The sequence below is a fragment of the Primorskyibacter aestuariivivens genome, assembly GCF_028023675.1.
In the GTDB taxonomy this organism is placed as follows: Bacteria; Pseudomonadota; Alphaproteobacteria; order Rhodobacterales; family Rhodobacteraceae; genus Marinovum; species Marinovum aestuariivivens.
The window spans coordinates 1-48268 of sequence record NZ_JAQIOZ010000028.1 but is presented as its reverse complement, the minus strand read 5'-3'; the positions used below and the strand labels follow the sequence as shown (position 1 = coordinate 48268).

At 59.0% G+C, this 48268-nt stretch carries 49 protein-coding genes and 3 pseudogenes; 24 read left to right on the top strand and 28 right to left on the bottom strand.

Going from position 1 to position 48268, the window contains the following annotated elements; translation table 11 throughout:
* The first annotated feature begins 31 nt into the window (after positions 1-31).
* The gene (locus PGB28_RS20705; protein ID WP_243614108.1) at positions 32-925 is read left to right on the top strand and encodes a recombinase family protein; all 894 of its coding nucleotides are present in this window, start codon (positions 32-34) and stop codon (positions 923-925) included.
* Positions 926-986: 61 nt separating this feature from the next.
* On the opposite strand, the gene PGB28_RS20700 is transcribed toward PGB28_RS20705, so the two are convergent.
* Entirely contained in the window at positions 987-1382 is a 396-nt protein-coding gene (locus tag PGB28_RS20700) for a PIN domain-containing protein (protein ID WP_110281057.1), read from the bottom strand.
* On the bottom strand, positions 1372-1599 hold the full coding sequence (locus PGB28_RS20695; RefSeq protein WP_055296342.1) for an AbrB/MazE/SpoVT family DNA-binding domain-containing protein: 228 nt from the start codon (positions 1597-1599) through the stop codon (positions 1372-1374). Before PGB28_RS20695 ends, PGB28_RS20700 begins: the two co-directional genes overlap by 11 nt.
* Before the next feature lie 236 nt (positions 1600-1835).
* Here PGB28_RS20695 and repA point away from each other — a divergent pair, with 236 nt between their 5' ends.
* From repA to repC, 3 genes are all read left to right on the top strand, one after another.
* Entirely contained in the window at positions 1836-3023 is a 1188-nt protein-coding gene (repA, locus tag PGB28_RS20690) for a plasmid partitioning protein RepA (RefSeq protein ID WP_055296343.1), read from the top strand.
* A complete protein-coding gene (gene repB, locus PGB28_RS20685) occupies positions 3020-4036 on the top strand; it encodes a plasmid partitioning protein RepB (RefSeq protein ID WP_271423411.1) in 1017 nt (338 codons plus the stop codon). Before repA ends, repB begins: the two co-directional genes overlap by 4 nt.
* A gap of 177 nt (positions 4037-4213) precedes the next feature.
* Positions 4214-5434: a plasmid replication protein RepC gene (repC, locus tag PGB28_RS20680; protein ID WP_271423410.1), complete on the top strand. Its 1221-nt coding sequence runs from the start codon at positions 4214-4216 to the stop codon at positions 5432-5434.
* Between the two features lie 135 nt (positions 5435-5569).
* Here repC and PGB28_RS20675 read toward each other — a convergent pair whose 3' ends face one another.
* A complete protein-coding gene (locus PGB28_RS20675) occupies positions 5570-6772 on the bottom strand; it encodes a Fic family protein (RefSeq protein WP_271423409.1) in 1203 nt (400 codons plus the stop codon).
* Positions 6773-6976: 204 nt separating this feature from the next.
* Between PGB28_RS20675 and PGB28_RS20670 the strand changes: the two are divergent.
* Positions 6977-7412, top strand: a pseudogene (locus tag PGB28_RS20670) (IS6 family transposase); the annotation flags it as partial.
* On the opposite strand, the gene PGB28_RS20665 reads toward PGB28_RS20670, so the two are convergent.
* Positions 7413-7544 carry a hypothetical protein gene (locus PGB28_RS20665; protein WP_271423414.1) on the bottom strand — a complete coding sequence of 44 codons (132 nt, stop codon included), beginning with the start codon at positions 7542-7544 and terminating at the stop codon, positions 7413-7415.
* A 158-nt stretch (positions 7545-7702) separates the two neighbouring features.
* Between PGB28_RS20665 and PGB28_RS20660 the strand changes: the two genes are divergently transcribed.
* The 7 genes from PGB28_RS20660 to PGB28_RS20630 all read left to right on the top strand — a co-directional run bounded on the left by PGB28_RS20660 (position 7703) and on the right by PGB28_RS20630 (position 12246).
* Positions 7703-8500, top strand: a complete 798-nt coding sequence (locus tag PGB28_RS20660) for a sterol desaturase family protein (RefSeq protein WP_271423408.1) — start codon at positions 7703-7705, stop codon at positions 8498-8500.
* Positions 8501-8572: 72 nt separating this feature from the next.
* On the top strand, positions 8573-8944 hold the full coding sequence (locus tag PGB28_RS20655) for a hypothetical protein (protein ID WP_080457290.1): 372 nt from the start codon (positions 8573-8575) through the stop codon (positions 8942-8944).
* 56 nt (positions 8945-9000) lie between these two features.
* Positions 9001-9195 carry a hypothetical protein gene (locus tag PGB28_RS20650; RefSeq protein WP_080457291.1) on the top strand — a complete coding sequence of 65 codons (195 nt, stop codon included), beginning with the start codon at positions 9001-9003 and terminating at the stop codon, positions 9193-9195.
* Complete coding sequence (locus tag PGB28_RS20645) at positions 9192-9497, top strand: DUF6166 domain-containing protein (RefSeq protein WP_271423407.1); 306 nt, start codon at positions 9192-9194, stop codon at positions 9495-9497. Before PGB28_RS20650 ends, PGB28_RS20645 begins: the two co-directional genes overlap by 4 nt.
* Entirely contained in the window at positions 9494-10663 is a 1170-nt protein-coding gene (locus PGB28_RS20640) for a Zn-dependent alcohol dehydrogenase (protein WP_271423406.1), read from the top strand. The genes PGB28_RS20645 and PGB28_RS20640 overlap by 4 nt, the downstream gene beginning before the upstream one ends.
* Positions 10660-11442: an alpha/beta fold hydrolase gene (locus PGB28_RS20635; RefSeq protein ID WP_271423405.1), complete on the top strand. Its 783-nt coding sequence runs from the start codon at positions 10660-10662 to the stop codon at positions 11440-11442. Before PGB28_RS20640 ends, PGB28_RS20635 begins: the two co-directional genes overlap by 4 nt.
* A gap of 135 nt (positions 11443-11577) precedes the next feature.
* On the top strand, positions 11578-12246 hold the full coding sequence (locus PGB28_RS20630) for a GntR family transcriptional regulator (RefSeq protein ID WP_271423404.1): 669 nt from the start codon (positions 11578-11580) through the stop codon (positions 12244-12246).
* On the opposite strand, the gene PGB28_RS20625 is transcribed toward PGB28_RS20630, so the two are convergent.
* The 6 genes from PGB28_RS20625 to PGB28_RS20600 all read right to left on the bottom strand — a co-directional run bounded on the left by PGB28_RS20625 (position 12227) and on the right by PGB28_RS20600 (position 18154).
* Positions 12227-13369, bottom strand: a complete 1143-nt coding sequence (locus PGB28_RS20625) for an NAD(P)/FAD-dependent oxidoreductase (RefSeq protein ID WP_271423403.1) — start codon at positions 13367-13369, stop codon at positions 12227-12229. The genes PGB28_RS20630 and PGB28_RS20625 overlap by 20 nt on opposite strands.
* Positions 13359-14675 (bottom strand): TRAP transporter large permease, encoded by a 1317-nt coding sequence (locus PGB28_RS20620; RefSeq protein ID WP_080457296.1) that lies wholly within the window; start codon positions 14673-14675, stop codon positions 13359-13361. The genes PGB28_RS20625 and PGB28_RS20620 overlap by 11 nt, the downstream gene beginning before the upstream one ends.
* Positions 14676-14678: 3 nt before the next feature.
* On the bottom strand, positions 14679-15194 hold the full coding sequence (locus PGB28_RS20615; protein WP_080457297.1) for a TRAP transporter small permease subunit: 516 nt from the start codon (positions 15192-15194) through the stop codon (positions 14679-14681).
* A 75-nt stretch (positions 15195-15269) separates the two neighbouring features.
* Positions 15270-16349, bottom strand: coding sequence for a TRAP transporter substrate-binding protein DctP (gene dctP / locus PGB28_RS20610; protein WP_271423402.1), 1080 nt, complete (start codon positions 16347-16349; stop codon positions 15270-15272).
* A gap of 335 nt (positions 16350-16684) precedes the next feature.
* The gene (locus PGB28_RS20605) at positions 16685-17395 is read right to left on the bottom strand and encodes an IS6 family transposase (protein WP_271423401.1); all 711 of its coding nucleotides are present in this window, start codon (positions 17393-17395) and stop codon (positions 16685-16687) included.
* Positions 17396-17467: 72 nt separating this feature from the next.
* Positions 17468-18154, bottom strand: a complete 687-nt coding sequence (locus PGB28_RS20600) for a winged helix-turn-helix transcriptional regulator (protein ID WP_271423400.1) — start codon at positions 18152-18154, stop codon at positions 17468-17470.
* A 192-nt stretch (positions 18155-18346) separates the two neighbouring features.
* Between PGB28_RS20600 and PGB28_RS20595 the strand changes: the two genes are divergently transcribed.
* From PGB28_RS20595 to PGB28_RS20570, 6 genes are all read left to right on the top strand, one after another.
* A complete protein-coding gene (locus PGB28_RS20595) occupies positions 18347-18700 on the top strand; it encodes a DUF1428 domain-containing protein (protein WP_080457300.1) in 354 nt (117 codons plus the stop codon).
* 3 nt (positions 18701-18703) lie between these two features.
* Positions 18704-19363 (top strand): glutathione S-transferase family protein, encoded by a 660-nt coding sequence (locus tag PGB28_RS20590; RefSeq protein WP_271423399.1) that lies wholly within the window; start codon positions 18704-18706, stop codon positions 19361-19363.
* A 20-nt stretch (positions 19364-19383) separates the two neighbouring features.
* The gene (locus PGB28_RS20585) at positions 19384-20268 is read left to right on the top strand and encodes an alpha/beta fold hydrolase (protein WP_271423398.1); all 885 of its coding nucleotides are present in this window, start codon (positions 19384-19386) and stop codon (positions 20266-20268) included.
* Between the two features lie 13 nt (positions 20269-20281).
* Positions 20282-20653 (top strand): hypothetical protein, encoded by a 372-nt coding sequence (locus PGB28_RS20580; protein WP_271423397.1) that lies wholly within the window; start codon positions 20282-20284, stop codon positions 20651-20653.
* A 162-nt stretch (positions 20654-20815) separates the two neighbouring features.
* Complete coding sequence (locus PGB28_RS20575; protein ID WP_271423396.1) at positions 20816-21886, top strand: alpha/beta fold hydrolase; 1071 nt, start codon at positions 20816-20818, stop codon at positions 21884-21886.
* A 114-nt stretch (positions 21887-22000) separates the two neighbouring features.
* On the top strand, positions 22001-22891 hold the full coding sequence (locus PGB28_RS20570; protein ID WP_080457304.1) for an alpha/beta hydrolase: 891 nt from the start codon (positions 22001-22003) through the stop codon (positions 22889-22891).
* A 283-nt stretch (positions 22892-23174) separates the two neighbouring features.
* On the opposite strand, the gene PGB28_RS20565 is transcribed toward PGB28_RS20570, so the two are convergent.
* Positions 23175-24083 (bottom strand): LysR family transcriptional regulator, encoded by a 909-nt coding sequence (locus PGB28_RS20565; RefSeq protein WP_271423395.1) that lies wholly within the window; start codon positions 24081-24083, stop codon positions 23175-23177.
* Positions 24084-24200: 117 nt separating this feature from the next.
* Here PGB28_RS20565 and PGB28_RS20560 point away from each other — a divergent pair, with 117 nt between their 5' ends.
* Entirely contained in the window at positions 24201-25142 is a 942-nt protein-coding gene (locus tag PGB28_RS20560) for a ring-cleaving dioxygenase (protein WP_271423394.1), read from the top strand.
* Between the two features lie 3 nt (positions 25143-25145).
* Here PGB28_RS20560 and PGB28_RS20555 read toward each other — a convergent pair whose 3' ends face one another.
* A complete protein-coding gene (locus tag PGB28_RS20555; RefSeq protein ID WP_271423393.1) occupies positions 25146-26693 on the bottom strand; it encodes a VOC family protein in 1548 nt (515 codons plus the stop codon).
* A gap of 81 nt (positions 26694-26774) precedes the next feature.
* Positions 26775-27401, bottom strand: coding sequence for an isochorismate family cysteine hydrolase YcaC (gene ycaC / locus PGB28_RS20550; RefSeq protein ID WP_271423392.1), 627 nt, complete (start codon positions 27399-27401; stop codon positions 26775-26777).
* A gap of 199 nt (positions 27402-27600) precedes the next feature.
* On the opposite strand from ycaC, the gene PGB28_RS20545 reads away from it, so the two are divergent.
* A complete protein-coding gene (locus tag PGB28_RS20545) occupies positions 27601-28536 on the top strand; it encodes a pirin family protein (RefSeq protein ID WP_271423413.1) in 936 nt (311 codons plus the stop codon).
* Between the two features lie 249 nt (positions 28537-28785).
* Here PGB28_RS20545 and PGB28_RS21345 read toward each other — a convergent pair whose 3' ends face one another.
* Positions 28786-29274 carry a DUF6647 family protein gene (locus tag PGB28_RS21345; protein ID WP_408636293.1) on the bottom strand — a complete coding sequence of 163 codons (489 nt, stop codon included), beginning with the start codon at positions 29272-29274 and terminating at the stop codon, positions 28786-28788.
* A gap of 154 nt (positions 29275-29428) precedes the next feature.
* On the opposite strand from PGB28_RS21345, the gene PGB28_RS20540 reads away from it, so the two are divergent.
* Positions 29429-30337 (top strand): LysR substrate-binding domain-containing protein, encoded by a 909-nt coding sequence (locus tag PGB28_RS20540; RefSeq protein ID WP_271423391.1) that lies wholly within the window; start codon positions 29429-29431, stop codon positions 30335-30337.
* A gap of 195 nt (positions 30338-30532) precedes the next feature.
* On the opposite strand, the gene PGB28_RS20535 is transcribed toward PGB28_RS20540, so the two are convergent.
* Complete coding sequence (locus tag PGB28_RS20535; protein WP_271423390.1) at positions 30533-31510, bottom strand: IS5 family transposase; 978 nt, start codon at positions 31508-31510, stop codon at positions 30533-30535.
* A 212-nt stretch (positions 31511-31722) separates the two neighbouring features.
* Positions 31723-33387: a cytochrome c oxidase subunit I gene (ctaD, locus tag PGB28_RS20530; protein ID WP_271423389.1), complete on the bottom strand. Its 1665-nt coding sequence runs from the start codon at positions 33385-33387 to the stop codon at positions 31723-31725.
* Positions 33388-33529: 142 nt separating this feature from the next.
* Here ctaD and PGB28_RS20525 point away from each other — a divergent pair, with 142 nt between their 5' ends.
* A complete protein-coding gene (locus PGB28_RS20525; protein ID WP_271423388.1) occupies positions 33530-33967 on the top strand; it encodes an RrF2 family transcriptional regulator in 438 nt (145 codons plus the stop codon).
* A gap of 271 nt (positions 33968-34238) precedes the next feature.
* Here PGB28_RS20525 and PGB28_RS20520 read toward each other — a convergent pair.
* A pseudogene (locus tag PGB28_RS20520) lies at positions 34239-34589 on the bottom strand (ATP-binding protein); the annotation flags it as partial.
* Here PGB28_RS20520 and PGB28_RS20515 point away from each other — a divergent pair.
* Positions 34515-35369 carry a hypothetical protein gene (locus tag PGB28_RS20515; RefSeq protein WP_271423387.1) on the top strand — a complete coding sequence of 285 codons (855 nt, stop codon included), beginning with the start codon at positions 34515-34517 and terminating at the stop codon, positions 35367-35369. The pseudogene PGB28_RS20520 and the gene PGB28_RS20515 overlap by 75 nt on opposite strands.
* Here the strand turns inward: PGB28_RS20515 and PGB28_RS20510 are convergent.
* Positions 35356-35985, bottom strand: a complete 630-nt coding sequence (locus PGB28_RS20510) for an IS110 family RNA-guided transposase (RefSeq protein ID WP_271423386.1) — start codon at positions 35983-35985, stop codon at positions 35356-35358. The genes PGB28_RS20515 and PGB28_RS20510 overlap by 14 nt on opposite strands.
* Before the next feature lie 9 nt (positions 35986-35994).
* Positions 35995-36297, bottom strand: coding sequence for a hypothetical protein (locus tag PGB28_RS20505; RefSeq protein ID WP_271423385.1), 303 nt, complete (start codon positions 36295-36297; stop codon positions 35995-35997).
* A gap of 85 nt (positions 36298-36382) precedes the next feature.
* Here PGB28_RS20505 and PGB28_RS20500 point away from each other — a divergent pair.
* A pseudogene (locus PGB28_RS20500) lies at positions 36383-36610 on the top strand (IS6 family transposase); the annotation flags it as partial.
* A gap of 323 nt (positions 36611-36933) precedes the next feature.
* Here the strand turns inward: PGB28_RS20500 and PGB28_RS20495 are convergent.
* The 9 genes from PGB28_RS20495 to PGB28_RS20455 form a co-directional block, all read right to left on the bottom strand.
* Entirely contained in the window at positions 36934-38784 is a 1851-nt protein-coding gene (locus PGB28_RS20495; protein ID WP_271423384.1) for an acetyl-CoA hydrolase/transferase C-terminal domain-containing protein, read from the bottom strand.
* Entirely contained in the window at positions 38777-40852 is a 2076-nt protein-coding gene (locus PGB28_RS20490) for a 3-hydroxyacyl-CoA dehydrogenase NAD-binding domain-containing protein (RefSeq protein ID WP_271423383.1), read from the bottom strand. The genes PGB28_RS20495 and PGB28_RS20490 overlap by 8 nt, the downstream gene beginning before the upstream one ends.
* Positions 40852-42150: an acetyl-CoA C-acetyltransferase gene (locus PGB28_RS20485; protein ID WP_271423382.1), complete on the bottom strand. Its 1299-nt coding sequence runs from the start codon at positions 42148-42150 to the stop codon at positions 40852-40854. Before PGB28_RS20485 ends, PGB28_RS20490 begins: the two co-directional genes overlap by 1 nt.
* Positions 42147-44396: an acyl-CoA dehydrogenase gene (locus tag PGB28_RS20480; protein ID WP_271423381.1), complete on the bottom strand. Its 2250-nt coding sequence runs from the start codon at positions 44394-44396 to the stop codon at positions 42147-42149. Before PGB28_RS20480 ends, PGB28_RS20485 begins: the two co-directional genes overlap by 4 nt.
* Before the next feature lie 351 nt (positions 44397-44747).
* Positions 44748-46178: a dihydrolipoyl dehydrogenase gene (locus PGB28_RS20475; protein ID WP_271423380.1), complete on the bottom strand. Its 1431-nt coding sequence runs from the start codon at positions 46176-46178 to the stop codon at positions 44748-44750.
* 5 nt (positions 46179-46183) lie between these two features.
* Positions 46184-46549: an SDR family oxidoreductase gene (locus tag PGB28_RS20470; protein WP_271423379.1), complete on the bottom strand. Its 366-nt coding sequence runs from the start codon at positions 46547-46549 to the stop codon at positions 46184-46186.
* A 69-nt stretch (positions 46550-46618) separates the two neighbouring features.
* Complete coding sequence (locus tag PGB28_RS20465; protein ID WP_217805665.1) at positions 46619-47146, bottom strand: peroxiredoxin-like family protein; 528 nt, start codon at positions 47144-47146, stop codon at positions 46619-46621.
* Positions 47147-47344: 198 nt separating this feature from the next.
* Entirely contained in the window at positions 47345-47785 is a 441-nt protein-coding gene (locus PGB28_RS20460) for a DUF6789 family protein (RefSeq protein WP_080457340.1), read from the bottom strand.
* A gap of 327 nt (positions 47786-48112) precedes the next feature.
* The coding region (locus tag PGB28_RS20455) for a Tn3 family transposase (protein ID WP_271423412.1) at positions 48113-48268 on the bottom strand (156 nt) is incomplete at its 5' end.

Genomic DNA, 48268 nt, shown 5'->3' with positions numbered 1-48268 from the left:
TAATACATAAAATTGCAAACGGCCCGATTTTATGCCCCTGATAGGCTACGCCCGTGTTTCCACAGAGGATCAGACCCCCCTGCCCCAGTCTGAGGCCCTGCAAACTGCGGGTTGCGTCGAGATCTTTGAAGAGCACGCCTCGGGCGGCAATCGCGCGCGACCGGTGCTGGCACGCGTGCTCGAACGCGTCCAGAGCGGCGATACGCTGGTCGTTGTGCGGATCGACCGGCTTGCGCGGTCTCTGTCGCACTTGCTGGAGGTGATCGAACGTCTGGAGGCCAAGGGAGCTTTCTTCCGCTCCCTGCAGGACCCCATCGACACCGCTTCCCCACAGGGCAAGTTCACATTGCAGGTTCTAGGCGCCGCGGCCGAGTTCGAGCGGGCGCTGATCCGCGAACGTACCAAGGCGGGGCTGGCAAGTGCCCGTACTAAGGGCCGGGTCGGCGGGAACCCGGGCCTACGCGCCCGCGATCCAGCGGCGCTACGCAAAGTGCGGCGCGCGCGGCAAGACGGCTACATGGAGCGGCTGAACGAGACGGCTCAGGACTGGGTGCCACATGTCCGACGACTTCGACCCGATATGGCCTGGGAAGATGTGCTTCGGATCATCAATGGCCCCCTGCCCTACGACCGCCACTGGACGCAAAGCCGCCTTCTGCGCGCAGTGAAAGCCTATGTGCGCGACGGGTTTCTGCCCAATGAAGTGCTTGGTCGCGCTGGACGACGCGAAACCGACGACCGCCTGCCCGCGATTGTCGCTGGCATCAAGGGCGCGGACCCTGACATCACGCTCCAGGCGATCTGTGACCGACTGGAATCCATGCGCGAACGCACCCCGCGCGGACGCGCCAGCTGGCAGCCGTCGTCCGTGAGGATGCTGCTGGAACGCGCGGAGAAGTTGGGCTTGCTGAAGTGCGAGCAATAAACACAACCTTGCAAATCTTCCAACTCATGGAACAATTGCAAGGTTGCAGCCCGTTTTCTGGTCAGGTGAATGGATTCACGACGCGTAACTGATCTTCAACCAGCAATCCGTCGTGCATATCTTCGCTCCACAAAGTCGTGCATCCAGCAATAAGGGCGGCCGACACAATCATCGCGTCATAGACCGAAAGCTGGTATTTTTCTGCCAAAGCTCGGCCCACCAAATGGGTTTGCACAGACAGGTCTTCGACTTCACACAAGGATTGGACCCCTGCGAGAAAAGCGCCGGTCTCCTCCCAACTGAGACCGGCTTTCCTCCGGCAATTGACCATCGCTTCGTTCAGGACCTGCACACTGATCCGCGGCCCTTGCCCCAGGATGTCTTCCGCCCGATCCGCCTTTGGGCCGTCGTCAAGAAGGTAAAGGACGACATTTGTATCCGCGAATTCAGCGCTCATGCGCAGCGTCGCGGCTCAGGCGTGCGTCCTTGGATAGCTTTCCGCGAAACCGCCTTAGCCCTTGCAGGACTTCATCGGCGCGAGGTTGGCGCTGGACGAGCAAGGTACCGTCGTCCTTTATCAGATCGATTTGGTCACCCTCTTTGAGGCCGAGTTCGCGCACAAGATCGGCAGGCAGCCGGACCGCGAGCGAATTCCCCCATTTTGCAACTTGCATGGTGTCGTTCCTCCAAGTGGATATACGAGCCTGTATGTATATCATCTTGCCGCAATTGCCAAGATCAGCATGCGACGACGACGGCGAACGGGCTTGTGTTTCGACGGTGAGCTCACACAAGATGTGGAAAAAACTTGCGCGAATCCGACTCTTACGGCAATAGTCACGGAAACGAGGCAAAAAACGTCAATAACCGTGAACACGCCGAAGATGCGTAGCGCGGATCGAGAGGGCAGATGAACAAGACTTTCGTGCATCAGGACCTGAACGCGGTCATCCGCCAGCATTCCGAGTGGCTGGCCAACCAGTTGCATTCGCAACGCGAGAGCCTGTTTCCCCCTGACGCCACAAAGGAAATGCGCAAATTCACCTCCGGCGAGGCGGCAGCGCTTCTTGGTGTGAACGACTCATACCTGCGCAAAATCAACCTTGATGGCAAGGGCCCTTCGCCTGAACTGACGGCCGGCAATCGTCGCCTGTATTCCGCGCAGGACATTCAGGCCCTGCGTATCCTGCTGGAAAAGACCGCGCGCAAGCCTGGAGACTATATCCCCGGACGGCGTGATGGCGATCACCTGCAAGTCATCGGTGTGATGAACTTCAAGGGAGGTTCGGGCAAAACGACGACTTCGGCACACCTTGCACAACGGCTGGCCTTGCGCGGTTATCGCGTCCTGGGCATTGATCTTGATCCGCAGGCCTCATTCACGGCGTTACATGGCGTACAGCCCGAATTCGATCTGACAGATGGCGGCACGCTCTATGACGCGATCCGCTATGACGACCCAGAGCCGATCCGCGCTGTCATCCGCAAGACCTATATCCCGAACCTCGACCTGATCCCGGGCAATCTGGAACTGATGGAGTTCGAACACGAAACGCCGCGTGCTCTTTCACAAGGCAACGCAGGCCTGTTCTTTTTCCGCGTGAAAGAGGCGTTGGCGCAGGTTGACGGCGATTACGATGTTGTGGTCATCGACTGCCCGCCGCAACTGGGCTTTCTCACCATGTCCGCACTTTCGGCCGCCACCGGCGTACTGGTCACAATTCATCCGGAAATGCTCGACGTGATGTCGATGTCGCAATTTCTGCGCATGACGGCTGATCTAATGGACGTGATCGCCGAAAGCGGTGCGGACATGTCCCACGACTGGATGCGCTATGCGCTGACACGCTATGAACCTCAGGATGCACCACAAAACCGGATCGTCGCCTTTCTGCGCACCATGTATGGCGATGCGGTGCTCAACTCGCCAATGCTCAAATCCACGGCGATCTCCGATGCAGGTCTGACAAAGCAAACCCTATACGAAGTCGAGCGGAGCGCCTTTACCCGCACGACCTACGATCGCGCCCTTGAAAGCCTGAACGCGCTGAACGATGAAGTCGCTGATCTTATTCAGAAAACGTGGGGGCGGTCATGACGAGTGGCAAGAAAAAACGGATGTCGATGCTCGACAATCTCGCGGCAGCCGGTGGCCCGGCCCCTACCCCTCAGGCTGGTGCCGCGACCCCTATGATGACGTCCAACCGCGCCCTGCGCTCGGCCCGTGATGCGGTCGATTCACATCATGTCTGGGAACTCGACCCGGCCAGTATCGTCGACGACCGAATGGCCGACCGGCTTGATCCAGCCGATGTACATGATCTGCGCGCCGCAATCGAGGCGAATGGTCAGACCGTACCAATTCTTGTGCGCCGGCACCCGTCAGAGGCGGACCGCTATCTGCTCGTCTATGGTCGCCGGCGGCTCGAGGCGATCCGCCAGTCAGACAAGGTCGCCAAGGTGCGCGCACTGGTTGCCAATCTGGATGATGACAGTGCCCTGCGTGCGCAGATTTCCGAAAACATGGCGCGCCGCGATTTGTCCTTCATTGAAAAGGCGATATTTGCGCAAGAACTCGTATCGTCGGGCTTTGGAAATCAATCACAGGTTGCAGAAGTTCTGACCGTGACCAAATCTTCGGTGTCCATGGCCATCGCCATCGCCGACATGGTCGGTACAGACCTCATCCGCGCCATCGGTGCTGCACACGGTATCGGCCGACCCCGGTGGGAGGCCATGGGCCGTGCCATCGCGGACAACGACCTGGATCGGGGCAGCCTGATCCGCCTTGCTGAGGAAACCCATGGCAAGGCCGATGTGGCCATGGTGATTGATGCCGTACCTGCGACCGACGACCCCTCTGTGCAGGCGTTCGAGGCCGTGTCGAAGGTTGTCACAAGGATGGTCAAACCGGCCAAGGCCCCCTCCCCTTCTGCTGCATCCAGTCAGCCGCTCAGGATTGGGGGCAAACGTGGCGGCACGCTCAAACGCACCGCCAAAGGGATCTCGATCGAGTTGCAGAATAGTAAGTTTGCCGACTGGGTAGAGTCTGAAGCTGATGATTTGATTGAAGAACTTCATGAACGCTGGAAGCAGCGTTCAGAAGACTGAGGAAGAGCAGAAACCAAAAACAGGAGGCACGAAAAAGCCAAAGAAAAGGTCCCGCAAAGCGACCGCCCTACGAGACCCAGACTTGTTCTTAGCACTTTCAAGTTAGTCTCGGACGCCGTTTTTCGCAAGTCTTAAGTGATTCGCGGACCGTGATTTCTTTGTCTTCGTGAATGTAAAATGGACTACACCCCCGTAACGCCTTTCAGGCGACCCATAAATGCTGCCATTCTGCACTATCAGGCAGCGGCGCAACAGAACCTCCCGCCTTCCGGAGTCAACAAATGGGAAGCACTTCGCGAACTCGCCGCTGCCCGTATGGCCTTCGGCTTGTCCGACCGTGATTTGAGCGTGCTTCAGGCATTGGTCAGTTTCCATCAGGCCACGATCGTTGGCGGGAACCATAGTGAAACTGTCGTGCATCCGTCCAACAAGGCTATTTGTGAGCGCCTGAACGGCATGCCCTGCTCGACCATGCGGCGGCATCTGGCGAACCTGGTGCAAACCGGTTTCGTCGTGCGTCGCGACAGTCCCAATGGCAAGCGTTACACGCGCCGATATGGCGACGAAAAGATCGCTTTCGGCTTCGATCTGGCCCCCCTCGCCCAACGCTTCGTCGAAGTGTGCGAAGCCGCAGAGGCTGTCCGAGCTGCGGAGGAGCGCTACAAGCGGCTTAGAACCACTGTAAGCCTCATGCGCCGTGATCTAGCGGGTCTCGTCGACTACGGCCGCTCTCTGCGCCCTGACCGCGCCATCTGGGACCAGGCATCCGACCTATGCGTCCTGATGGCGCGTGACCTTCGCCGCAAGCTTGACTTTGCAGAGTTGCAGCAGATGGAATCTGCGCTGTCTGAAGCCCTCAACACCATTAGGGATGTGTTGGAACCAGTGGAATCACAAGACATGAGCACCAATGAAGTCACAAATGAGCAGCACCATCAGAATTCAAATAAAGACTCTTATGTTTTTGAACCACGCTTAGAAAAAGCGAAGGGCGAGGGCAGCGCCTCCGATCCGGCGACAGCACTGGTTGCAGAGGGTAGTACTGATGAGCCTGTCTCGGTCGATAACAATCTACCTAGAATACCCCTCGGTCTCGTTTTGACCGCTTGCTCTGAATACCGAACTTACGCTGAACGACCTGTGCGCCACTGGCATGATCTAGTAAGGGTTGCCGATGTAATAAGACCTATGATGGGCGTCTCTCCTTCAGCGTGGGATGAGGCCAAACAGTACATGGGCCCGGAAGAGGCATCGGTGGTCATCTTGGCAATGTTGGAACGCTTCGGCGACATCCGGTCACCTGGTGGGTATTTGCGGTCACTGTCTGCAAAGGCTGCGCTCGGTGAATTCTCCTGTGGTCCCATGATCATGGCCCTTATGAGAAAGGACGCTGCATGAAAAGTTCACAGCTGTGAACTGCGTCTTGTTTTGTCGCGCAGAAGACAGGTTCACAGCTGTGAACTCATTGCTTAGGGGATCCGTCCACTTTCTCCCTGGGCGCGCTTTCCTGCGCAGAGCGCGGACTAACGAAAATTACACAGTCAGGTCACCATCTCCAAAGAGGTTTGGAAAGAGCCGCTCTCGATAATCCAACGGAAACGCCAAACGAACGGGTGTCTTCGGCGAGACGGAAGTCAGGTATCCGGCGGCGGACAGTTTGCTCAGCGTGTTGCGAGCCGTACGCTCGGACGTCTTGAGCACAATCTGTGCGTCGCCTCGTTCCAGTGCGCCAAGCCGAAGAACCGCCGAGATTAGTTCCGGCGCTCGCTTGTCGTCGATGGTATCTGCAACAAGACGTCGGTACCGCTGGTCTAATCCGCCGAGATCGAACAGCTTCGCAGAGAACGTGATCTGGTCGAGCGTCACTTTTAGGAACCATTCGCTGAACGTCTTTAATGCTGCCTCGGAAAGGTTGCCACGCCCGTCGCGGTCTCCACGGCGTGGGCTGTCAGCCAGATCCATCATCCGTTTGTACTCACCCCGATCGGTTAGCCCGCGAGCCAGCCCACGCGAAACGGACCAGAGCCCCTGGCCACCGATCCCTGCTGTGAGGGCCATGGCATGAGACATCAATCTGCTGACACGACCGTTGCCATCCGGGAAGGGGTGGATGTAGTTCAGCCGGTGATGTGCAGACGCGATCGCGATGATCCGTCCGCTCGAAGACCGCGCCGCGATTTGAAACCGTTTGTCAAAGTGATCCATGAACGCCGCGACGCGCGACGATGATGGAGGTAGGTGGCGCCCGACCGCAACTTCTCGATCGTCGTCCTGGCGCATGCGTCCCGGAACGATGGGCTCTTGTGTGCCGTCGGGATGTTCGATGACCCGAAACTCGTCAGGCATCTCGTCGTAGAAGCTCTTATGGACCCAAGTGAGGAATTCGACGGATGTGGGGCGGGGCAGGGTGCCTATGCGATGCATCTCATCGATGGCCCGTTGAACGATGACGTGCGCCCGGGCCTCAAGGGCGAGAGGGCGGGTTTCTTCCCCAAGCTCGGCGCCAGCCAGCGCCCTTTCGATGTCGCGGGGGCGTGTGTTGTGTCCTTCGATCAGGTTGGAGTAGTAGCAGTTCATCACGCGGACGAGATCGGCAAGCTCGGCTGCGCTGTCAGGATGCAGCCCTTGTCCCAGCCCGGCGGCTTCCCTCTGGATGTCGACCGAAAGGTCTGCCAATTCTGTAGGAATATGCTCCTCGAAGAAGCAGGGTTCGATTCTGGCGGGTGTTTCCAGCATTTTTGCCGATCTTCTATGTTTGCAAAGTAATTGAAAAATATACGCATTTCGTATTGGCGCGCAAGGTTTTGCCGATATGCGTTGCCGATCTTCGGTGCCGATGTAGAATTGCTGCATGAAATCAATGGCTTCGGCTGATATGCTGGGCCTTTCGGTTTTGTTGTGTGCCCAAAGGGGCCGGGGAAAGTGAAAGTGGACTTCGGTGGCCGGTGGACCTACCTCTACCGGGCCGTGGACCGGGATGGCCAAACCCTTGATTTCATGCTCTCCGAGCGCCGCAACCTGGCCGCTGCCCGGCGGTTCTTCAAGCAAGCAATCGGCGCGAACGGCGTGCCCGATCGGGTGGTCTAACGACAAAAGCGGCGCCAATCTCGCCGGTCTGCAGGCCGTGAACGTGATCCTGAAATTTTCCGGCAGCGGTCGCGCCGTCGAAATCCGGCAGGTCAAATACCTCAACAACATCCTTGAGCAGGACCACCGTTTCATAAAGCGGATCACCGGCCCGATGATGGGCTTCAAGGCGTTTCATTCCGCCGCCGCCACCATCGCCGGGACCGAAACCGCGCACATGATACGTAAGGGTCAGTTCGGCGCCGATGGCCTTACCGCATTTCAGCAATTTGCGGTATTCGCGGCATAATTATGCCCACAGCTCAGCCACCTTCGACCCGAGCAGAAGTTTGCGAAACACAACCGATCCATCTGCAGCAGCGCCGTGCAAATGAAAAACCCTCTTGGCCAAATCGACCCCTATCAGTGTAACATCGTCCATGGACACCCTCCTCGTTGCTTGGTGATACGTCACCATTCTGGCACAATGCGATGCCGTTGAGTGGGGGTATCCACACCATCACGGTCCGATTACTGTCCTTGACATAAACATATTTCTAATATATCAGACATCGAGAAATGGTATATCGGAGGCTGACCATGGAACTTCAAGACACCAACATGACCGAACGCCAGCGCCAGTACCGGGCCAACTACCGGCAGCGAGTGGCGGGCTGGTACAATGGTTTCCTGCATATCGTGATCATCTACACGATCGGGCTGACCGCGCTTTATATCTATACCGCAAACCTCAGCCAGGTGACGCCGCTGGAATGGCTGACGGTGCCGCTGGTCTTCCTGTTCTGCAACTTCTTCGAGTGGTGGCTGCACCGCTACGTATTGCACCGGCCTTCGAAGAACCCTGTCGCCCGCGCAGTCTACAACCGGCACACACTGCAGCATCACCAGTTTTTCACCGAGGTGGAGATGCGCTTCGCGGGTCAGAAAGATTACCGCGTGACGTTTTTCCCGCCTTATGCGCTGGCGGCTTTCACTCTGATGTCGATCCCAGGTGCGATCGTGATGGGTTGGCTGTTTACGCCCAATGTGGGCTGGCTGTTCATCGCCACCACAACCTCGATCTACATGATCTACGAGTTCATGCATTTCTGTTGCCACGTCGAGGATAACTGGTTCGTGCGCAACATGCCCTTCATCAACACCAGTCGCCGTCACCACACAGCGCATCACGACCAGTCGCTGATGATGGAGCGCAACATGAATCTCACGTTCCCGATCATGGACTGGCTGTTCGGAACGTCGGACTTGAATCGCGGCCTGATCGGACACCTGTTCAACGGCTATGACACCAAGCACGTCCGCAAGGATATGCGCAAGGTGTCCCGCACACCGGTCCGCGGCACGGACGAGACGACGAACGCGACTCCCGCCGAGTAAGTGACTTCTGCCCGGCCCCGCATGACAGGGCCGGGCACTATCAAGACATCCCGGAAAAGACGGAGCCACCTCATGGCCAATATCGAGCCGAATATTACCGCTGCCTTCATCTTTGCGCTGTTCGCCTGTGTGGCCAGCCTGGCCGCCATCGTGTTGACCGGCGTCTTCCCGCTGTCGACGCGGCCCGAACTGAAGCGGCCGTTGGGATTTGCCCTGGTGGTGGCGAACTGCGTCCTTCTGGGCGCGGTGCTGTACATGAGCTTTGGCTTCGGCCTGGCCGAGCTGCGTTGGACCAGCGTGGTCATCATCACTGGGTTCGCCCTGCTGTTCATGCCGGGCCTGTTCAACGTGTGGCCGAGCCGTTGGCGCGACGGGACCGTGGGCCTGACGGTGGTCATGGCCGGCCTCGGCGTCTCGGTATGGGCGCTGGCAGGTATGGCCTGAGCCAAGATCGCGGGTCCGATTGACCCGGCAAACACTATCAGAAGGAGGAGGCTGAGATGCCCGTCATTATCAAAATCGCGCTGTCCACGCTGGTGGCGCTCGCGGCCATCGGGGGATGGTTTTACATGGGACACCTGGGACAGACCGGACCGCAATGGGCCATTGCCTTTCTTGGACCGTTCAGCGTCGGGTCGCTGTGGATCTTCCCCGAAGTGATGCGGTCCAAGGCCGATGCGCGGAGGACATCATGAAGACGTATCTTGGAGACAGGACGATCGACGGCGTTATCGTGACCGTCGATGAAAAGGATCTGCCGGACTATGCCGATATCTGCAAGTTCACCAACGCGGGCTTCGAATGGAGCTTCGAGGGGGTGGCGGCGACGCAGCTAGCCTTTGCGCTGATCTATGACGTGACCGGCGATGCGGGCCTTGCCAAGCGCCTGGCCGAGCCGTTCATGCGCGAGGTCACCGCGAATTTCGGCAACGACTGGGAAATGACCGAGGCGGATGTACGCGCTGCCGTGGCCCAGGTTCAGCCGGAGCAGGCATGATGGCCCCACTGGACGACTCGAAGACGGTGCACGCGGCGGATGACCCCGGGATACCGAAGACCTTCCGGGCCGCCGTGCTGCGCTCTCCGGGCGAGGCGATGACGATCGAGGATGTCGAACCCGGCGCGCTTAGGACGCGCGATGTGATGGTCAAGATCCGCGCCGCGGGGCTTTGTCATACGGACTTGGAAGTGATCGACGGCTCGCTGCGGCTGGGAATGCCCGCCGTGCTGGGCCACGAGGCAGCCGGTGTGGTCACGGCCTGCGGCACTGAAGCGAAGGGCGTCGCGGTGGGAGATCATGTTGTCCTGTCGTGGAACCCCAAGTGCGGTGACTGTTTCTACTGCGACCAGAGCCTGCCGATCCTTTGCGAGACCTTCCTGGCCAACGGCCCTGCGGGGTTCGCCTTTGACGGGCAACCGAGGGCGCGGCTGGCTGGTGGACAGGACCTGCACCAGCTGATGTATCTCGGGACTTTTGGGGAATATTGCGTGGTCGAGGACCAGCAGGCGATTCCGATACCCAAGGAAATGCCATTCGACCGGGCCGCGTTGATCGGGTGCGGGGTGATGACCGGCGTCGGTGCTGCGCTGAATGTGGCGGATATCCGCCCTGGAAGCACCGCGATGGTGATAGGCTGTGGCGCGGTGGGCCTTGCGGCTGTGCAGGGCGCGGTGATTGGCGGGGCGCAGAACGTCATTGCCGTCGACTTGAACGAGGCGAGGCTGGATGCGGCCTGCGGGATGGGGGCGACGCACCGGATCAACCCGAAGACGGATAGCGTGGAAGAACTCGTCCGGTCCCTGACAGACGGCCGGGGCGCGGACGTCGTGTTGGAAAGCGCCGGAAACGAGCCGGCCTTTCGCCTGAGCGTCGAAGCGGTGCGCCCGGGCGGCGAGGTGATCTGGCTGGGCAAGGTGGATGTCGAGAAGGATGTCGGTTTCCGCTGGGGCTCGCTTATGCAGGAGAAGCGTATCCGCCGGTCGAGCTATGGTGACACGCGGCCCCGGAGGGATTTCCCGATGCTATGCCGGAAATACCTGGAAGGTAAACTGGACCTCGACGGGCTGATCACCGACCGGATCACCCTTGACGAGATCAATGCCGGTTTCGAGAAGCTGCGCCGGGGCCAGAGCATCCGCAGCGTGATCGAATTCGGACCATGAGCGGCATTCGAAAGGTGTGGGTCGAGACGCCGCAGGGTCCGATCGAGGCGGCTGTCGCGGGACGCGTTGTCGCCGACCGGCCCACACTGGTACTGGTGCACGGGATACAGGGCACGCAGGCAGTGTGGGATGCCGTGATCCCGGTGCTTGCACAGGACTGGCACGTGATTGCGCCGAACCTGCGGGGCCGGGGCGGGTCTTTCGTGGTAAACAATGCCGAGCACTATCGCATGACGGACTTCGCAGACGACTTGGCCGAAGTGATGGACGGTATCGCGGGCAACGTTGTGCTCGTTGGCTGGAGCATGGGCGGGCTCGTCGCGCTGGAACATTTGCAGAGGCGCGGGTCGGACCGGATGGCAGGGCTTGCGCTGCTCAGCACCAGCGCCTGCTTGCAGGCCGAGGGGCTTGAACCGGCGGTCTGGTTCCGCGGGAACACGCCCGATACGCTCGTCGAGGAGGCGCGGGTCCGGGCGCGCCGATTGAAGCTGACGGACACGGCGGCGGATATCGCGGTGGCCGGGGCGTGGTTGAGCGCTGCGCAGGTCGATTATCGCCCGGCTCTGGACAGCATCGACGTGCCGGTGCTGGTTTTGCACGGCACCGCCGACCCCGAGTGCCCGCCGGATCATGGCAACGCGCTTGCGGCTGGTCTGGCCACTTCGAGGCTGGAGTTATGGCAGGGGTGCGGGCATGTGCCGATGGCAGAGCAGCCCGGAGCCCTCGCCGAGACGCTGGCCGCCTTCGCCTCGGGATGCTGCGCCGCCGTGGCGTCGTGACCCGCCGACAACGCGCCCAAGTCTTGCAGCATGGGCCGAAGCACCGTAGATTTTGATATGGCAACAAAGTATCCACCTCGGACGGTCGCAGTTAAGGTCACAGACAGGCAAATTATGAACAATGACTCAGAGAACGTGTTAGATAATGCTTCTGCGCGCGCCCGAAGGATCGACAATGTGACGCTGACCGACCGGGCCTACGAGATGATCGAGATGCGGATTGTGGTGCTGGATCTGGAGCCGGGGCAGGTGCTGTCTGAATCGCAACTTGTCGAGGAACTGGGCATAGGCCGCACCCCTGTGCGCGAGGCGTTGCAGCGGCTGGCGGCCGAGGGTCTGGTTGTGGTGATGCCACGACGCGGGGTCATGGTGTCCGAGATCAACATAGCCAAGCAATTGCTGCTGCTGGAACTGCGGCGCGAAGTGGAACGGTTATGTGCCTGCAAGGCAGCGCAGCGAGCCACCGAGGCAGAGCGAGAGCATTTCACGGAACTGGCCGCCAAGCTGGCCGCCTCGGCGGACGCAATAGATTACGACGCGTTCATGCAACTTGACCTTGAGTTCAACCGGGCTGTCCTGGCCGCTTGCCGCAACGAGTTCATTGAACGGTCGATGCGTCGTATGCAGGGCCTGTCGCGACGGTTCTGGTTCCAGAATTACCGCGTGGCGCTCGACCTGGAATGCTGTGCAAACCTTCACGCCGATGTTGCGCGCAAGATCGCCGAGGGTGACCGGGCGGCAGCGGGCGAGGCATCGGATAAGCTGATGGACTATATCTACGAGTTCACCCGCGCGACCCTTTGAAGCGCTGCGCGCCGAGCAGCCGGCGGTATTTTCCCACAAAGAGGTCGCGGCCTTTTGTAAGGCGTGTCAGCGTGTCGCCGGGGCCGCGCATGGTGCCGGCCAAAGCCAATAGGCCCGGCAGGGGCAGGTGGGTGGCGCCGAGGCGTGGGCCGACAGGCACGAGCATAGGGGCTTCGCGCCAGGGCCGATAGGGCGTCTGGGTGTCGATCGGCTTGCCCTTGGCGGCCGCGCGGAGGGTTTTCGTCAGGTAAGGGGTTTGGCGGAGCGTGCCGACGATGGTCATTGCGTCGCCGGTGGCGGCCATGTCGCCGCCCGCGAGCAGCCCCGGCAGAGCGCCCGGTGCGGGTCGCAGCCATGCGTCTGTCACCACGCGCCCCGCGCCGTCGAGGCGCACTGAGGGCAGCGCGGAGAGAAGATCGGTGCAGGGAATCGCGCCGAGCGCGGGGAGCACGAGGTCTGCCGCGACGTCTTGCCCGTCCGAAAGACCCAGAGGGCCGTCCTGTGCATCCATGCCGGCAGCAATGCCGGGCGCGGTGCGATGCGTGATGACTTTGACCCCCAGCCTGTGCAGCCGGTTCATGAGTGCGCGGCCCAGCCGCTCCGGCAGGTCAGGCATCGGATTCGGGCCGGCGGCGATCAGGGTGATCTGCACGTCGGGCCGGGCCGTCGCGATTTCGCCCGCGAGTTCGGTGCCGACCGGACCCGCACCGACAATGGCGATATGTCGGGCCTGCGCGATGCGGTCCGAGAGTGTTCTGTGCGCGTCGAGGAAAACTTCAATGTCTTCCGCTGAGGATTTGAAGGGCAGGTTATAGGAGGAGCCAGTGGCGACAAGGGTGAAGTCGCTCGCTATCTCCGTGCCATCCTCAAGGGTTACGCCTTTGGAATGAAGGGCGGCGACACGGCCCCGAACAAACCGGCCTTCGCGCAGCAGGCCGTCATAGGGGATCGTCGCGGCCGTCAGCAGGTCGGGTTCGACCAATGCGCGGATCATGGCGGGAGCGTGGAGGAAGGCCGGTTTCGGCTCGACCAGGGTGACGTCCATCACCTGGTCGAGCCGGCGGGCCACGTCGCAGCCGACATACCCGCCGCCGACGACAAGGAGCTTTTGTCTAGAAGCCAAGGACTTTCTCCGGCAGCCAGAGAACCATCTGCGGGAAGGCCATCACCAGCGCCAGCGTGAAGAGCTGAAGGATGATGAAGGGCACGACCCCCTTGAACATGTCGGGCATGGTGATCTCCGGCGGTGCGATGCCGCGCAGGTAGAAGATGGCCGGGGCCATCGGCGGCGATAGGTAGCTGGTTTGTATCACGATCAGGAAGAGGATGCAGAACCAAACCGGGTCGAAGCCGAGTTGCGTGACGATCGGAATGAAGACCGGCAGGAAGATCAGAAGGATCGAGATCCATTCCAGTGCGAAGCCAGCGATGAAGACGATGATCAAGAACACCGCCAGCGTGGCCCAGGGGCTGAGATCGGAGGCGGCGATCAGTTCGGTCGTGACACGGGTGCCGCCCGCACCGACGAAGACGCCCGAAAACATCGAGCCTGCCAGCAGGATCATGAGGATCATCGACGTGACCTTGACCGTGTTCAGCAAGGCAAGGCGCAGTGTCGTCCAGGTAAGCGTGCGGTAGACCGCCGCCAGGATCACGGCCCCGAAGGCGCCCATCGCCGCCGCCTCTGTCGGAGAGGCGAGACCCATCATGATCGAACCCAGCACCGCGAAGATCATCAGCGCCGCCGGCAGGAAGGCCGTCACCGTGATCCAGAGCCGCTCGCCCAGCGTTGGCAGATACTCGTCATCCGAGACGAGCGAGCCGTCCTGCGGGCGCAGGTAGCAGCGGCCTATGATGTAGATGACGTAAAGCGTTGCCATGGTCAGGCCGGGGATGATCATGCCGATGAAGAGATCGCCGACCGATACGTCCGCGATCGGCCCCATGATGATGACCACAACCGAGGGCGGGATTATGGTGCCCAGCGAGCCGCCGGCGCAGATCGTGCCCGAGATGAGTCCCTTGTTGTAGTTGTGTTTCATCATGACCGGGATAGCCAGAAGCCCCACCACGGTTTCTGTCGCGCCGATCACGCCTGTGGAAGCGGCGAAGATGACGCACATGAAGATCGTACCGACCCCCAGCCCGCCAGGCAGGCGGCGGGTCCAGATATGGACCGCGTCGAAGAGGCGTTCCGCGATGCCGGATTTTTCCAGCATGGTGCCCATGAAGACGAAGAGCGGCACGGCGGCGAGCACGAAGTTGCCCGCGACCTCGTCGATCTTGTCGATGAACTGGTAGATGACGGTGTCGCCGAAGGTGATGTAGCCGAAGATCGTGGCGACGCCCATCAGCGAGAAGGCGATCGGAAAGCCGGTCAGCAGGATCAGCAGCAAGACCGGGAACATCCAGAGTGCGAGATATTCCATGGCTCAGACCTCCTTCGCGTCGGGGGCAAACAGGACCTGGAGGCAGCCGAGCGCTTCGGCGATGGCCTGGAGCACCATCGCCACGAAGGCCGTGAAGAATACGAGGTGATAGGGCCAGACGACAGGGTTCCACGCGCTTTCACCGGAGCGTTCGCCCCATTCATAGGCCTCGATCATGTAGTGATAGAGCGCGAAGGTCAGCCAGATGCCGATCGGCAGGAACAGAAGCAGGTATCCCGCGAGATCCAGAATGGCCTTGAGACGCGGCGAGAAGCGGCAGGCGAGGACGTCGATGCGCACATGCTGGCCGTCGCGCAGGGCGTAGGCGGAGCCCAGCAGGAAGGAGGCGCCCATTGCCATGTAGCCGATTTCGTAGGCCCAGATGGTCGGCTGGTTGAAGACGTAGCGAGAGATGACCTCGTAGACCGAGGCGAGGATCAGAGGGACGAGGATCAGGGCCGAGAAATAGCCCAGGACACCACTGATCGCTCCGATGAAGCGGCGAATGGATGTAATCATGTCAGAGTTTCCTATGAACGGCGAAGCAGCCCCGGCCCCTCAGCGGGTCGGGGCTGCGCCTGTCCGGTTGGGCGTTCAGTTGGACGAGCTGTCCTGCGGCGGCAGGGCCATCTTGCGATAGCTGTCGGCCTCCGACCATGCGGACTCGAACTCACGCTGGGAGGCGAGCACGCGCTCGAACCATTCGTTGCCCTCGGCCTGGCGGTCGGCCCATTCCATGCCGAGGCGCTTGGCGGCGTCCTTTACCTCGTCCTCCAGGACGATGATCTCGTTGCCGTTCTCGCGGTAGAATTCCAACGCCTTGGCGTCCTCGTTTCCGAGGCGCATCCAGCTTTCGAACGTCACCAGCATGGCGGCGAGCTTAACCATTTCCTTGTCATGGTCCGACAGGGCCTCGAAGGCGGCGTCGTTAATGATCAGCTCACCCGGCCCGACGGGCTGGTGCACGCCAGGGATAACCACGTATTTGGCGATCTGGTAAAAGCCGGGCGAAACGTTTTCATAGAGCGAGCCCCATTCGGCCGCGTCGATGGTGCCGCGTTCGAGTGAGGTGTAGACCTCGCTACCGGCCATGGTGACGGGCGAGGCGCCCAGCTCGTTGGAAATCTCCAGCCACGCCCCGGCGGTGCGAATCTTGAGACCTTGCAGGTCCTCGAGCGTCGAGACGGGTTTCTTGGAATGCAGGAAAACCTCGGCGGGGCGCATAAAGAGCGGCATGGAGACGATGCCGAAGCGATCCCGGCGGAATTCGGTCCAGAGTTCCTGGCCGCCGCCCTGATAGAGCCAGTGCAGCATGCGCTCGCTGTCCATCGAGCCGGCGAAACCGCCGAAGAGCACGGTGGTCTTGTCCCTACCCCAGTCGTACCCCATCCATGTGTGGCCGACCTCGGCCACGCCCCGTTTCACAGTGGTGGTGACGTCGAGCGCCTTGCCCAGCGTACCGGCGGGAAACACCTCGATCTCGACACGGCCTTCGGTCATTTGCGACACGCGCTCAGCGAAGGCTTCGGCGCCCAGTTCCATCATCGGACCGCCGGTGACGGTGGTGGCCATTTTCCATTCGTGTTCGGCGGCGAGCGCCGCGCTGCTCAACAGAGCGCCGGTCATGCTGGCGGCCAGCGCAACGGTCGCGATGCCTTTCTTCCACGGTGACATAAGATTTCCTCCCTATTCGGTTTCTTGCAGGCTCTTCCCTTCCAAACCGTCATTCTTCTTAGGTATCGTCGACGGAGACGGACGTTTGTCGGCGCCGGAGAGCTGCATCGGAGACTCATAAACGACTTTTGATCGACGGTCAATATGCAAGTAATACGTAACTAATATGTCATACTGAAGTGGTCGAAAAGCTTCATGAAATTGGCCTCGGAGAAGCAGAGTGATCCGGCCCTTGTTTCACGGGACACCTAAGCGATTTCGGTTTTGGCCTTTCTGAACTCGCGCGAGCTTTGTCAGGTTGTTTTACCGCGACGTGACCAAGACCGGCACCATCATTATGCGGTCATTTCAGCCGCATAATCGTTCCACAGGCTGAACGCATCAGCCCGAGATTGGCGATAGGATACTGCGGAGAGGCAATGGCGCTTCGGACGGAACAAGGTTGCGGTCTGATCGTGAACGGAAAGAAATCTCTGCACTTGGCGCGAAGATTTGAAGCGACCCATGATCTTTTCTCGTCGCCTTATGTGTCGATGCGAAGCTTCTGACCGGTTGTTCAACCCCTTGTGCGAGCGGTGCTCGACGCTTAGGCAAAGCCCCCGGACGGCGACGCTATAGCTGCGGAGCTTGTCGGTCACAATGACCCGCGGTACGCCCCATCGCCGGACCAGTTTTCGAAGAAATCGCTTGGCAGCATGGGCATTCCTACGACTTTGGACCAGGATCTCCAGCACGTCGCCATTCGTATCGTCCGCCCGCCAAAGCCAGTGCTTCTGACCTCGGATTGAGATCACGACCTCGTCGAGGTGCCATTTGTCGGTCGGGGCCGGGCGGTCGCGACGGATACTCGCGGCGACCTGCGCACCGAACCGTTGGCACCAAACACGGATGCTTTCGTAGGAGACGATCACACCTCGCTCGGCCAGCAGATCTTCGACATCGCGCAGGCTCAGTGCAAAGCGGTGATACGCCCAGACGGCGTAAGAGATGACGGAACGGGGGAAGCGGAAGCCCTTCAGGCGAGGCTGTGAAACTTTGCTGATCATGACAGAGGGCTATGCATGCAGCTGGGTCGGGTCAACAACCTGACAAAGCCGGCAGGGGGCCTGAAGGCGGCGCTATGTCGTGCATTGCGTGGGGAGTTCGAACAGGTCGACGAACCTGTGACACAGGCCCGCAACTCCAGTGATCTCAACGCCAACCGTTTCGGGGGCCATGTTACCATAAAACACCGCAGCTAATGGCGGGGCGGCGGGAGCCGTGAAGTGCAGGTCGGAGGCGTTAGTTTCCCCGCGTGTCACAGGCATGGCACCGTCTTCAAGGCGGGCCGTAAAGCGCGCCTTGCCGATGGTAAACTGAACAACAACCTTCATCCCTTGCGCGGCGTCGGTTTTGAGCATCGTTCTCAGCGATAGCATAAAAGACACCGGCGACAGGGGCAACGTCGGGTCATGCAATGGCGAGGCGGCGGCCCAACGTCCGAGCTCGCTTATGATCGGTTCAGCCGCATAGCCCCAGTCCGTCAGACCATAAAGCTGCGCGGGCGCGGGGTCCGGCGCAGTTGAACGCACGATCACGCCATTCGCCTCAAGCCCGGCGAGCCGTTCGGTCAATACTTTGGCGCTTAAGCCGGGAAGGCTGGTGCGAATATCACTGAAACGGCGCGGCCCGAACATCAGCTCGCGCACGATTAACATGGACCAGCGCTCGCCCAGCAGCTCCAACCCAAATGCCGTGCCGCAGGCATCTGCGTACCAGCGCCCATGGGGGGATTCCGCCGATGTGGTATCTTTTTGTAACTTCATGGTTGCCTTTAATAACCGATACCCATTAGCTTGTCCATATCGGCCATACGAATCGCGAGAAATCCCATGTCACAGCACATGCAATATCCAAGTTCGTAAATGGCGCTGCCGAGGGGCCATAGTCAAAGACGATAGGCCGCCCTGTCGTGATCAATGATTGGCGCATGCCAAGACGCTAAGAGGAGACAATTGATGACCTATGTTGCCGGGATCCTGACCCCCGTCCCGAATGAAAACAAAGAGGCCTATATCGCAAGCGTCCGCAAGGCTTGGCCATTGTTCAAGGACTATGGAGCCTTGCAGATGGTGGAGGCCTGGGGCGATTATATCCCCGAAGGCGAACACACCGATTTCAAAAGCGCCGTGGCGCTGAAGGATGGTGAAACCGTCTGTTTTTCCTGGATCATCTGGCCCGACAAGGAATCCCACGACAAATGCGGCGCAAGTATGGAGAGCGATCCGCGCTGGCAGGACATGGATATGCCTTTTGATGGCAAGCGGATGATGTGGGGCGGGTTTACCCCGATCGTTGAGGAAAAGGCTTAAACTATGAATGACGGTACTCGATCAGAACTTACAATCTGGACCTTTGATTGGGTGCCCGATGGCCCTCGCGGTTATGTGCGGGACTTGCGACTGCGGTGGGCTTGTGAAGAGGCGGGGTTGGACTATCAGGTTCGCTCCGTCCCCTTCGACGACCGCAGCGCCGACCACCTGAAACAGCAACCTTTCGGGCAAGTGCCGTTTCTGACGGATGGCGACCTGCGCCTTTTCGAAAGCGGCGCATGCCTGTTGCATCTTGCTGAGAAGAGCGAGGTCTTGATGCCACAGGACGCAGTGACAAAAGCAGAAACGCTCTCGTGGGTCATTTCTGCGTTGAACTCGGTCGAGATGGTCAGCCTGCCGTGGTGGTTTGTCGGCCTATCGAACCCGCCAGAGAACCAGCTTGACGGCTGGCTCCGCTCGCGTCTTGACGTGCTGGAGGGTGTGTTTGCCGCGCGCGCCTGGCTGGTCGATGAGCGTTTCACCGCCGCCGATCTGATCATGGCGGATGTTCTGCGCCTGCCTTGGGTTCGCGGGCTTGGCAGCTATCCAGCAACAGATGCCTATGTGGCCCGGATCTGTGCCCGCCCCGCCTTTGAAAAGGCTCTTGCCGACCAAATGGCGCATTTCGCCGCGGCAGACGCAATGCGCGCCGCTGAAACGTAAAACTCTTTGAAAGACCTGTTATGAATACCCAAACCAGCACCAAATCCCTCAATACCCTTTTGCCCGCCGTTGCACTTTTCTCTGCAATGGCGCTGCCCGCTACCGCGGAGCACGCTTCGGGTCGGGTCATGTCCGGCGATCTTGGTGTCTACTATGAGGTTTACGGTGACCTTGCATCGGACGTGACACCATTTCTCGTCCTGCATGGCGGTATGGGGACAATCAGCAGCGACTTTGGCGATTTACTGCCCGTTCTGGCCGAACAACGCCCCGTAATCGGGATCGAACAGCAGGGCCACGGGCACACTGGGGGCCGCGATGCACAGGTCTCTTTGGAAGTCATGCGCGACGACACGCTGGCGGTACTTGATGCACTAGAGGTGGATCGTGTGCATGTGGTGGGCTTTTCCATGGGTGGCATGCTGGCGATGGAGTTGGGCGTGACAGCGCCGGAGCGGCTTGAAACCCTCTCTGCGATTTCGGTTAGCCAGAACCATGAAGGCATGCACCCTGCCATCGTAGAGATGAACCGCAACCCCGGCGCGGCCCCATCACCTGAGGCGCTGGAACTGATGCCGACGCAAGAGGACTTTGCCGGGATGCAGGCCGCATATGCCGACAATCCGGACGGCCCCGAGCAATTCGAGCGTACGATGCAACAGCTTCACACACTGATCGTCGGTGATTGGGGCTGGAGTGATGAAGAACTAGCGGCGATCGATGTGCCTACGCTGTTGTTGCTGGGGGACAATGATTTCACGCCTGTTGACCATGCCGCGCAGATGGCCGGGAAGATCAGAGCGCAGTTGGCCGTACTGCCCGATACGACGCATATGTCGATCATGTCACGCCCGGATTGGCTGGCACCCTTGATTGCAAACCGGATCGCGACCGCTGAAGAATGATAGCGCGAACCTGATGCTGGATGAAGAGATGGCAGAGATCATTGGTAGTCCCGATTGCGGCAACTCGCCCAGGAACAAATTTGCCCAGGACGTCGCGATTGCTCTGGAAGTCGGCGCGGATAAGCCCGAACAATTTGACGCCAAAGCTGTTTGGACGCGTTCCTCAGAAGAGCACATCAGGGGGCGTGACGCCCTAATTGCGGCGATTAACGCGAAAAGAAATCCGGACAAAATCATTGTCGAACACGCAATCTCACACGGCAAGACCAGCGCTGTCAGCGGCGAGGTGATTTTGGCAACCGGCGAAAGTTATCGCTTTTGCCACGTGATTGCATTCACCACTGCCAAAGCCAACTGCGTGGCCGCTGTTGTAAGCTATGGGTGAGCCTCTCTCATAGGAGATTCAGCAGGGGTCCTGTTCCTCGAAATCATGATCAAGAAAAACCCACGCTTCTGGTTCTGCGTTTCGAACTGTTCTGATCTCCTCATGTCGCGTTGCCCGAGCAGTTGTACTGACTGAGGGAATTGCTTCTGATAGTCTCAGAATATGAGCAATGCATACAAACCTGCACATCAGAAGCTCTCGTTTGTCACAGCACACGACGGGGTCCGAATTGCAGTGGCAAGAATGGGTAAGGGCCCGACCATTCTTAAGGCTGGCAATTGGCTAAGCCATGCGACCCATGATGAAGAAAGCCCTATCTGGCGGCACTGGCTGCAAGAGCTTTCCCGGGACCACCAGTTCATCAGATATGATTTACGCGGTTGCGGGCTATCGGATCGTGACGTCGAAGACATTAGTTTTGATGCTTGGTTGTTCGATCTGGAAGCGGTGGCAGACGCCATAGACGGACCAGTTACGCTTCTGGGCCTGTCACAGGGGTGTGCACTGTCGATAGCATTCGCCTTGCGGCATCCCGAAAAGGTGGAACGGCTCATTCTGGTTGGATCATATGCTCAGGGCATGCTGGCTCGTAGCGACACTCCAAATGCACGACTTGAGGCGGATACCCTCGCAAACTTGGTCCAACTTGGATGGGGCAAAGAGGTCCCGGCCTTCAATCAGGTGTTTACCCACCTCTTTGTTCCATCTGGTACGCCGGAACAGCATAGTTGGTGGCGACGTCTTGAACGGGAGAGTGCATCGCCAGAAATCGCGCTCCGCACATTGGAGGTCCTGCATAAGATTGATGTCTTGGCAGATGCAGCGAAGCTCGATGTGCCTACCCTCATTTTTCATGCAAACGACGATGCGCGCATTCCCTTTGATGAAGGCCGCAAGCTGGCCGCCGTCATTGCTGGCGCGCAGTTTGTTGCGCTGGACACCTCAAACCATATCTTGCTCGAAAATGAACCTGCCTGGGAGGTGTTCCTCAAAACGCTCCGTGCGTTCTTGCCTGAGACAAAGACACTTCGTTCTGTCCGCGCCACTTACCATCTGACCAATGCCGAAGAAGATGTTGTTGCACTGGTGGCCAAAGGAATGGGGAACCACGAAATTGCCAATGTTCTAGGGAAATCCGAAAAAACGGTGCGTAATCAGATCACTGTGGCACTCGATAAAGTCGGTGTGCGCAGCAGATCAGAATTGATCGTCAAGCTTCTTTCTGACGGATAGGACGTTGGCCCCAAGGATTTGCGCATCAATGACGCGCTACAGGGACATTCGCCTCATGCGGAATTTTTATCTGGGTGGTTGATTGCTTCCATCAATCACAGATGGGAACGGCACATGTACAGGGATATCGAATTTACGTCGGAGGGCGCGACTTTACAAGGCAGGCAGTACCGCTCAGCAGGGAGCGCAAGACCCACAATTGTCATGACACACGGCACCAGCGCCACGATTACGATGGCAATCGATTGTTACGCTGAAGCTATCTTTAAGGCTGGGTTTGATGTTCTCCTATATGATCACAGGAATTTCGGTCTAAGCGGTGGTGAACCAAGACAAGAGATAAACCCTTGGGTGCAGGCGCGCGGATATCGTGATGCCGTGGCGTTTGCGAGGGAGCACCTGCAGACGGACCGTGTTGCTCTTTGGGGGGATAGCTATACTGGTGGTCTTGTACTGGTTGCAGGCGCTCTCATTGAAAATGTTTCGGCGATCGTGGCTCAAATACCCGTTTGCGGCGCAACATGGCCTGAGGGTCCGACAGATGGCCCGGCCTTTGATACCCTTCGCGACCTGTTTTACAGCGCAGATTTGCGCGGTGAACCAGAGGATGTAGTTGGTCCTATGCCTGTTGTCTCGCTCGACCAGATTAACGCCCCTTCCTTGCTTGCGCCGCCACAAGCGTTTCGATGGTTTCTGGAGTATGGCGGTCGGCATGGCAGCGGTTGGGAAAACAAGGCGACGCGGGTTATCCCCAAGACGCCAGTTCCTTTTTCCCCGTTGGTGACGGCTCCTCACCTCAAAATGCCAGTCCTGATGATGAACGGGAAGAACGATGAAATGGTCCATTGCAACTCAGAGCTACAAGACGCGGTGTTCGATAGGATTGGGGGACCGAAAGAGAAAGTCATTATCGACGGCGGACACTTTGGTCTTTTGTGGGAGGATAGTCCGAACTTCTTGAAAGCCGTAAGCACGCAAATCGAATTTCTTAATCGGGTACTTTAGCGCATAATTCGAACAGCGGACCTTGGCGCAACCGCAGCGAATTCACACTAAGTCCGCTGACCGACGTTTTAGCCAAAAAATACTGCGCGATGCACGAACGGCTGGTCTTGTGAAGCTGCACTGCGGCAAAGGCTGCACTTGTGAACGGCAAGAGTGGGCCGGGAGCGACGGCTTGCGACTCTGATTTGGGCGAAGATGCTGCGCTGCCTGCGAAGGCCCTCCTGGCGCTCGCCAGTCACTCCTCACCGCTCTACCATCGTCACCTCCAACGCCGATGGCTGTCTCAGTTGAGTTGCCAGGGTCGCCCATCTTTCAGTTCGGTCACAAGATGATCGACGAAATGGCGGAGCTTTGGTGGCATCGGTGTGACTGGCGGCCAGAGCGCCACGATAGGGAGTTGGCGCGTTTTGATATTGGGCAGAATGCGTTCGATGTGTCCCTGCGCGATGGCAGGAGCGGCAAGAAAGCCGGGCAGGATCGCCAATCCCAACCCCTCAATGACCATGTCCCGCATTGCCTCACCGTTGTTCAGGGTGAGACGGCTGTGCAACGCGGGGAGAGCACTTTTCCCAAGTTCCCAGAGTTGCGCGTTTGACATATGATTATAGCCGATGACCTGATGATTGCTCAGGTCTGTCAGTTCGGTTGGCCGCCCGTGCTGATCAAGATAGCCTGGGCTGGCACATGGTATGGTTTCATCTTCGCAGAGTTTGCGTTGCATCAGGGCGGTGTCCCGCAGATGGCCGATGCGGATAGCTACGTCAAATCCATCGCGCAGCAAATCACGTGCGCCGTCGTTGTAGTCGATACGCAGGTCCAATTCTGGGTGCTGTAACGCAAAGCGGGCAATGATCGGGGACAGATAGAGTGTTCCAAAACTCATCGGCGCGGTAATTGATAGCGTGCCACGCAGGTTGTCACCATCTGCACCACCCCAGGCAACGCTTTCGGCGGCGGCTGTCAGTTCTGCCAACGCGGGGCGCAGACGATCATCCAGTCGTAGAGCGGTCTCGGTCGGTGTGATCCGGCCTGCGTTGCGCCGAAAGAGAGCTGCCCCGAGATTGAGTTCAAGATCGGAGATGCGCTTGCTGATCACGGATTTCGACAGATTGAGGCGTATAGCAGCAGCCGTGAGGGTGCCAAGCTCCATCACTGCAAGAAAGGTTTTGATCTCATCCAGAGTGTAACGCATGAGGAGAGGGTAACAGGCGCCAAGTCGTTCGCAAGAACAGAACACGGCATTCGCCACAGTATTGCTGGCAATAAGCGACCGAACGGCGAATATCTGGTGCAAGGAAAGGAGGCCATCATGGACCTGACAGGTATTCACCATCTTACGGCAATCACCGCAAATGCACCGGCAAACAAACGGTTTTACACCGACACGCTCGGACTGCGGTTGGCCAAGAAGACCGTCAATCAGGACGACACATCTGCCTATCACCTGTTTTATGCAGATGGGCAGGCGACGCCGGGCACCGACCTCACCTTTTTCGATTGGCGGGCGGCGCGGGAACGTCGGGGCACCCATTCGATTAGCCGTACCGGTCTGCGGATCAGCGCAGACAGCTTTGATTACTGGGCCGCCCGGTTGAAAACGGCTGGATTGACTCACGGCAAAGTCACCTCACTGGATACCCGTGCCACGCTTGATTTCGAAGATCCGGAAGGACAGCGGTTTCGACTGACGGCCGATGATACGGATGCCGTGCATCCATGGGGGCGCAGTCCGGTCCCTGCCGAACATCAGATCCGCGGGCTGGGGCCGATTACGATCTCGGTGCCCGACCTTGGACCGACCAGGACGCTTCTGGAAACGGTGCTTAACATGCGCGAGGTGCGGGATTATGCCAGCCCCGACGGCCAAGGCCGGGTGCATGTGTTCGAGATGGGCAATGGCAGGGCTGCGGCGGAACTACATGTTGCCGTTCAGCCCGATTTACCGGTTGCGCGTCAGGGTGCAGGCGGGGTTCATCACGTTGCCTTCCGCACGCCGGATACGGACACGATCAGGGATTGGGCAAACCACCTGACAGAGCTCCGCATTCCAAATTCGGGCGAGGTTGAGCGGTACTATTTTCGTAGCCTCTATTTCCGCGAGCCGGGCGGCAACCTGTTCGAGATCGCGACCGACGGGCCAGGATTTGCAGTGGACGAGCCGATGGAAGCTCTGGGCGAAAAGCTCGTCCTGCCACCTTTCTTGGAAGATCTCCGTACCCAGATCGAGGCGGGGCTTAAGCCGCTTGAATGAGTTTCAGACCGCCGGGTTATCCCGGTGGCCTTGTTCGAAGAGCCAGTCCGACGCCTGCGATACATCCTCTGGCGTCAAGTCGTGACCCGCACCTGAGGCACGGACCTCAACGTTTACGCCACCTTCACGCAGTGCCCGTTCCAACGCCGGGGCCATACGTGCGAAAGGATCACGCGACCCGATCAGCATCAACACAGATGCGCCCTCAAGATCGGCCTTGGGCGGGTCTTCCAGCACCTGCACAGGCCGCAACAGGATAGCATGTCGAATGGTTTGCGGATGCAGTTGGAGCACTGCGCCCAGCAAGTTGGCGCCGTTGGAATACCCGACGAAGCACAATCGTCTTTCGTCAAGCCCATAGCCTGACATCGCGCCCCGAACAAAAGCCGCAAAAGCCTCGGCTTCAGCGTGGATATCGGCCTGATCATAGGTCACGGCATCAAAGCGGCGGAACCAACGGTTATTGCCTTCTTCGGTCGCGCGCCCGCGCACCCCGAGCAAGGTGGCACGGGGATTGACCCGATGCGCCAGCGGCATCAGGTCGGATTCACTGCCACCGGTACCGTGTAGCAGCAAGATGGTGCTGCCATCGGGGTTTTCGGGCCGGTGGAAACGATGGATAAAAGGCAGATCACGCATGGGAAACCGTTCCTCGCCCGGCATGGCAAATTGCGGCAACAGAAGCTTCAGGTCTTGCGCTCGTTTGGCATCTTGCGGCGGCACGAACAGCGTCTCGCCCAGATGATCGAGGGGTTCATCTACTGCGAAACCCGGGCCGTCGGTAGCATATTCAATCAGAGTTCCAGCAGGCTCGCGCACATAAAGCGACAGGAAATACTTGCGGTCATGCACGTTGGTCATGCCTGCAACGTCTTTCATCTCCATCCGCATGCACCGCATCGCATCCGCATCGGGCGCTCGGAAGGCGACATGGTCCATGATCCCTGCACCGGGAATGCTTGGTACAAACCCAGAAGCATCACGTACGTCGACCGCGTCACTATCAGATGTCAGCCGCCTGATTGCGCCTTCAGAATTTATTTGCTTATAGCCAAATCGGGAAACAAATTCCGCCGTCTCGTCAGGACGCTCAGACAGTATGGTCACGCTGTGAAGACGTGTCGGCGCGACGGGATCAAACAAGGGCGCTGTGGCAGGATGGTCGGCACCGACTAGCTTGACTATCAACCCGTCCGGATCTTTCAGGCGCAAAACCGGCTCGCCGAAGGCACGTTTGGGCCCTTCGACCGGCACCCGCGCGTCCATTGCACGGGTCAGCCAATCGCCCATGCTGGCAGGTGGTACCGCAAAGGCGATTTCAGCAACTTGTCCGTGGCCGATACGCCCACGCCCGCCACTTTCCCATACCAGAAAGCTGACAAGCGTGCCCGGTGTGCCCGTTGCATCGCCGTAAAACAGGTGGAGCTGTTCGGCATCCTCAAAACCGCCGGTACGCTTGATCAATCGTAGGCCCAGAAAGCCTGTATAGAAATCAACATTGGCCTGCACATTGGCGGTGATGCCTGTCGCATGATGTATGCCGGTGGTCATGGGACGGTCCGTCTCCGCGAAGTATTGGTTTCAGAACCCGTGAGGTATCCCTGTCCCACCAATGCAGGACAGGCGGCGCACTTAGCTGTCAAGTGGCACTGTGGAATAGCTGGTAATCAGGTTCCGGTAGTCAGGAATATGGTTCGAGAACAGAGCACCTAATCCCTCAATGTCATTGCGCCAATCGCGGTGCAACTCACAGGCCGCGCCAAACCACGTCACCAGTTGCGCACCGGCGGATGACATCCGGTTCCAGGCAGCATCGCGCGTGATCGGGTTGAACGTGCCAGAGGCATCGGTCACCACGAAAACCTCAAAGCCCTCTTCGATGGCCGACAAGGCAGGGAACGAGACGCAAACCTCTGTCACAACGCCCGCGATGATCAATTGCTTCTTGCCAGTTGCCTTGACCGCCTTGACGAAATCCTCGTTGTCCCAGGCGTTGATCTGGCCGGGCCGGGCGATATAGGGCGCATCGGGAAATATCTCCTTCAGTTCGGGCACAAGCGGGCCATTGGGGCCATCCTCGAAACTGGTGGTCAGGATTGTCGGCAGGTCAAAGTATTTAGCCATGTCGGCCAGTGCCAGCACGTTGTTTTTGAACTTGTCCGGATCGATGTCGCGGACCAAAGACAACAGCCCCGCCTGATGGTCGACCATCAGCACGGCGGCGTTTTCTTTGTCGAGACGGGTGTATGGGGTTGTCATCTGTCGCTCCTTTTTCTCGCTTCTGGTCTGCCTGGCCTCGCCACGCGTCACGCCAACAAACCCCTTCCAGAATAGGCGCCTTTTCAAAGGCTCGCGATGCGTGAAATACGATCCCCGCGTTCGGTCGTTTCGAACACTTTGCTTTTTCGTCAATGTGATCGAACCTGTTACGATGGATGCAATCAGAGGAGATATCGATATGAGCTGGAACCCCGCCCTAACCCCCGGTTGCCCTGATGACATCGGAGTGGATGCCATCGAAACACTGATCATCCCGCGTGCGCGCGACTTGGGCGGCTTCGAAGTGAAACGGGCATTGCCTGCACCCAAACGCCAGATGGTGGGGCCTTTCATCTTCTTCGATCAGGCTGGTCCTGCCGAATTTCTGACCGGGCAGGGCATTGATGTGCGCCCGCATCCCCATATCGGGCTGGGGACGGTGACTTATCTCTATCAGGGCGATTTCCACCACCGCGACAGCATTGGCACTGACCAGATCATACGCCCCGGCGCACTCAACTGGATGGTGGCAGGCAAGGGCGTCACCCATTCTGAACGCACGTCATCGGAAGGCCGCAGCGGGCCGCATTCGCTTTATGGTATCCAGACCTGGATCGCCTTACCCGACGAACAGGAGGATATGGAGCCCAGTTTTGAACATCACGCGAAGACCGATTTGCCAGAAATTGAATCCGACGGGGTCAAAGCGAGGCTGATCCTTGGGTCGGCGTACGGCGAAACAGCGCCCGCGACGATCTATTCTGAAACCTTCTATCTTGATGTGACCCTGATTGCTGGTGCGCGTTTCCCGCTGCCCGACGATCATGAAGACTGCGGCCTATATGTTACTCAAGGGTCGGTCTCAATCGCCGGTCAAGACTTCGCCGCAGGGCAAATGATGGTGTTTCGTCCTGGCGATAAAATCACTGTTGCAGCAGGATCGCAGGGCGCGAGACTCATCGCATTGGGCGGGGCCACACTGAACGGGCCGCGTCATGTCTGGTGGAATTTCGTGGCATCCAGTCGCGAAAAAATCGAAGCCGCCAAGGAAGAGTGGCGCGCCAGCCGATGGGGAGAAGGCCTCTTCGACCTGCCCGCAGATGACCGAGACGAGTTCATTCCGTTGCCGGACTGATTGCCGCCACCGGGGAGCGGGTTGTTTTGTAACGCCCTGATTTGGATAGCTGACATTCGATCAGAGTCGGCTTTGTCCCGCGTCTTACCAGTTCGTGCACGGTGCAGCGAAATGCGGAGTATCGCAGACCGACCATTCGTGGATTACGCGGCGAAGGTGCTGGTAGAGCCCAGAGTGTCAGATGCTGCGTAGCGGGCGAATGTCGGCTTCTCCCTTGTTCTCCCTTGGTGACCTCAAAAAGCTCCAATTCTAATCGGGGTGAAAGTCGCGTCTACTACACCCAGATTCTAGTACGACCGCAATCCAGTTGACCTTTGCCTGCAGGCCACGTTCGCGAAGCCAATCATCTTGAAGGCGATAAGCCGCTTCTTCCTGAGCACCGGGACAAAAGTAGTGCCGGGCAACCTGTCGGGCGTGTACGAGTTCGTGCAAGAGAACGCTTGCATCGTGTGGGTTCTTCCGATCCCAGGGCCGTGCTAGATAGACCGTTGACGAGGCTGGATCAAAGAGCCCCCGTGTTTGCCCAGAACTTGATGCTGATGAGCCTTGAATGGATGCAACGAAAGACGCGCTCACAAATTCTATCGTGGGGCTGTTCTGAGGGCGTTGAAAGTCCGTGTTTTGATCAAGCCATATATCGAAAACCTCAACCAGCTCTGTGATACTTTCGGTATTGCGCCATTCCGGTTCCGGATCGAGACGCACGATTGTGTCGGCCCAAGCAGAACTGGCAAGCATCAACAGTGCCACCAACCAAAGGCTGATGGGAGAGGAGCTAAGCATAATGCTCTCCATCGTTGTTTTTTGGAACTCTTGGAAAATATGCTAGGCTTGACCTGAGGATCGCGCAAAAGACGATTTTTCATGCTGGCTTGAAAGGAATTCACAACCTTTGGTACGAAAACTTCCACCTTTTGCCGCAGTTCGCGCTTTTGAAGCGGCCGCCCGGCATTTGTCGTACACAAAGGCTGGTGACGAGCTTTGCCTTTCACCTTCCGCAATCAGCCATCAGGTCCGTTCCTTGGAGGAATACCTCGATACAAAGCTGTTTGAGCGCCGCAATAACAAGATGCAGCTAACCCTGACGGGGTGTGCCTATGCGGGGAAAATGACGTCGCTTCTAGACGTATTTGAGGCCGACACTTTGGACGCAGCAGATACCGCAAACCATTCTCTTCGAGTTCTTTGCACGCCCGGTTTTGCAGCCCGTTGGCTTGTGCCAAGACTCGACCGGTTTGTCGAACCATCGGCAGTTCGACTTCGCGTTTCCGTAGGCGCTCCATCGACTGACTTTCAGACGAATGACGCCGATGTCGTTATCGGTTGGGCCGATGCGACTGTTGCCGGTGCCGAGGTTGTGCCTTTGATGCAGTCTGGCCGGTATCCGGTGGCAGCCCCAGACTTTGTGCGAGAGCACGGCATCGAGAGCCCAGAAGACTTGCGAAATGTCACATTGATGCACGACGAAACTATGGACCAATGGGCCGAATGGTTCGCCGCTGCCGGGGTTGAACCGCCTGACTTTCCGATGGGCCCGGAGTTTCCCAACTGCGAGCTTGCGACATCCGGTGTCGAACAAGGTCTCGGTGTCTCGCTCGCCTATGACCTCATGGTTCGAGAGACTGTCGCATCGGGCCGCTTAGTACGCCTTTTTGAAAAAGTCACCATGCCATTCGTGATATACTCGTTTGTTTGCCAACGCAGCCGAACATCCGAGCCGCTGATCGCTGCGTTCCGAGAGTTCGTGTTCAACGAAATGCACGCCGACGGACGACCTTCCTTTGCTGTCGTTGCGGAGTAGTCCGAGTTCTTTGGTCGGCGCTACCGAAGCGGTCGTTGGTCCAGATGCAGCGAAGGTCATGTGTGGATATATATGGACCCCGCCTAATTGCAACGGTCTGTTTGGCTCTGGATCGAAGGTCGCGATTGCTGATGTATATCGGCCGTGTTGCACGGATTGACTCCAACTCGGAACACGCCCTACCCGAGACGGATTTCAGGCGGTGCGTTCGAAATTGGGTCCGCCAAGTTCGGTCATGCGGTTAAGAATACGGACGCCAATCCTGGCCTCGGTTTTCTGGTTGTCGAACGACCACGCCCTTAGCTTGGGCCCGATGACGGTTTTCCAACGACCCATCAGGGTTTCACCCCGGCTGCGCTGATTGTAGCCCGATGCCTTCTGCCAAGCCATCCGACCGTGCGTTCGTATATCGGCGATATGGCGATCACGAATGCCCGGGTTCCGGGCAGTGTCGGGGCTCAGGATCGCGTTCTTGGGCGGTGGGATCGTGACTTTGATCATTGACCCGAAGCGTGCGGTAAGAACGACGTATGTTCGCTCTCCATCGTAAGCGCCGTCCGCCAGAAACAGGTCAAGCGGGCCATCGACCTGATCCAGCAAGCCCGGCAGGGCGGTCGGATCACCGACATCATCTCTGGTGAGATCCGAGCAGACGATCTGACCGCTAACAAGGTCAAGACCGAGGTGCAGCTTGCGCCAAGAGCGCCGTTTACGCTTGGTTTGATGCTTTTCCTTCAGCCATTCGCCTTCGCCGAAGATCTTCAGGCCCGTGCTATCAACGACCAGCTTTAGCGGCATGGGGCTCTTGGAGGCGGTTCTGGCGGACAAGCTCAACCCATTGCCTCTGCGCGATAGAGTGGAAGAGTCCGGCACCGCGATATCCATCCCCAGCAGCCCGGCGATGGAGCGCATCAAGCCTTGGGGCTGGCGCAGAGGCTGCTTGAACACCATGCCAAAGGTCAGGCAAAGCTCAATCGCCAAATCCGAATAGACAGGCTGACCGCTAGGCGTCGTTCGCGGTGGTGCCGACCACAAAGCAAGCGCCTCTTCGCTGATCCAGACAGTCAGATCACCACGTCGCCGCAGGCCTTCGTTATACTCAGTCCAGTTGCTCACCCGGTGCTTTTGCTTCGTGATCTTGTCACGGCGATCAGCACTGAACTTGTGCGGCATCTACAGCACCCTCAAGAGAACAGATCGCAACCGATATCAGCTCGGGGGCGATCCCTGCAACAACGCCCAGCTTCACCGAGAACGTCCAAGGTCCTGAGAGCACAACGGGAGTGAGTAAGGGTTCTGGTTGCTTCCGACGGGAACAACATCGTGCTCATCGAATTGCACTCCTGTTGCGCTGTGCTCGATGCAAGCCCGGTTCACTGACATCCTCATTCAGCCGGATGGTGTTCCCAATCCTCGGGCTTTGGCAGCTCCTCAAACGTGTGTTCCGGCACCGGCGAAGGCAGCGTCCACTCCAAAGTATCGGCGTATTCGTTCCAGTAACTTGCGCGGGTCTCGCGCCTACCGGCCAGCAGCGTGTAGAAGATGATCCCGATGAACAGAAGGAACGATGCGAAGGAGAGGAGCGCACCCCAGCTTGATACCGCGTTCCAGAAACCGAATGCCTCGGGATAGTCGATGTATCGGCGCGGCATGCCCTGGCGACCTAGGAAGTGTTGTGGGAAGAATGTTAGGTTGGCGCCGACGAAGAACATCCAGAAATGCAGTTGGCCTGCCCATTCCGGGTATTGCCGACCAGACATTTTTGCGAGCCAGTAGTAGATACCGGCAAAGAGAGCAAAGATTGCGCCGACGCTCATCACATAGTGGAAATGCGCGACTATGTAGTAGGTGTCGTGATAGATCCGATCCACGCCCGCCTGTGCTACAACAACGCCCGTAACGCCGCCGATCGTGAAAAGGAAGATGAAGCCGATCGCGAACAGCATGGGCGTCCTGAACTGGATCGATCCCTGCCACATTGTCGCGAGCCAGGAAAACACCTTGATACCGGTCGGCACGGCGATGGTCATTGAGGCGATCTGAAAGTAGCTCTGCTGCGTGATCGACATACCGACGGTGAACATGTGGTGCGCCCAGACGAGAAACCCCAGCGTGCCGATCGCGATTAATGCCCAGACCATCGGCAAGTAACCGAAGATCGGTTTTCTCGAGAATGTCGCGATGACATGGCTGACAATACCGAACCCCGGCAAGATTACGATGTAAACCTCGGGATGCCCGAAGAACCAGAAAAGGTGCTGATAAAGGTTCGGATCCCCGCCGCCAGAAGGATCGAAAAAGGTCGTTGCGAAGTTGCGATCAGTCAGCAGCATAGTGACCGCGCCTGCCAGCACCGGCACCGCCATGAGCAGCATCCAGGCGGTTATGAAGATCGACCAGGCGAAGAGCGGCACCTTGAACAGCGTCATACCCGGTGCGCGCATGTTCAGAAACGTTGTAATCATGTTGATCGCACCCAGGATCGAGCTGGCACCCGAGACGTGGATCGCGAAGATCGCCAGATCCATCGACATGCCGCCATCGCGCACCGAAAGCGGCGCATAAAACGTCCAGCCCACGCCGGCCCCGTGCGACCCATCCCCGCCCGGTGCAAAGAAAGACGCGGAGGCAAGGGCGGTTCCAGCAACGAAGAGCCAATAACTGAGATTGTTGAGCCTCGGAAACGCCATGTCGGGCGCACCGATCATCAGCGGCATGAAGTAGTTTCCGAACCCACCGAAAAGGGCCGGGATCACTACGAAGAACATCATCAGCACGCCATGATACGTGACGAGGATGTTCCACATGTGCCCGTTGGGCGTACATTCCGCGGCTGAGGGCCAGAAACGTAGGCCCTCCAGGCACATGTACTGTACCCCGGGCTCCATAAGCTCTAGCCGCATGAAGACCGAGAACAGCACCGCGACCAGACCGACGGCGGCGGAGGTGAACAGGTAGAGGAGGCCGATATCCTTGTGATTGGTCGACATGAACCAGCGCGTGAAAAAGCCGCGGCGGCCGTGGTCCTGGTTCAGCATCGCTTCGCTCATGGCAGCCTCTTTCGGTAGGTTTCAAAATTAACCGTGAGCGGCAGTTCAACGCCAACTGCGACCCCGTCACATATTTGGTATTTGCATGGCCAAATATTCTCTGGCATATTTCGTATTGTCAATACCAATTAAAGGAACACGCATGCGCCTTGCCTCTTTCACCGATTATGGGTTGCGGGTTTTGATGCGTCTGGCCGGAACACCTGACGAGGCTGTTTCAACCGGTCAGATCGCTGACGAATTCGAGATTTCGCAGCATCATCTGGCCAAGGTCGTCCGGGATCTAGGTCGTGGCGGCTTCGTCAGCAGTCGACGCGGCCGAAGCGGCGGGTTGCAGCTCACCAGGCCGGCGCAAACCATCACGCTGGGTGAAGTCGTGCGCCACCTCGAACAGCGCTTCGCCATCGTAGAGTGTTTCCGGGAGGGCGGCGGCTCGTGCGTGTTGCGGCCACGATGCCAATTGAAGCCCCGGCTGGCCGCCGCGCGCGATGCATTCATGTCCGAGCTTGATCGATCAACAGTCGCCGATTGCGCTTGGCATGGCGGCGGGCCTGACGGTCCAGCGATCGCGGCAGAATGAGGCGCGAAAAAATGGAAAAGACCGATGACAAAGATCGAACTTGTCGGGGCATCGTCAACTTATCGGATCTTGCCGAAAAGGAGCCCCACAGCCCTGGTCAAACGGCCTTCAACTCACATGTGATGTCGTCCCAAATGCTGTGAGCTGTCAATGTGCATTCAAAACTGACCCGGTTTGATCATTTGAAAATGACCCGCCCCTGAGGTGGCAAAGCCCGCAGACGAGCGGCCCCCACATAGCAGGCTCGTCTGCGGGCTTTGCGTTGGCCGGTTCAGGTTTTCTGGCGTGATTTGCTTTGGGCGAAGCGGTAATACGTATTGCCCGTCTCGATGATGCTGCAGTGGTGCGTGACGCGATCAAGCAGGGCAGTCGTCATCTTGGCGTCACCGAATACAGACACCCACTCGCCGAACTCAAGGTTGGTCGTGATGATGACACTGGTGGTTTCATACAGTTTGCTGATCAGATGAAACAGCAGCGACCCGCCGGATTTTGGAAACGGAATATAGCCAAGCTCGTCGATGATCACGCAATCCAGCGCTGTCAGTTGCTTGATGATCTTTCCGGTGTTTCCCTCAGCCTGCTCCGCGATCAGGGCATTGATCAGATCGACGGCGTTATAGGAGACCGTTCAATTGTCTGGCGCCCAATTCTCATTGGGCCATGGGAGGCTTCGACTTTTGATGTAAAGTGGAGGGAACCGCTCTTCGCGTTCGAGGGCACGCGATTGGCTGAACTGGACGCGACCGCTTCACTGGCTTTGATGAATCAGGGTTATGTCGGTCGGGGGGACATTACGGTGATCTCCGACGGCGAAGAATGCCTCAAGCGCTTGGCGGGCATGTTGCCGCAGCCAGCGACCCACATTCTAGATTGGTTTCACATTTCAATGGAACTTCAGCCGCTTGCCCAGATGGCGCTGACCGCGCCCCAAGGTTACGGGCTGTTTGAACAAGATATTGATCGCATCAAGTGGAGACTTTGGAACGGGCAGTCGAGGCGAGCGTTGGATCTAATTGCGCTCGTAAGAAAGCCGCTCTCCTCCAAGACAGGCCACTGTCTCTGGGCGCGCCGCGCAGACAAGCTCCTTGAGAAGCTCAACACATATAGCAGCCGAAATGGCCGATCAGTGATCAACTATGGCGAGCGCCATCAAGCAGGACAACGCATTGCGACATCGCCGACAGAAGCAAGCGTGAATTCTCTCGTCGCCAAGCGGTTCGTCAAGAAACAGCAGATGCGATGGTCGCGAACCGGAGCGCACTATCTGCTGAAAGTGCGCGCGGCTATGCTGAACGGTGACCTCTCGGAGCGAACCCGCTATGACCCGCCCGAGACTGAGGGATCGCCTTATGTGGCAAGTCTGCTAAACCCAACGCCACCGCTCCTCAAAGCGGCATGACCCCAGACAATTGAACGGTCTCCATGCGTTCCAGCCAGGACCCTTTGGGTATGGATTTGCGGCCTAACCTGCTCAAGCGTGACATCGCGCCGATGATCAGAAGGCGCCTGATGTCAGACTGTCCTGCCTTCGACATGCGCCCCAGACGGGGTTTGCCGCCTGATGAATGCTGTCGCGGCACGAGGCCCAACCAAGCCGCAAAGTCGCGGCCCCGGGCGAATGTCTCCAGTGGTGGAGCAAATGCCTCAATGGCGAGGGCGCTTAGAAGGCCAACCCCCGGCATCGTCTGAAAACGTTTGGCCGTTTCCGTCTCCGTGGACAACGCTTTGATCCGCTTTAACTTGGCCGCGATCTGTACCGTGGTCTCTTCAATCAGTTCCAAAAGGTCTCGACATTCCTGGCGGACCAGGTCCGGAAGATCGCAATTTGGATCCTCAAGGATCTCATACCCGCGGCTCACATTCCCGATGCCCTGCGAGATAGTGTGTCCGAACTCGTAGAGGATTGATCGCAGACCGTTTACCAGCTCGGTGCGCTGGTTCACTAAACGCTCCCGGTTCCGGAACAGGATCGCACGGGCCTGTTGGCCCTTGGTCTTGGGCGGAACAAACCTCATCTCCGGCCGCTACGCGGCGATGACGATAGCTTCAGCATCCGCAGCATCATTCTTCTGGCGTTTCACAAATGGTTTCACATACTGCGGCGCGATCAGTTTCACCTCGTGACCCACCCCGGGCAACACTCGCGCCCAGTAGCTGGCACTGCCGCAGGCCTCCATGACGATCACGGCAGGCGGTTGCGTAGAAAGAAACGCGCGAAACTGTGGCCGGGACAGCTTCTTGCGAAATTTCAACTGCCCGGTCATGCTGGCCCCATGAAGATGGAAAACATTCTTCGCCAGGTCCACTCCGATCATTGTATCTATCATTCGCCGTCCTTTCCTTCTTGTGGCTTTGAATACCACGACCTTGGCACATTGCGATGTCGTTTGGGGAGGACGGCAACCACCCCATCTGAACAACCGGTCAGAAGCTTCGCATCGACACACAAGGCGACGAGAAAAGATCGTGGCCCGCTTCAAATCGCCCGGCCAAGTGCAGCTCTTTTCGTCTGTCCACGATCAAGTCCAAACCGTATTTCGCCCTCGCCGCCACAAACTATCCGCCCCTGCCTATCGACAATCTCGCTCAGATGCTCACAGCATTTGGGACGACATCACATGTGAGTTGAAGGCCGCTTGACCAGGGCTGTGGGGCTCCTTTTCGGCAAAATCCGATAAGTTGACGATGCCTGGAGCCGACAAGATCTACAAAAACTGCTTTCACATTCCTGTGGACTGGAAAATCGGCAAGCAATTGGTCAAGGCTCGGTTTGGATAACTTGGGTGAAGTGCATCCTGGATATCGTCGCAACTTCAGATATCTGGGCCTTGTCGTGACTTATGTCTTTTACTGGCACAGTCAGGGATCACGAGAAGGAAGAATTTGCCGACGAAACCACTTTTTCGCAGTTCAGAAACCCTTGCTTCCCATCGTAGATGACGGTTTTGCGCGGACCAGGAGCATCAATTTCCAGATGTTTTTCCAGCGATCATGCGCAGCGCACCACGCAGTGCTCGGGCTTCTAATTCCTCGCCCAGATAGGGGGCGGCGGTATAGCCCATGCGCTTCATCGCCTCGCCTTCCCGGTCATGTCGTGGAAGTGCAAGCGATGACCAGAACAGCCTCAGTCTTCCCTGCCAGCTTTGCGAATTGTCCTTCAGGATTGCCAGTGCAGGCAACAGTTGCCGTTCGATATCGTCGAAATCGGTTCCGAGGGGGAAATCGGGCAAGAGATCACGATGCGGTCGAAGCCAGCCGGACAGCGTATGAGGGCTGTTTCTGCGATGGGCGGCGCGAATCTCGTAATTGGCAGGAATTTTTCCGGCGGATTTGGCTTGATCAAGTAACTCCTCCTGAAAGCGGCTGTCGGCGATGGCAATCATTCGCGCCACCACTTCGGCATCGGGCTGCCCCCGCAGATCGGCGATCCCATATTCGGTGACCACGATATCGCGCATATGGCGCGGAACGGTCACGGCGGGCAGGTGCCAGAGAATGTTCGATTCCGCTTTGCCACCGCTCATCCGGGTTGCGGGCAGGGTGATGACTGATCGCGCGCCCTCCAGGGCAAAGGCCTGAGACACGAAATCAAACTGGCCGCCAACGCCGCTTACAACCTGGCCGTCCTTCACCATGTCCGACATCACGTCGCCCAGAATGCCGGCCTTCATCGCACCGTTGACAAAGCGCGCGCCAACGCGCGCGGCGCGTTTGGCATCTTCATCTCCGTAAAGCGCGTTGGTAAAGCTGACCGGCATCATCTGGATCTTTGCCCGCCGTTCAGCTGGCATTTTACGCAAGCGACGATAGAAATCTGTCGTTTCGACAAAGAACCCGGCATGGATCACCGCACCGTTGACCTCGCGGCGGATTACGCCCTCTTCAAAAAGCGCCAGCAACCCACCCACCAGCATCTCGGTCGCGGCATAAAGCCCTTGGGTGAATGGTGCAGTTTCATCACCCTGAGCGGGAAACGGGCTGTCGTCGATGAGCGGCGCTATCTTGCCGCGATGGCGCAGCAAAAGCGCATGGGAGACCGCATCGCCGATTGAGCCGATTCCCACCTGTAGCGTCCCGCCATCGGGCACCAGCGGGGCCACATGCAGGCCGATGGCGTGATCAACCTCTGAGACGGGCTGTCTGACGGCCGAGAAAAGCTCGAACTGTGGATGACCTTCCAGAACCAGTGCAACCTCGCCAGTGGCCACCTCGGCCGCGCCGGGCATGAAGGGCAATTCGTTCGACACTTCGCCGACGAACAGAAAATCCATTCTTCCCTCGGCCCTGAAGCGCAGGAGATCGGCGGAAATATCGGTATTTGACGACAGGCTGAAGCGGCCTTTGTCTTTGGCCAGAAGCTGCATCATTACATTCGGCGATTGCCCGACCAACACATCGCGGGCATGGGTGTAATTGGCCGAAATATAAGATTGCTGCGCCGCATCGACGCCCAGCCAGCGACCGGCAAGGAAGAAAAACTCGTTCACGGTGATATTGGGCGGCAGCGATCCCTCATGCAGCATCCGTGCATACCCGATCTTTGGATAGCGCCCAAAGAGGCGGTCCATTGCAGGCTCAAGAAAACAACGTTCCATATCGGATGATGGGACGGGCCGCTCCAGCGTCAGTGCGGTGAAAATCGACAGGCTGACCGACGGATCATCCACCGCCGCCTGGGTTAGCGCGTTCAGGATCGTCACCGGCTTACCCAAGCCGAGTGGCAGCGCCAGCCGAATGTCGCCGCCGGTGTAATCTATGATCCGATTGACTATGTCGGTCGGATCATCGGTTCGTATGTGCGGTCTCTCAACCAAGATCATCCCAGCCACGATCAGGGGTAAAGCGGGGGCCGAGTGTGTCGGCCAATTCCGTCAGGCGGCCTTTGATCTCGCCGATACCCCGCGTTCGGACATAGTGCATAGGACCACCCCGGAAAGGCGGAAATCCGGTGGCAAAGATCATCGCGCCGTCGATTTCGTTTTCAGTCCGCGCCACATCGCGGCGCAGGCATTCAACACAGGCATCCAGCATCGGCAGGATCAGTCGGTCGGTCAAATCGGCGGGGCCAGTGCCTTCGGTGTCGGGCTCCGGCGTGCCGTCTTTCCACTCATAAAAGCCGGAGCCGGATTTCCTGCCCGTCTGCCCCGCCTCGACTTTCTCGCGCAGGCTATCCGAAATATCGGCCATCGGCTTTTCCAGCTTGCCACGCAGACTTTCGGCCACGTCCAGGCAGATATCGAGGCCCACCTGATCGGCCAGCGCCACCGGACCCATCGGCATGCCAAACTCCGTGGCAGCGCTGTCGATCACCTCTTTCGTCACGCCTTCGTCCATCAGGACCATTGCTTCCATCAGATACGGGGTCAGCGCACGGTTTACCAGAAAGCCCGGATAATCCTGCACCAGCGCCGGGAGCCGGTTGATCGACCCGCAAAACGCCGCGAGGCGGTCGACGACTACCTTTGAGGTCTTGGGATGCGCCACGACCTCGACCAGTTGCATCTTCGAGACCGGGTTGAAGAAATGCAGGCCCGCAAAGCGGGTTGGCGCGCGCACCTTTCCCGCAAGTTCGGTCAGCTCCAGACTGGAAGTGTTGCTTGCCAGGATCGCGCCCGCCTTCATCCGCTTACCGAGATCGGCATAGATATCGCCCTTGAGATCGGGGCTTTCCGGCACCGCCTCGATCACCAGATCGGCCTGTGCCACGCCATAGCCTTCGGGGTCGGGGATTAAACGGTCCAGCGCATTGCGGGTCTCGATCCCGCTCAGGTGCTGCGCCTCGCAGATCGTCTTTGCCTGTTTCACGGCCTGCGCCAGTGGGCCCAGTTCAAGATCGCCAAGCGTCACCTTTTTGCCTTTGATTGCAACCCAGGCGGCAATCTCGCGGCCCATCGCGCCAGCACCCACAACATGGACATGGGTGATCTCGTCCTCGCCTTTGGCATTGTCTTTCAGCCCCTGGCGCAGGAAAAATACGCGGCGCAGGTTTTTGGAGGTTTCGGTGTCAAGCAGTCTGGCAAAAGATGCGATCTCGGCCTCCTGCATGGCCTCGCGGTCATCGCCATGGTCTTCCCAAAGCGCAATCAGCGCGTGAGGGGCGGGATAGTGTTTCTCGGGCGCGTTCTCGGCGGCTTTTGAACGCATCTGTCGCGCGGCAAAGCTGCGGGCCGCTCTCAACCGATAAGAGTTCGAAATCAGGCCCTGTTCATGCTTCTCGACCTTGCCCGCAACAACCGCACGCACGGCAGCAGGCACATGGCGTTCCGGGCAGATCAGATCGACAATGCCCAGTTCTTTCGCCTTTTTGGTATGGGCAGTCTTGCCGGTCAGCATCAGGGTCATCGCCTCGACCGGATCAATCAGCCCGGTCAACCGTAAAGTGCCGCCCAGCCCCGGGTGCAGACCCAGCATGACCTCGGGAAAAGCGAACGACGCACCCTCGACCGCAATCCGGTAATCGCAGGCCAGCGCGATCTCGAACCCGGCACCAAGGGCCGCACCATGGACCACGCAGATCGTCGGGCAGGTAAGCGCCGCGATCCGATCCAAAACCCCGTGCCCTTGCTGCAGCAACTTTGCTGCGCCGTCGTCGGATATCTCGTCAAACCCAGATATATCGGCCCCGGCCGCAAAGCCGACCCGCTTGGCCGACCGGATAACCAGCGCCTCAGGCACGTCCTTCTCAAGCGTGGCCAAGTGGCGGTCGAGCTCGCGGATCACCTCCTGCGATACGGTGTTGGTGGTGCTGTCCTTGCGGTCGAAAACCAGCCAGGCAATTCCGTCTTCGCCCCGCGCCAGACGCCAATGGCCTTGTCCGGCCTGTGTTGCGGGGCCGAACTCCATTTCGGTAGCTTCCAGATGTTTCAACACTTTGCCTGGCATCACACAGCCTCCAGCATCATCGCGCCGCCCAGTCCGCCACCGATGCATTCTGTGGCGATACCGGTTTTGGCACCGTTGCGTTTCATAGCGTTTGCCAGATGCAGGACGATCCGGTTGCCGCTGGTGCCCACCGGGTGGCCCAGCGAAATCGCGCCGCCATCAACGTTCAGCCGACCGCGGTCAATCCGCCCGAACGCGCCGTTTAGCCCCAGAACCGTCTTGCAGAACGCCTCGTCCCCCCAGGCGGCGAGACAGGCCAGAACCTGCGCGGCAAACGCCTCATTGATTTCCCAAAGGCCCACATCCTCAACACTCAGTCCCTGACGTTTGGTGATCGGCGTCGCGGCCATGACCGGCCCCAGCCCCATGATCGAGGGATCAAGCGCTGCCCATTCGCTGTCGACGATCCGGGCCAGCGGCGTCAGCCCATGTTCTTCCACCGCTGCTTCCGAGGCCAGGATCACCCAGCTTGCGCCATCGGTGATCTGGCTGGAATTGCCAGCGGTCAATTTGCCATAGGGCCTCTCGAACACAGGATCGAGCTTGGCGAGGCTGTCCATGTCGCTATCGGGGCGCACCCCGTCATCTTGATCGTACGCGTTGCCGTCGCGATCAAACACGGGCAAAACCTCGCCCTTCAAGTGGCCTTGCCTTTGCGCTTCTGCCAGTCGGTGATGGCTATCCATCGCATAGGCATCGGCGGTTTTGCGGTCGATATCGAAACGATGCGCCAGCACTTCGGCTGTCTGGCCCATGTTCAACTCGGTAATCGGATCAGTCAGGCCACGTTCGAGCCCGATAATCGGTTTGAAAAATTCCGGCCTGAGACCGGCCATCGCCCGGGCGGTGGCCAGAGGGTCTTTCGCTTTTGCCATGTTGCCGAACCATTCGACGGCGCTCTGACGCAACACAAGCGGCGCATGGCTCAGCGCCTCGGCCCCGCCTGCCAGGATCATCTGGTGGCTGCCATCGCGGATGTAGCGATAGGCAGTGTCGATGGATTGCATCCCCGACCCACAGTTGATCTGCATGGTGAAGGCCACCATTTCCTCGCCCAGCCCAAGGCGAAGCGCGGCGACACGGGCGGGGTTCATCTCATCCTGAATGACATTCACGCAGCCCAAGATCACCAGATCAATCGCCTGCGGACCAAAAGGCTGGCGCAAAAGCAGCGGCCGACCGGCCTGCACCGCCAGATCGACGGGCGTGAACGGGCCGGGCTTGCCGCGGGCTTTCAGAAACGGTGTGCGGGCGCCATCTACCAAATAGGCAAGTCGGTCGGATTTTGCGGTCTTCATTCAGTGGCCTCCTTACGAGTATCAGAGCTGTCGGCCAGGCTTGGAAAATAGCGCCTCAGGTCTTTGGGGCTAAACTCATCCACCGCGACCACTTCGCTCACGATCTTTTCCATCGCGCGTATCGCGTCGACCTCGGCATCGCTCAACACACCGGCCTCGCGCGCCTCTTGCGGTGTTTTCTTCAGCTCGCGCAGCCGCTTCATCAGTGGCTCGGTTCGGATGACGCTGTCATAGGCATCGTTCAACACGCGGATACCATCCCGCTCGCACCCACTGTAAAGCCGTCCCAATATTCGGTCTCTTGCTGCGGAGGGCTCATAGATCAGATCACTACAGGCTTTGACCAGATCATCATCCGGTCCCCGTGTGGCAACACGCGGCAGGGTCACGGCGCGGGCAAACCAAGCGGCCCACCAAGTTGGAAGATTGCTCAGCACCCCGTCCAGCGCGTCCGAGATCCGAGCCTCGGCCCGGTCAATCGTATAGCGCAAGACCGGAAGGTCAGCCTTTTGCCGACCTTCGTCATCCCAGCGTTTCAGCGTAGCAGAGGCGATGTAAAGCTCTGACAGGACATCGCCCATCCGGGCCGAGATCATCTCGCGCCGCTTTAGCGCACCGCCCAGCGTCAGGAAACACAGATCAGCAATCAGCGCATAGGCCGCCGACCAGCGCGCCAGCCGCCGGTAAAGCGGCTGTGCCTCGCCGACATCGGGCGTCGGCCCAAAACGCCCGCCCGTCCAGGCCCGGCCAAGCGCGCGGAAGACCAGACCCGAGGTGTGGCGGACATGCGCCCAGAGGTTTTTGTCGAATTTCTCCAGCGACGTCTCACCGTCCTCTTCCTGAAGCGCCATCATGTGGTCGAGCATATGAGGGTGGGCGCGGATTGACCCCTGGCCAAAGATGATCAGGTTGCGGGTGACGATATTGGCGCCCTCGACCGTGATGCCGATGGGCACGGCGCGGTAGAGGTTCAACAGGTAATTCGACGGCCCGTCAATCACCGCTTTGCCGGAATGCACATCCATCGCATCATTCAGCGCCTCGCGCATCCGGAAGGTGGCATGCGCCTTCATGATTGCCGAGATTACGGAAAGGGCGCGGCCCTCATCAAGCCCGGCACAGGTGAATCGACGCGCGCCATCCATCGAATATATATCTGCGGCCAGCCGGCCCACCCGAGCCTGCACCCCGCCGAACTTTCCGATTGGCAGGCCGAATTGCTGGCGGATGCGGGAGTAGGCCCCGGTCGTATGGGCCGAAAGCGCAATGGCGGCACAACTCATTGACGGCAGGGATATGCCGCGCCCTGCGGCCAGCGCGCTCATCAGCATCATCCAGCCGCGCCCGGCATAGTCCTTGCCGCCAATGATGTGATCGAGCGGAATAAATACGTCCTTGCCGGTTGTCGGTCCGTTCATGAACATCGTCGAGGACGGGATGTGACGACGCCCGGTTTCCACGCCCTTAAGGTCAGTCGGCACCAGGGCGCAGGTGATGCCGATATCCTCTTCGCCGCCCAGATGGCCATCGGGATCGCGGAGCTTGAACGCTAGGCCCAGCACCGTGCAGACAGGGGCCAGCGTGATATAGCGCTTGGCCCAGTTGAGCCGGATGCCCAACACCTCATTGCCTTTCCATTTCCCCTTGCAAACCACGCCTTCGTCGAGCATCGCCGAGGCGTCCGAACCCGCTTCGGCGCTGGTCAGCCCGAAGGCCGGCAATTCGCGCCCGTCAGCCAAGCGGGGCAGCCAGTGATCGCGCTGCGCCTCGGTGCCGAATTGCATCAACAACTCGCCGGGCCCCAGTGAATTGGGAACCATCACCGTAACGGCGGCGGCGATGGATCGCGTGGCAACATACCGCACAATCTCGGAATGCGCGTAGGCGGAAAATTCCAGACCCCCATAGGATTTTGGGATGATGATGCCGAAAAAACCCTTGTCGCGCAGATGCTGCCAGACCGCTGGCGAAAGGTCGGCATCTTGCTGATTGATCTGCCAGTCGTCGATCATTTCGCACAACTCGCGACATGGCCCATCAATGAATGCCTGTTCGGCATCACTCAGTTTCGGTGCTTTGATTTCAAGCATGCGGGACCAATCAGGATTACCCGAGAAAAGATCCTTCTCCCACCACACCTCACCGGCGTTCAGCGCTTCAGATTCGGTGTCGGACAGGGCTGGCAGCGCATCTTTGGCCCAGCGATAAATTGGTTTGGTGAGATAGTCGCGGCGAAAATCTGACATGGCATACCTCCACATCTTATAACCCGCGAGCCCCTGTTTAGTTCCAAAAGACCGCCAGAAGACATCACGGTTTTGACAGATCATGCGCACTGTCAGTGATCACCGAGGGCTGGTTTTCATGGCTTCCAACGCCAACATAGCCGCTGTTCCGGTCGCGTCCTGGGTCAGCGTCTGGTCGATCTTCAGCCCGATCCGTGTGCCGGGTTTCATCTCGTCCTCGGTGATGTGATCGCCAATCAGCCGTTCTGACAGCGTCTTGCACTTCTTTCGCCAGCCTTTCGATTGTCAGAGACATACAGTGACGGGCCCCATCCACGGCGGCCATGAACGCGGCCCGCTGTTCGTGCCGCGTCAGGCACCGGGGCCGCAGTCGATGCTGCGCGGAGAGTTTTCGCAGCTGTGGCCCAGGTTCAGGCTGAGATCGCGCAAGGCGGTGCGCAGGCCCTCCTCGATCACCGGGTGGTAGAAGGGCATGGCCAGCGCGGTTTCCACATCCATTCCTGCCTGCACCGCCCAGGCCAGCAGATGCGCCAGATGCTCTCCTCTCGGGGCTGCCATCTCGGCGCCAAGCAGACGGCCGGTGCTGCGCTCGGCGTAAACCCGTAGCCGCCCGCGGTTCTGACGCAACACGCGGGCACGGCCCTGATCGGAGAAATCCACCTCGCCGATGGCAAAATCGCAGGAGGTATCCGATAATTCGGCAAACGATGCGCCAACAGTGGCAATGTTGGGTTCTGTGAACGCAATGGCCAACGGCGTGCGCCGCGGATGGGTTTCGACCTCGGGGAACCTTCCGGCGTTGTCGCCCGCGATACGACCGTCGTCTGCCGCCTCGTGCAGCAACGGAATACGGGCGGCGACATCGCCTGCGAAAAAGATATGCCCCGCCTCGGCCTGCATCGTCAGCGGATCAACCTCTGGCATTCCGCGATCATCGAGCGTCAGGGCCGATGCGCCGAGGTTCAGCCCGTCGAGCGCGGGCTTGCGCCCTGTTGCGGCCAAAAGCCAGTCGAACCGCTCTTCGCGACTTTCGCCATCTTCGCTGAACCGCACAATCACGCCGTCACCCCCGCGCGCGATGTCCTGCACGTCTGCATCCGGATCAAACGGCAGACCCGCGCCGATCACGGCGGCGGCAGCCTTGCGCATCGCGGGATCGCTCAACTGGCCCACGCCGCCACCCTTACCGAACAGGCGGACGCGCACGCCAAGCCGGTGCAGCGCCTGTGCCATCTCCAGTCCCAACACACCACCGCCGAATACCGCGACAGACTTTGGCAGATCGGTCCAGTCGAACACGTCATCATTGACGATCAGCCGGTCGCCCGCCGCGTCGAACGCCTTCGGCCGCACCGGAACCGAACCAGTGGCGACGACGATGCGTGCAGCGCGCAGGGAGTCGCCGGTATCAAGCCGCAAGATGTGCGGATCCTCAAACCGAGCACACCCCTTCAGGCGGTGGGCAGGGTCGATGGCTTCGACGGCTTCCAGCACAAAGCCCACGAACCGATCACGCTCGCGCCTGACCCTTGCCATGACATCATTGCCGTCTACGCGAGGTGCAGCCGCGTGAACACCGAATCCGGCGGCCTCGCGCACAGTCTCGGCGGCCTCGGACGCCGCGATCAACAGTTTGGACGGCATGCAACCAACCCGTGCGCAGGTGGTGCCGTAAGGACCGCCTTCAATCAGCACCAGATTGTCGGTGTGCTTGCACGCGGCGCGATACGCCCCCATGCCCGCCGTGCCGGCCCCGATAATGGCAACATCAACCTCGCGCATGGGCATCAATCCATCCTCCAGCCGTGGCCGACCACGATGCTTTGGCCGGTCAGCGCGTTGCTTGGGACGCTGGCAAGAAACAGCGCGGTGTGCGGCACATCCTCGATTGTGGTGAATTCCTTGTCGATCGTCTCACCCAGCATGACCTTGTTCACGACATCCTCCTCGGAGATGCCAAGATCCTTCGCCTGTTCGGGGATCTGCTTTTCCACCAGTGGCGTCTTCACAAAGCCCGGACAGATCACGTTGGTGCGGACGCCTTTTTCACCGCCTTCCTTGGCAATGGTCTGCGCGAGCCCGAGGATGGCGGTCTTCAAGCCGATGCCGTTCGCGCCGCCGGTGACGATGCAGATCTTGCCGTTGAGTTCCATTCGTCTTTCACCCTTATTGCTCGTGTTCCGTGTCAGCCCCCGGCGCGCATCGGCTTGCGGTGGCACCCTTCAGGCCGCCAGTCGGCCGCGGATCGGATAGTCGTTGTCACGGATGAACTTCAGCCCCTTGGCGAGGCCCGCGAGGTCCGGCCGGGCGAAGGGCGCGTTCGAGATGTCGAGGATATGCAGCAGGCCATCGGCGTTGATGACGAACACTCCGGGCTCTGCGAAGGGCCGGTCGGTTTCCTTCTCCGAGCGTGGCTCCGAGACATAAAGACCGAGGTCCTGCATCTGATCCACAGTCAGGCCGTAACCGACGGGAAATGTCACGCCGATCTCTTCAGTGAAGCTGCGGGCCCGATCTTCGGGATCCCCGGACACTGCGATGATACCGACGCCCGCCTTGGCGAAATCGGGTGCGCTGCGCTCAAGCTCTGCAAGGTAGGTCTTGCAAAGCGGGCAGTGCTTGCCGCGATAGACCACCACCATCTGCCAGTCATGATCATCCACCGGCTCGCCGAGCCGCAAAGTGCCGCCGCCGAGGCGCGACACGATAACTTCAGGAAGGCGTTCGCCGGATTTGATTTTGTCAGTCATCGTCATCTCCTTGTCTTATTTGCGGTAAGCGATGCGTTAATTCTTCGTCAGCGCGTCGCTGTTTAGAGTGTCGGGCCGGATATGCCTGCTGTTCGCAAGCCAGAGACGGGCCATTGGAGCTTCCGCATCTCAGGTGTTTGGGGCATTGCGACAGGAGCGCACCTTATCCGACCATATCGTGAAATGCTTCGTTGCGCGTCATGCCTTCTGCAGGGAACCGCGATGCAACAACTTGCCATAAACAGTACCAAGAACGGCACCAAATACGAGATGCATCACCAGCGTCATCACGGGTGCCATCATGCCGAGCTGCATGCCGAAAAATCCGGCCCCCGCCATCGGCATCATCGCCACCATCATGATGAGCCAGGCACCAACGCCGAAGACGACGCCCTTGCCCCAGTAAGTCTCTCCTGGCAGGCGCGGTTCCAGAATCGCAAAGCCACCGCCCCAGATCACGGTGCCGATCATGAAGTGAACGCCCCATGCGATCATTGTAGCCACCCCCATCATCCCCGCGATCATAGCGACCGGGTCTAGCGCGGGCATCAGACCCATTGCGCCCTTCGCAAACATCATCAGTGTAAGTACAACAGTTGCCACAAGACCGGCGATTATGCCTTTCAGGATATTAGTCATGGTCATAGCCCTCCTAAATGTCGCCGAAGTCGCGACTTCAGCAATGTAACGCGTCGATTTGGTTTTCGTTCCGTTTCCTGAATTCGGAAGGCGAACGGCATCGTCAACTTATCGGATTTTGCCGAAAAGGAGCCCCACAGCCCTGGTCAAGCGGCCTTCAACTCACATGTGAGGGGTAGATTCCGGTAGGGGGCAGGATCGTATCACAAGGCCCAGGCATTCCCTTCTTTCCTCCATTTTGAACTTTGTGGTCGCCTTCGTTGCGGCGATGAGCGTGGTGCGTTCGTTTGGTGGCTGTGACGGCGGCAAGAAATAGGGCTGATTATTTCACAGGCTGGCCCTGGTTTGCCGCCGCCACTTGTATTCGCCAGTGAACAGGATGTGGGCCCATCCGAGCGGCAAGATATGCGCGAGCAGATCGGGCGCACAGTTCAGACTGGCCCGCTGCCGCGCGGCGACAGCCTGACCGAGGTGCTTGGTATT

Coding starts and splice junctions, on each gene's coding strand:
- PGB28_RS20705 (WP_243614108.1), top strand. CDS start 32: ATGCCCCTGATAGGCTACGCCCGTGTTTCCACAGAGGATCAGACCCCC.
- PGB28_RS20700 (WP_110281057.1), bottom strand. CDS start 1,382: ATGAGCGCTGAATTCGCGGATACAAATGTCGTCCTTTACCTTCTTGAC.
- PGB28_RS20695 (WP_055296342.1), bottom strand. CDS start 1,599: ATGCAAGTTGCAAAATGGGGGAATTCGCTCGCGGTCCGGCTGCCTGCC.
- repA (WP_055296343.1), top strand. CDS start 1,836: ATGAACAAGACTTTCGTGCATCAGGACCTGAACGCGGTCATCCGCCAG.
- repB (WP_271423411.1), top strand. CDS start 3,020: ATGACGAGTGGCAAGAAAAAACGGATGTCGATGCTCGACAATCTCGCG.
- repC (WP_271423410.1), top strand. CDS start 4,214: ATGGACTACACCCCCGTAACGCCTTTCAGGCGACCCATAAATGCTGCC.
- PGB28_RS20675 (WP_271423409.1), bottom strand. CDS start 6,772: ATGCTGGAAACACCCGCCAGAATCGAACCCTGCTTCTTCGAGGAGCAT.
- PGB28_RS20665 (WP_271423414.1), bottom strand. CDS start 7,544: ATGGACGATGTTACACTGATAGGGGTCGATTTGGCCAAGAGGGTTTTT.
- PGB28_RS20660 (WP_271423408.1), top strand. CDS start 7,703: ATGGAACTTCAAGACACCAACATGACCGAACGCCAGCGCCAGTACCGG.
- PGB28_RS20655 (WP_080457290.1), top strand. CDS start 8,573: ATGGCCAATATCGAGCCGAATATTACCGCTGCCTTCATCTTTGCGCTG.
- PGB28_RS20650 (WP_080457291.1), top strand. CDS start 9,001: ATGCCCGTCATTATCAAAATCGCGCTGTCCACGCTGGTGGCGCTCGCG.
- PGB28_RS20645 (WP_271423407.1), top strand. CDS start 9,192: ATGAAGACGTATCTTGGAGACAGGACGATCGACGGCGTTATCGTGACC.
- PGB28_RS20640 (WP_271423406.1), top strand. CDS start 9,494: ATGATGGCCCCACTGGACGACTCGAAGACGGTGCACGCGGCGGATGAC.
- PGB28_RS20635 (WP_271423405.1), top strand. CDS start 10,660: ATGAGCGGCATTCGAAAGGTGTGGGTCGAGACGCCGCAGGGTCCGATC.
- PGB28_RS20620 (WP_080457296.1), bottom strand. CDS start 14,675: ATGGAATATCTCGCACTCTGGATGTTCCCGGTCTTGCTGCTGATCCTG.
- PGB28_RS20615 (WP_080457297.1), bottom strand. CDS start 15,194: ATGATTACATCCATTCGCCGCTTCATCGGAGCGATCAGTGGTGTCCTG.
- dctP (WP_271423402.1), bottom strand. CDS start 16,349: ATGTCACCGTGGAAGAAAGGCATCGCGACCGTTGCGCTGGCCGCCAGC.
- PGB28_RS20605 (WP_271423401.1), bottom strand. CDS start 17,395: ATGATCAGCAAAGTTTCACAGCCTCGCCTGAAGGGCTTCCGCTTCCCC.
- PGB28_RS20600 (WP_271423400.1), bottom strand. CDS start 18,154: ATGAAGTTACAAAAAGATACCACATCGGCGGAATCCCCCCATGGGCGC.
- PGB28_RS20595 (WP_080457300.1), top strand. CDS start 18,347: ATGACCTATGTTGCCGGGATCCTGACCCCCGTCCCGAATGAAAACAAA.
- PGB28_RS20590 (WP_271423399.1), top strand. CDS start 18,704: ATGAATGACGGTACTCGATCAGAACTTACAATCTGGACCTTTGATTGG.
- PGB28_RS20585 (WP_271423398.1), top strand. CDS start 19,384: ATGAATACCCAAACCAGCACCAAATCCCTCAATACCCTTTTGCCCGCC.
- PGB28_RS20580 (WP_271423397.1), top strand. CDS start 20,282: ATGCTGGATGAAGAGATGGCAGAGATCATTGGTAGTCCCGATTGCGGC.
- PGB28_RS20575 (WP_271423396.1), top strand. CDS start 20,816: ATGAGCAATGCATACAAACCTGCACATCAGAAGCTCTCGTTTGTCACA.
- PGB28_RS20570 (WP_080457304.1), top strand. CDS start 22,001: ATGTACAGGGATATCGAATTTACGTCGGAGGGCGCGACTTTACAAGGC.
- PGB28_RS20565 (WP_271423395.1), bottom strand. CDS start 24,083: ATGCGTTACACTCTGGATGAGATCAAAACCTTTCTTGCAGTGATGGAG.
- PGB28_RS20560 (WP_271423394.1), top strand. CDS start 24,201: ATGGACCTGACAGGTATTCACCATCTTACGGCAATCACCGCAAATGCA.
- PGB28_RS20555 (WP_271423393.1), bottom strand. CDS start 26,693: ATGACCACCGGCATACATCATGCGACAGGCATCACCGCCAATGTGCAG.
- ycaC (WP_271423392.1), bottom strand. CDS start 27,401: ATGACAACCCCATACACCCGTCTCGACAAAGAAAACGCCGCCGTGCTG.
- PGB28_RS20545 (WP_271423413.1), top strand. CDS start 27,601: ATGAGCTGGAACCCCGCCCTAACCCCCGGTTGCCCTGATGACATCGGA.
- PGB28_RS21345 (WP_408636293.1), bottom strand. CDS start 29,274: ATGCTTGCCAGTTCTGCTTGGGCCGACACAATCGTGCGTCTCGATCCG.
- PGB28_RS20535 (WP_271423390.1), bottom strand. CDS start 31,510: ATGCCGCACAAGTTCAGTGCTGATCGCCGTGACAAGATCACGAAGCAA.
- ctaD (WP_271423389.1), bottom strand. CDS start 33,387: ATGAGCGAAGCGATGCTGAACCAGGACCACGGCCGCCGCGGCTTTTTC.
- PGB28_RS20525 (WP_271423388.1), top strand. CDS start 33,530: ATGCGCCTTGCCTCTTTCACCGATTATGGGTTGCGGGTTTTGATGCGT.
- PGB28_RS20510 (WP_271423386.1), bottom strand. CDS start 35,985: ATGAGGTTTGTTCCGCCCAAGACCAAGGGCCAACAGGCCCGTGCGATC.
- PGB28_RS20505 (WP_271423385.1), bottom strand. CDS start 36,297: ATGATAGATACAATGATCGGAGTGGACCTGGCGAAGAATGTTTTCCAT.
- PGB28_RS20490 (WP_271423383.1), bottom strand. CDS start 40,852: ATGCCAGGCAAAGTGTTGAAACATCTGGAAGCTACCGAAATGGAGTTC.
- PGB28_RS20485 (WP_271423382.1), bottom strand. CDS start 42,150: ATGAAGACCGCAAAATCCGACCGACTTGCCTATTTGGTAGATGGCGCC.
- PGB28_RS20480 (WP_271423381.1), bottom strand. CDS start 44,396: ATGTCAGATTTTCGCCGCGACTATCTCACCAAACCAATTTATCGCTGG.
- PGB28_RS20475 (WP_271423380.1), bottom strand. CDS start 46,178: ATGCGCGAGGTTGATGTTGCCATTATCGGGGCCGGCACGGCGGGCATG.
- PGB28_RS20470 (WP_271423379.1), bottom strand. CDS start 46,549: ATGGAACTCAACGGCAAGATCTGCATCGTCACCGGCGGCGCGAACGGC.
- PGB28_RS20465 (WP_217805665.1), bottom strand. CDS start 47,146: ATGACTGACAAAATCAAATCCGGCGAACGCCTTCCTGAAGTTATCGTG.
- PGB28_RS20460 (WP_080457340.1), bottom strand. CDS start 47,785: ATGACTAATATCCTGAAAGGCATAATCGCCGGTCTTGTGGCAACTGTT.